Here is a 54883-nt window from a genome sequence, read left to right on the forward strand (position 1 = left end):
ATGATTAGAAAGGGTTAAAATTTGTTTTAATCAAAGATAGCGATAAAATGGGGTTTTGGTTACTTGGTGGGATCGTTTTAGATTTAGTTGTAAAACTCTTAAGGGGGTATTTTAAAATAATATTCCCACTAATAACGCTTAAGAAACCACCGCTAAAATCAAGCTCTTTCATTTTGTCGTGAAGCACCCAAACACTAGAGATATTTGGGATTTCTGCTTGGGTGGTTTTAAAGGGGATTTTTATCGTTTTTACCGCTAGCGCCCCATAAAAGCCAAGCCAAGATTAAATAAGATTAAATAAGATTAAATAAGATTAAATAAGATTAAATAAGATTAAATAAGATTAAATAAGATTAAATAAGATTAAATAAGATTAAATAAGATTAAATAAGATTAAAAGGGCATGCCCCCTATTAGCCCAAAAATTCAGTGCTGTTTAAAAGGGCTGTCCACGACTTTTTTCCTATCCACAATGTAGGGGATTAAAGCCATGTGGCGGGCTCTTTTGATCGCTACTTCCACCCTCTCTTGCCACTTTTTGCTATTGCCTGTCAATCTCCTTGGCATGATTTTATAGCGCTCTGATAGCGTGTGCTTGAGCATGTCTAAATCTTTATAGTCAATAAAGCTGATTTTAGCTTCAGTGTATTTGCAATAGCGTTTTGAATAGCGTTTTCTTTCCATAATGTCTCCTTAATTTTAACCCTTAAAAGGGGATTTCTTCTTCATCAATATTGATTTCAGGCACGCTGTTTTGATACTTGGACGGCTGTGCCTGTAAATTCTCTTTAGCGTAAGCGTTTTGCGCATAACTTGGGGCTTGGTTAAAAGGATCCTGGCTAGGAGCGTTGTAATTGGTGGGATAAGCGTTGTTGGAATTTTCATGCATCATGCTATCTTGCATAGCGTTTGCTTGGGGATTGTCTGACTTTTTATCCATAAATTGCAACGAGTCCGCTGTGATAGTGTGGCGGGAATTTTTTTTGCCCGTTTGATCCATCCAACTCTCATAAGTCAAACGCCCTTCTATCAAAACGCTTGAACCCTTGCTCAAATACTGGTTAGCGATTTCAGCCGTTCGCCCAAACAAACGCGCATCTATAAAGCACACCTCTTCGCCTAGCGTGCCGTCTTGCTTTTTGAAACGCCTGCTTGTGGCTAAACCTATTGTAGCCGCAGCCGAACCGCTAGGCAAATATTTCAACTCCACATTCCTGGTCAAACGCCCTACCATAATCACTTTATTAAACATGATAAGCCCTTATTCGCTATGAGATCCTACGCTTTCTGCTTCCTCTATGTGGTGAGAATGCGTGTGTTCGGTTTTTTCGTGTTTTTCTTTGGCGTGTGATGGGGCGTGTGATGGCTTTTTATTAGCCCTATCCACTAACGCATGCCACGCTTCCACTTCTTTTTTGCTTTCGTATTTGATCACAATGAAACGCAACACGTCTTCATTGATGCGATACAATCGTTCAAGCTCTAAAATCATGGACGGCTCTGCTTTGAAATACGCCACATAATAATAGCCTCTTTTGTGCTTTTTGATTTCATAAGCCAAATTACGCATGCCCATATCCAAACTCGTTTCAATCACGCCATGATGCTTGGTGATCACTTCTCTATAAAACTCAATTTTGGATTTAATCTCTTCTTCTACTAAAGTAGGTTTGAGAATAAACATTGTTTCATAATGCCTCATCCATTCTCCTTGTGGTTGTATAGCCCTTTTTTTACTAAAAAAGAGCAAGGTCTAAAAAACTTTCAATTATACCTTGCTTTCGCTTGTTTTTGGATTAAATTTAGTTTTATTGGAATATTAAAGCTCAAAACAAAAAACGCCTTAGGCATTTTTTAAGGGTTAATGATTTTTTGAATGGAGGTCAAATACAAAAAGCCCAATTCCTTTTGCCCTTGCATGCTTTGAATGTGCCATAACCTAAAAATTTCAAAAACCCTCTTATAGCCGGCTTCTTTCAAACGCAGGGCGTTTTTAGCGTAATTTTCGGCAATTTCTTTAGGGGGAGCGTAGCCTAAAACCTCTTTAGCGTCCATTAAACCGGTCGTTTTAATGTGGGCGAAAAATAAAAAAAGCTGGTAAAAATACCGCTCTAACCCCCTTAAAATATCCGCATCTTTTTTGCCCTCTTTTAATAAATAATCATAAATATCAAGCACGCTTTTTTTCAAAAAAAGACCTAAAATGAGCTTTTGCAAATCCATATCCCCCGCATTGGAGCTTAATTCTTGAATGTCTTCTAAAGCGATGGGTGCGTTTAAAACCGCTAGCTTGTCTAAATCGTTAAACGAAATACCTAAATCTTCGTTATTAATTTCAAAAAGAGCGTTTAAAAGATGGCTGCTGATGTCTAAATGCAAAAAATTAGCCCTTTCTTGTAAGAATTTCAAACTCTCCCAAGTTTTAGGGATAAAAAAGCGCACGCAAATGGCTTCATCTTTCAAGGGGCTTTTTTGGAAAAATTTAACGATAGCATCGCTAGTGTATTTGTATTTTGTGGTGTCGCTTTTAGCATTATAAAGCCCTATGATAAGCCTGTTATGGCTAGGCCGCTCTAAAGCTTTTAAAAAAAGATTGATATCATTTTCCTTAAATTTCTTATGCAGCGTAAAATCCAATTTTAAAATGACTAAACTGCTCCCTCCAAATAAAGAATCCTGCTCTAAAAGGGTCGCAATCTGGCTTTTTTCATAATCGCTCGCATAAAAAAGCGAAGTTTCTGTGTCAGGGTTATCGCATTTAAAAAGCACGCTAATCGTTTGAGCGTAATAATGAATAAAAAAATCAAACTCCCCATACAAAAACACCGCTTTAGGGAGGCGTTGTTTTAAATAATGGTCCAAATCTTTACGATACATGCTCTTTAATCCTTTCTGTGATTTCGCCTCTAACTTGCCCTAAAATCAAATCCGCATGCGTGATTGTAACGCACACCTTTTCTAAAGGCTTAAAAACCTTGTTCGTTTTGACTAAAACTTTAAGCCCTATTAATTCTTTTAACCCCACCACTACCCAATCTTTAACCTCCAAAACAACGCCCAAAAATTCTTTTTCTAAAAGTTCTAAAGCTAAGCGAGCGAATTTGCGCTTGATGAAATCCCTTTCAACCAAAGCGGTCTTTTTTTGTAAAGCGTTCAATTCAGCGCATAATTCAGGCGTTTCTTCTAACAAATACGAGCAGCCTTTAGCTTGATGGAACAACAATTCTTTTAAAAGCCTGTGTAAGGCTAAATCGCTGTATCGTCTAATGGGCGAAGTGAAATGCGTATAGCTGGCAAACCCCAAACCAAAATGGCTTTCTTGCATGGGGCTATAAAGGGCTAAATTTTGAGATTTAATGATCAAGTGCGAAACTTCTCTTTCTATACTCTTTTCTTTGGCTATTTTTAAGGCATGCTCTAAAAAAGGAAAAAAGCCCATGTTTTTAGGGCGCACAATCTCATAATCAAAAAGCTTGGCGTAGAGGCATTTTTGCTGCTCCAAACTGGGCTCTTTATGGGTGCGGTATATCCCCTTATTGTGGAAATGCTCATCCAATAACCTCGCGCTAGATTGGTTGGCTAAGAGCATGGCTTCTTCTATAAGAGTGTGTGCATCGCTTTCTTGTTGCGTTTCAATTTTTTCTATACGCCCTTCTTTATTCAAATACAGCTTGTTTTCAAAGGAATTGAAATTAAACCCCTTTTTTAAACGCTCCTTTTTTAACTTTAAAGCCACTTCTAAAAACCCCAAAAGGCTTTGTTGTAAATCTTTATCTAAAGAGCTTTGTTGGGTGCTTAAAAAATGATTGATTTCTTCATAAGCGCAATTAGCCCTAACTTCAATAACGCCTTGAGATAATCGGGCGCTTTTCAAATCATCTAAAGGGATTTCATACACTAAAGCCAGGCGTTTTTCAAACGCTTTTAATGAGCATGCCCCTTGAGACAAACTCAAAGGCAGCATGGGATACACGCTATTAGGGAAATACACGCTAAAGCCCCTAACCCTAGCTTCTTTATCCAAACTGGAATGTTTCGGCACAAATTCGCTCACATCAGCAACCGCCACAAACAAAACCCTTTTTTCTTGGTCATAAAAAATCGCATCGTCAAAATCTTTAGCGTCTTTGGGGTCAATGGTGATAAAAGGGATGTGAGAATAATTGATCCTGTCTTTAAAATCGCTCGCTTTGAGTTGCGCGTAATGTTGGGCTAAATTCAAACAATCTTTTGAAAAATCCTTCACCCTATCAAAAAGGCTTAAAGAAAGGTTTTCATCTATTAAAGGGTCTTCTAAAGCCCCTAAAATTTCGCTGATTTCACGCTTTTTAAGATCGATCTTTACCACGCAATGCCTGGGCAATTCTAATAAGGATCTTTGGCTGTGCTTTAAAAGAATGGGTTTTTTAAAAGGCTCTTTAAAAGGGATAGCCACAATCTGGTTTTTTTCTTTAGCCAAGTAAGCTATCATCGTGTCTTGCGCATCAAAAAGAGCGGCTTTAAAAAAGGCTTTAGGGCGTTTTTTAAAATATTCTATTTGGCATAAAATCAAAGCGTCTGTTTTGAAAGAGGGGGGTAAGTTTTTGATTAAAGGGTCTTCAGGGTAATTTTTCGCTAAAGAAATGAAAAACGCCTTATTTTTTACCCGTTCAATTTTGCCTATATCAAAGCCTTCTTTTAAAAAATAGTGCTCCTTGTTGGATCCAAGCGCTTCTTTTAAAACGCCCTTTTCTACTAGGGGAGCGAATCGTTTAGGAATCTTTTTAACCCCAAAAAACAAGCTTCTTAAAAACCCTTGCATCAAAAAACACTTCGCATGACTTCAAACGCCTTTGAATAAAGGATTTGAGAAGCGCTGAATTTTTCAAAACTTAAAGCAGCTTGATAGATGAGCATGCCTTTCCCATCTTGAAAGGGGGTTTTTAACTCTTTAGCCAAAGACAAAAAGGGCGTTAAAAACCCATACGCCAAATCATAAGCGAGCTTGCCCTCTTTAAAATACCCTTTCAAAACCTCTTTATTTAAAGGCAATTCGTTATTCAAACTCGCTGAAGTAGCGTTAATGATCAAATCAAAAGCGCTTTTAGGAGGATCCATGAAACAATCACAACCCAAGCGTTGGAAAAAATCCAATCCCCTAATAGAGCGGTTTAACACGCTCACCTTTAAGCCTTGTTTTTTCAATTCACACGCTAGGGCTTTAGCGCTCCCCCCAGAGCCTAAAATCAAAGCGCTCTGGTAACTCTCATCTCCCAAAGAGAGCCAGAAACCTAAAGCATCAGTATTGTAACCCACAAGCTCATCATTTTCTACAACAAGCGTATTGACTGCTCCGCATTCAAGCACAATGCCTTTGATCTTATCGCAAATTTGAAACGCCCTTTCTTTAAAGGGTAAGGTTACATTAGCCCCACTCAATCCTAAATGCAAGAACTCGTTTTTGATACGGCTTTCTAAAGGGAGTAATATGGGGTGGTAATGCCCCAAAAACCCTAATTCTTTTTGAAAAGTTAAAAAACAAGCGTTATGGATTAAGGGCGATTTGGAATGCTTAATGGGATTTCCAAAAACCCCAAAAGATTTTAATTTCATTATTCTTTCATTCAGCCTTTTTTAAAAGTTTTAAAAACACATAACCCTTTGTTTTATTAGAAAATTCAATTTCAGCCCAATCGTTTTGGATTTCTAAAACCTTCACGCTTTTATTTTTTAAAAGCAATCCCAAGATTTTACCTTTTGTGCTAGGAAAAGCGCGCACATTCACGCCACTGACTGCGACTTTATACTCTAAAGGTTTTTTTCCCATTGTAGAGGTTGTGGGGGCTTTTTGGTTGTTTTGAACGGGCGAGACGCTGTCTTGTTTAGGCTCGTTTTCTTTTTCTTGCTCTTGCTTGATCTCTTGTTTGGTTTCTTGTTTTTGCGTGGCTGTGTCTAAAGACAAAGGAGGGTCTTTGGTGGGGCTTTCTTCTGTGGCGGTTGTGGTCGTGTTGGCTTCTTCTTGTTTGGGCGAAAGCGCGCTGTTTTGACGCTCTGTCTCGCTTTTTTCTAAATTTTGGCTTATTGGAGTGCTGTCTTTTTTCACATAAAAACCAAGCACAGCATGCGCTAAAGCATACAACAACATGAACGCTAAAACCACCAAAAAAGGCCGCATAAAAAGTTTTAAAGAAGATTTCATCTCAGTTTTCATTCCTGCCATCAACGCTTTTCAAAATCAATCCTAGGGTCAATCACCACGCAGAGCAAATCGCTTATCAAACTCGCTACCAAACCTAAAAGCGTGAAAATATAAAGCGAACCAAACACGACAGGATAATCCCTACTCACAATGCTTTCATACCCTAAAAGCCCTAACCCATCTAGGCTAAAAACAATTTCTATCAATAAGCTTGAGCTAAAAAACATGCCCAAAAAAGCTTGCGGAAAACCCGCCACCACTAACAAAATCGCATTGCGGAACACATGCACATAAAAAATACGCCCCACTGAACAGCCCTTAGCCTTAGCGCTCAGTACATAAAGTTTGCCCATTTCATCTAAAAAAGAGTTTTTCACTAAAAGCGTAAGGCTTGCAAAACCCCCTAAAGAAATGCAAAGAACGGGCAAAGTGATATGCCATAAATAATCCTTGATTTTGCCTAACGCGCTCAAACTTTCAAAATTATCGCTCACTAGCCCCTTTAAAGGGAACCAGTGCCAATAATTCCCTCCAGCAAAAAACACGATCAACACCACCGCAAACAAAAAGGCCGGGATAGCGTTAGCGACAATGATCACCACGCTGCTTAGCACATCTAAAGGCTCGTTATTGCGTTTGGCCTTGAAAATCCCTAAAGGGATAGAAATAAGATAAATCAAAATCGTGCTAAAAAGCCCTAACGAAATGGATACGGGCAATTTTTCCTTAATCAAATCTATCACTTTAATCTGGCGGTAAAAGCTTTCCCCAAAATCAAATTGTGCGTATTTTTTGAGCATGAGAAAGTAGCGCTCCCCTATGGGCTTGTCAAAACCATAGAGTTTTTTTAAATTTTCTATCAAATCGCTCTCCAACCCTTGAGATCCCCTATAGGCGCGATCTTTAACAACGCCTTGAATCTCTTTGGACTGCATGTTATTGATTTTAGCCATCATCTGCTCTATGGGGCCTCCAGGAGCCGATTGGATCAGAAAGAAATTAATGGTCATGATGGCTAATAAAGTGGGGATAATCAAAAGCAAGCGTTTAAGAATATAAGCAATCATTGAAGATCCTTTTCTTTTTTTATCCACCACAAATACGGCGAAAATCCATAGCTAGGGCTAACTTCAGGCATGCCAATATAATTATACGCTGCGATCCTGTAATTAGGCAAATAAAAATGCGGTATCACATAAAACCCCCACAACAGCACCCTATCCATCGCTTGAATAGCGGCTAGTTGCTCCTTATAATCTTTAGCGTTAATGATTTTTTCAATCAAAGCATCTACCGCTTTACTAGAGATCCCCGCATAATTCCTTGAGCCTTTTTCTTTAGCGCTCAAAGAGCCAAAATAAAAGCGTTGCTCATTACCCGGGAAAGACGATTGGCCAATCACTCCTACAATCATGTCAAAATCATAGCTTTTGATCCGATTGACATACTGGCTTAAATCCACTCTTTGGATTTTCATCTCAATCCCTAACACCCTTAAGTTTTTAGCAAAGGCTAGAGCCAGTCTCTCAAAGGCCGGGCTGTTTAAAAGCAAAGTGAAACTAAAGGGCTTGTTATTCTTATCCACTAAACGCATGTTTTTGTAAGAAAAGCCCGCACTCTCTAAAAGGTTTTGAGCGTATTTTAGATTTTCCCTCAAATTATAGCCCAAAACATCAGCCCCATCGGTTCTAGGCACGACATAAGGCTCTTTAAAAACCCTTTCATCCAAACTCTTTTCATAAGGGGCTAACAGAACTTTTTCTTCAGGGCTTGGGAGGGGAGGGGACGCATAAACAGAGTTACTGAAAAAACTGGTGGTGCGCTTGTATTGCGAAAAAAACAAATTTTTATTCGCCCATTCAAAATCAAACGCATAAAACAAGGCTTCACGCACCCTTTTATCCTTAAAAATTTCCCGGCGCGTGTTGAAGAAAAACCCTTGCATGCCGCTTGGCAATTTATGGGCTATGAGGTATTTAGTGATTTTTTTATTGTCCATAGCTTTCCCCACATAGCCCCTAGCCCAAACCTTAGCCGTGCTTTCAATGCGCCAATCATACGCCCCGCTTAAAAAAGCCTGTAAAGCAATGGTTTCGTCTTTATAATACTCAAATTTGACCTGATCAAAATTGAATTGCCCCTTTCTGCTGGGCAAATTCCTCGCCCAATAATTAGGGTTTCTTCGGTAGGTGATTTTCTTACCCACATCAAAAGAAGCGATCACATAAGGGCCACTAGAAACAGGAATGAGTAAAGGGTTTTTTTCAAAATAATCCTTTTGAAACGCTTTTTTAGAAAAGATCTGCAACTGCCCTAAAATGAGAGGCAATTCTTTATTTTCAGTGGTTTTGAAAATGAATTTAACATGGTGCTTGTCTAAAATAACCGCCTTTTTAACATCTTGGTAATACTGCCGATAGAGAGGCGATCCTAATTCCATTATCGTATCAAAACTAAACTTCACATCGCTCGCTAAAATGGGGGCGTTATTGCTGAATCTCGCTCTTTTGTCTAAGGTAAAAATCACATAGCTGTTATCCTTAGCCACTTCTGCGTCTTTAGCGATTAAGGGGTATTCGGCAAAAGGTTCGTCCAAACTTTGCACCATTAAAGTGTCATAAATCAAATCCAAGCCTTCAGCTTTAGTGCCTTTAAGCGCAAAAGGGTTAAGGCTATCAAAAGTCCCTATAGCGTCATTCCTTAAAACACCGCCTTTTCTAGCGTTAGGGTTAGCGTATTCAAAATGCGTGAAATTGTCTTTATATTTAGGCTCTTCGCCCAAGTATAAATAAGGCGTAGCCTTAAGGAAACAAAACACCCCTAACCATAAACCTAAAATTTTCATCTAAACCAACCCCATCAATTCTTTAGCCTTTTGGTAAGTCGCTTGCGCTAAAGGCCTGGCTTTTTTAGCGCCACCATTTAAAACGGCTTTCACCTCATCATCGCTGATTTCTTTGTATCTTTCTTGGATGGGTTTTAAAGCCTGGATCATTACTTCAGCTAATTCCTTTTTAAAATCCCCATAGCCCTTATTTTTGAAACGCTCCTCTATCTTTTCTGGGCTTTCATCGCTCAAAAGCATGTAAATATTTAAAAGGTTAAAAACGCCCTCTCTTTTTTCATCAAATGCAATAACGCCCGTAGAATCAGTGGCTGCTTTTTTGATTTTTCTTACAATAATGTCTGGCTCATCTAAAAGAAAAATCGCATGGTTAGCCCCTTGATGCGATTTACTCATCTTCACTTTTGGATCATCTAGCCCCATAACCCTTGCCCCCACTTTAGCGATCAAAGGTTCTGGCACTTTAAAGCAACTCCCAAAATCCCTGTTAAATTTTTCTGCAATGTTTCGCGTGAGCTCTAAATGCTGTTTTTGATCTTCGCCCACTGGCACTAAATCGCTTTGGTATAATAAAATATCTGACGCCATTAAAATAGGGTAATTGAAAAGCCCCACATTCACGCTTTTAGGGTTTTTTAAAGACTTGTCTTTGAATTGCGTCATTCGTTGCATTTCCCCCATAGACACCTGGCAATTTAATAGCCACGCTAAAGCCGGATGTTCATCCACTTCACTTTGAATGAATAACCCCGATTGCTTAGGATTAATCCCGCAAGCTAAAAGCAATTTGACTAACTCATAGGTTTGGGATTTTAAAAATGTAGGCTCTATGGGTAGGGTGATCGCATGCGAATTGACGACGCAAAAAAGGTTTTCATATTCATCTTGCATCTCTACCCAATGCTTGATCGCTCCTAAATAGTTGCCCAAATGGATTTGCCCAGTAGGTTGGATGCCTGAAAAGACTCGTTTTTTGTGCATGTTGTTTCTCGTTGTTTTAGTTAGTGTTATTGTAACCACCTAATTTTAATATTTTAATTTGTCTTAGTTTTTAAGAACGCTTGATCCCAGAAAAGAGTAACACTTCATAGCTCAATTTTTCAAACGCCATGTTTTGAAAAAAATGTTTTTTTTGCTTGAAACTCAGCGTTGAACCCCCTAAAAGACCGCATTTTTTAAGGTAATTCAAGCAGTCTTGTTTGCGGTTGAAATAAAGAGCGAAGCGCTTGTTTTCCAATTCTATTTGAAAATCTTTAAAAGCGTTTTTGATCAAGGATTTGAGCGTTTTGAGATCCCTTAAAGGCGAAGGCGTGCCTAAAAATTCATGCACTTCATGTAAACTAAAATCCGTATGGATAGCTAGAGCGGCCTCCTTACTAGAAAGAGCGATTTTTTCTAAAACGCTTTTTAAATCCCTTGCCCATTGTAAAGAGGAAGAAGACACAACTAGATCGTAAGCGCAAAAAACATGTTCTTCAAAATCCGCATGCTCTAAAGAAATTTTTTGAATGTTAATAGAATGCGTGGGGTGTAATTTGAGCATGTTCATAGAATTATCCAAAGCGATAAAGTCTTCAATCAAAATATTTTGCCGCTCTAGAGCGTTAAAAACAGCCCCACTCCCTGATCCTAGATCCAAAACTTTAGCGTAATGTTTTTGTTTTAAAAACTGGACAAGACAGATAGCGATTTGTTGCTGGATATGAGCAAAGAGGTGATAAGTTTTGGCATGCTTATTGAATGCATGCTGATTGAATGAATGAAAAGAGTCCAACACCACCGCCTTTAACGCACCACGCTTGAAATTAAAACTAAATTTTAGTGTATTCTTAGCAAATTTTAGATAAGATCAAGGGTAATTTTTTCTAAATTTTAGGCATTTAAGGAATCAGTGTTTATGACGAGCGCTCTGTTAGGCTTACAAATTGTTTTAGCAGTATTGATTGTGGTGGTGGTTTTGTTGCAAAAAAGTTCTAGCATCGGCTTAGGGGCTTATAGCGGGAGCAATGAGTCTTTATTTGGCGCTAAAGGGCCTGCGAGCTTTATGGCGAAATTGACCATGTTTTTAGGGCTGTTATTTGTCATTAACACCATCGCTTTGGGCTATTTTTATAACAAAGAATACGGCAAAAGCATTTTAGATGAAACCAAAACCAACAAAGAGCTTTCGCCCTTAGTCCCTGCCACCGGCACGCTTAACCCTACGCTCAATCCCACACTAAACCCTACGCTCAACCCTTTAGAGCAAGCCCCCACTAATCCTTTAATGCCAAAACAAACGCCTAACGAACTTCCTAAAGAGCCAGCCAAAGCGCCTTCTGTTGAAAACCCCAAACAGAACGAAAAAAATGATGCCAAAGAGAATGATATAAAAGAGAATGATATAAAGGGTGTTGAAAAAACCAAAGAGAGTGCAAAAACGCCCCCAACCACCCACCAAAAGCCTAAAACGCACACACAAACCAACGCCCATACCAACCAAAAAAAGGATGAAAAATAATGTTACAGGCCATTTATAACGAAACCAAAGATCTGATGCAAAAAAGCATTCAAGCTTTAAACAGGGATTTTTCCACTCTAAGGAGCACGAAAGTTTCAGTCAATATTTTAGATCACATTAAAGTGGATTATTACGGCACGCCCACGGCATTAAATCAAGTCGGATCCGTGATGAGCTTGGATGCGACCACTATTCAAATCAGCCCATGGGAAAAAAACCTGCTCAAAGAAATTGAAAGATCCATTCAAGAAGCCAATATCGGCGTCAATCCTAATAACGACGGCGAAACGATCAAGCTTTTTTTCCCGCCCATGACAACCGAGCAAAGAAAACTCATCGCAAAAGACGCCAAAGCGATGGGCGAAAAGGCTAAAGTGGCTGTAAGGAATACCCGCCAAGACGCTAACAACAAGATAAAAAAATTAGAAAAAGACAAAGAAATCAGCGAAGATGAAAGCAAAAAAGCCCAAGAGCAGATCCAAAAAATCACCGATGAAGCCATTAAAAAAATTGATGAAAGCGTGAAAAACAAAGAAGACGCGATTTTAAAGGTCTAAACCATGGATATTAAGGCATGTTATCAAAACGCTAAAGCGTTGTTAGAGGGGCATTTCTTGCTCAGTAGCGGGTTTCATTCCAATTATTATTTGCAATCCGCTAAAGTTTTAGAAGATCCCAAACTAGCCGAACAATTAGCCAAAGAGTTAGCCAAACAAATCCAAGAAGCTCATTTGAATATTGAATGCGTGTGCTCGCCGGCTATTGGGGGGATCTTAGCTGGGTATGAGCTTGCAAGGGCTTTGGGCGTGCGTTTTATCTTCACCGAAAGGGTGGATAATACCATGGCGTTAAGGCGTGGTTTTGAAGTCAAAGAAAACGAAAAAATTTTAGTGTGTGAGGACATTATCACTACGGGAAAATCCGCCATGGAATGCGCTAAAGTTTTAGAAGAAAAGGGCGCTCAAATCGTGGCTTTTGGTGCTCTAGCTAATCGGGGCATTTGCAAGCGCGCTCATTCTCATTTGAAAGCCCAAGAGGGTGCGTGTTTGCCTAGCCATTTGCCCCTTTTTGCTTTAGAAGATTTTGTTTTTGACATGCACAAGCCTAGCTCTTGCCCTTTATGCGCTAGTAGCGTTGCTATCAAGCCAGGAAGTCGTGGCAACTAAAAAAACCAAAAAAAATAAAACCCCAGAAAAAAAACAAGCGTTAGAAAGCCCTTTAAAAGGGCTGTATCTCTCTTTGCGTTTGAAGGCCTTTATCACCGATATTTTTATGATTTATACCCCCATGCTTTATATAATGACTTATGTGATTTTAGGGAGTGCGAAGGATTTTAGGGAAAACCAGAGCGCGATTTTTTTATGCCTGCTTTTTTACGCCCTAACGCACAGCTTTTTTATCGCTTTTAAATCCCAAAGCCCTGGCATGCGTTACGCTCAGTTTAAATTGGTCAAAAATAATGGCAAAAAGGTGGGCTTTTTTTTAGCGTTGTGGCGCTTTGTTTTGTGGGTGTTGAGCATGGGGTTACTCATAGGGTTTGTTACGCCTTTTATTTTTAAGTTTTTTTTGCATGACAAACTCAGCGGCACTCATATTGAAATTATCAAGGAGGAAACATGAAAAATTTAGTGATCCTAAGCGGGGCTGGCATCTCAGCAGAAAGCGGGATTAAAACCTTTAGAGACGCTGATGGCTTGTGGGAAGGGCATGACATCATGGAAGTCGCCTCGCCTTATGGCTGGAAAAAGAACCCGCAAAAGGTGTTGGATTTTTACAACCAAAGGCACCGACAGCTTTTTGAAGTTTATCCTAACAAAGCTCATGAGATTTTAGTGCAATTGGAAAAACACTATCAAGTCAATATCATCACCCAAAATGTAGATGATTTGCATGAAAGGGCGGGCTCTTCTTGCGTTTTGCACTTGCATGGGGAATTGTTAAACGTTCGCAGCGAAAAAGATCCTAATTTGGTTTATAGGTGGGAAAAGGACTTGAATTTAGGCGACTTGGCCAAAGACAAATCGCAATTACGCCCTGATATTGTGTGGTTTGGCGAAGCGGTGCCTTTGCTTAAAGAAGCGATTTCTTTAGTCAAACAAGCGCATCTTTTAATCATCATTGGCACTTCTTTGCAAGTCTATCCCGCCGCTAGCCTCTACACGCATGTGCATAAAGACGCTCTCATTTATTACATTGACCCTAAGGCTAAAAACGCCCATTTGCCCCAGAATGTCCTATGCATTAATGATAGCGCAACGCATGCCATGCAAGATTTAATGCCCAAACTCATAGAAATGGCCTCTTAAGAAATGTTAAAATAATTTTTATTTTTTCAGCTAACGATTAGCAAAAACATGGTTTAATTGGCTTTGTCATTTGCTAGTAATTAAAGGAGTTTGAGAGTCTGATGCAACAAGCCGCAGAAGCATTGAATCACCCCTATTTTGGCGTTTTTGTTTTGTTGGTATTCACCTTTTGGGTGTTTAACTTAACCTTAAGGATTCAAAGGTTTTTAAGCCGTAAAATGGCTCAAAAAAAGGGCGAAAAGCTCAAACTCGCTCCCTATGAATGCGGGCCTGTGGCTCTCAAACAGCCTAATAGGGTGTCGCACCATTTCTATATCATGGCCATGCTTTTTATTTTATTTGATGTAGAAATCGTTTTCATGTTCCCTTGGGCGATTGATTTTAAAAAATTAGGTTTGTTTGGGCTCATTGAAATGCTAGGCTTTGTCTTCTTTTTAACCATTGGTTTTATTTACGCTTTAAAGCGAAACGCTTTGAGCTGGCAGAAATTAGAGGTGAAATAATGCAACAAGCACCGGTTGTTCTAAGCACTTTGGATAAATTATTGAATTGGGGGCGTTCTAATTCGCTCTGGCCCTTAACTTATGGCTTGGCGTGTTGCGCGATTGAGATGATGGCGACAGGGGGTTCAAGGTTTGATTTTGACCGATTTGGCACGATTTTTAGAGCGAGCCCTAGGCAATCTGATGTGATGATCATCGCTGGCACGCTCACTAAAAAACATGCCGAATTCATGCGTAGGCTCTATGATCAAATGCCTGAGCCTAAATGGGTGATTTCTATGGGGAGTTGCGCTAACACGGGCGGGATGTTCAACACTTATGCGACCGTTCAAGGAGCGGACAGGATCGTTCCTGTGGATATTTACTTGCCCGGTTGTGCGCCGCGCCCAGAAACTTTACAATACGCTCTTATGGTTTTACAAGATAAAATCAGACGCTCTAAAGCGATCAAACAAGACGCTCCTAAAAGGTTAGTGTGATGGTAAGAAAACAATCCCCCTATGAAGATGTGCAAAAACAATCGCGCCAGCATGATCCCTATAAAATCATAGAACCCACCCCTAAAAAATATTTAGAGGGTAGCGCTTATGAGGTCATTTACAACCACCTTTCTTACAAGCATGAAATTTTAGACAAATATATAGAAACGAACACGGCTGTGTTTTGGATCAAAAAAGACGATATTTTTTCTGTCGCTACGATTTTAAGGCATTTGGGTTATGAGTGTTTGAGCGAAATGAGCGCGATAGATTTGTGCGCTAAAAAAGGGCATTTTGAATTGTTTTATCAATTCGTGGGTTTTAGCGATAGCTGTAAGAACCGCCGTAGGGTGCGCGTGAAGTGCGTTTTGTTGCCTAATGAGAGCGTGGATTCTTTGAGTTTTTTATACCGATCGGCTAATTGGAGCGAGAGGGAAGCGTATGATTTGCTTGGTATTGTGTTTGACAAACACCCCTATTTGAAACGCCTTATCATGCCGCATGATTGGGTAGGCCACCCCTTATTGCGCTCTTACCCGCTCAAAGGCGATGAATTCGCTCAATGGTATGAAGTGGATAAAATTTTTGGTAAAGAATACCGAGAAGTGGTGGGTAAAGAGCAACGAGACAGCGCGAGAGTGGATGAAAAAGACACTTTCAATTTTGCAAAAATCGGCTATGAGCAGGGCAAGGGCGAAGAATTAAAAAAAACAGAAGAAAAACATGCGTTTAAGAAAACCCCCTTTGTCAAAGATTTGCACAAAATCGCCCCCACTATCTTAAAAAAGAGGCTATAAAATGGCTCAAAATTTCACGAAACTCAACCCTCAGTTTGAAAACATCATTTTTGAACATGACGACAACCAAATGATTTTAAACTTTGGCCCCCAACACCCCAGTACTCATGGGCAATTGCGCTTGATTTTGGAATTAGAGGGCGAAAGAATCATTAAGGCTACCCCTGAAATTGGCTACTTGCATAGGGGCTGTGAAAAGTTAGGTGAAAACATGACCTATAACGAATACATGCCCACTACTGATAGATTGGATTACACTTCTTCTACCAGCAATAATTACGCTTACGCTTATGCGGTAGAAACCTTGCTCAATTTAGAAATCCCGCGCCGAGCGCAAGTGATCCGCACGATTTTACTAGAGCTTAACCGCATGATTTCACACATCTTTTTTATCAGCGTGCATGCTTTAGATGTGGGGGCGATGAGCGTGTTCTTGTATGCGTTTAAAACGAGGGAATACGGGTTGGATTTGATGGAGGATTATTGCGGGGCTAGGCTCACGCATAACGCTATAAGGATTGGGGGCGTGCCTTTGGATTTACCCCCTAATTGGTTAGAGGGCTTGAAAAAGTTTTTAGGCGAAATGAGGGAATGCAAAAAACTCATTCAAGGCCTATTGGATAAGAATCGCATTTGGCGGATGCGCTTGGAAAATGTGGGCGTTGTAACGCCAAAAATGGCGCAAAGTTGGGGCATGAGCGGTATCATGTTAAGAGGGACTGGGATCGCTTATGACATTAGGAAAGAAGAGCCTTATGAGCTTTATAAAGAGCTTGATTTTGACGTGCCGGTGGGCAATTATGGCGATAGTTATGATCGGTATTGTTTGTATATGCTAGAAATTGATGAAAGCATTCGCATCATTGAGCAACTCATTCCCATGTATGCTAAAACCGATGCGCCTATCATGGCTCAAAACCCGCATTACATTTCCGCCCCTAAAGAAGATATAATGACGCAAAACTACGCCTTGATGCAGCATTTTGTTTTAGTGGCTCAAGGCATGCGCCCGCCTGTTGGGGAAGTGTATGCCCCCACAGAAAGCCCTAAAGGGGAATTAGGGTTTTTTATCCATTCAGAGGGTGAGCCTTACCCTCACAGATTAAAAATCAGAGCCCCTAGCTTTTATCATATTGGGGCTTTAAGCGATATTTTAGTGGGGCAATATTTAGCGGATGCAGTAACCGTGATTGGCTCAACCAATGCGGTGTTTGGCGAGGTGGATAGATGAAACGCTTTGATTTACGCCCCTTAAAAGCGGATATTTTTGAACGCTTGGAAGAATTGATTGAAAAAGAAATGCAACCTAATGAAGTCGCTATTTTCATGTTTGAAGTGGGGGATTTTTCTAATATCCCTAAGAGCGCTGAATTTATCCAATCTAAAGGGCATGAGCTCCTCAATTCTTTGCGTTTCAATCAAGCGGATTGGACGATTGTCGTGAGAAAAAAGGCTTGATTTTGAGCGGCTTTAACCCCTTAAATTCCCCTTTAAGTGCAAGCTCTTCAATTAGCTTGAAAGAAGCCTATTGTTTAGAAAAATTATCTTTTCAAAAAGGGTTTGAAATCCATTACAAGATGACTAAAGATAGCTTAAACCTTTTAGAAAAAAGCGATTTGTGCGTTTTGTTTGGGGGGTTTTCAAACGCTTGTTTGAATGAAAACGAACGATTGATTCTAGGAAGCATTAACCAATCAAAACGCCCCTACGCCCTATTAAGACCCTTACAAGATACAAGAGACTTGCAAGAAAATTGCCTTTTTGCGTCGTATGAAATCCACACGGAAGTGGCGATTTTGGCCTTGATTTTAAGGGGCATTTTGGAACAAACTTCCCAATTAAAAGGGCATGTTTTAGAAAAAATAGATGTGGGGTATTTAAGCTCTGAAGCGAACATGAGCGAAGAAGAATTGCAAGAACTTATCGCACTTATTGTTAAAGCAAAAAAAAGGGTGCTTGTTTTAAACAGAGAAATCACTAAGCATGCTCATAGCGCTTTTTTATACACCCTTTTAAGCGAGTTGCAAAACTACCTAGAAATTTTGCATATCCCTTGCAACGATTCAAGCGTAACGACCGCTTTTTATGATTCTAAAGATCAAGAATGGCTGCTAGAAACAGCCCTAAAAGAGGGTATTTTGCCTTTTGAATCACAACTCCAATCAAAAGATTTAGAACTTTTAGAGCGAATGGGTGAGGCTAACGGCTCGTTTGTCTATGTTTCTTACAAGAGCCTTAAAACCCCCAAATTATCTTTTTCCAAGCAATTTAAGATCGCTAACAAGATTAAGCATTCTAAGGCGGTGTTTCAAATCTTAAATCAAACGCTAGAATGCGAGTTAGAAGAAAGCCCTAATTTGAAGGGCTTGATTGGGATTTTAGAAGGGGCGTTTTTTGATGCTTACCCTTATATCCCTATTTTATCCCACTCTCAAGGAATTTCATGATCACAATGAATATCAATGGCAAAACGATTGAATGCCAAGAGGGACAAAGCGTTTTAGAGGCCGCTAGGAGCGCTGGGATCTACATCCCTACTATTTGCTATTTAAGCGGTTGCTCGCCCACGGTCGCATGCAAAATGTGCATGGTTGAAATGGATGGCAAACGCATTTATAGTTGCAACACGAAAGCCAAAAACAATGCCGTTATCCTCACTAACACCCCCACGCTCATGGATGAAAGAAAAAGCATCATGCAAACTTATGATGTCAACCACCCCTTAGAGTGCGGCGTGTGCGATAAGAGCGGGGAGTGCGAATTGCAAGACATGACGCATTTAACCGGCGTAGAGCACCAACCTTATGCAGTGGCTGATGATTTTAAAGCGCTGGATTCATGGGCAAAAGCCTTGTATGATCCTAATTTGTGCATCATGTGCGAAAGATGCGTAACCACTTGCAAGGACAATGTGGGCGAAAACAACCTCAAAGCCACCAAAGCCGACTTGCATGCTCCGGATAAATTTAAAGACAGCATGTCCAAAGACGCTTTTAGCGTGTGGAGTCGTAAGCAAAAAGGCATTATTTCTTTTGTGGGCAGCGTGCCTTGTTATGATTGCGGGGAATGCATTGCGGTATGCCCTGTGGGCGCTTTGAGCTATAAAGATTTCGCTTACACGGCTAACGCATGGGAACTCAAAAAGATCCATTCTACTTGTTCGCATTGCTCAGCCGGGTGTTTGATTTCTTATGATGTGCGCCATTTTGATACTCTAGGCGAAGAATCTAAAATTTTTAGGGTGCTTAATGATTTTTACCATAACCCTATTTGTGGGGCAGGCCGTTTCGCTTTTGACGTGAGCTCTAGCCCTAAAGGCAGCGCTAATCTTAAAGAAGCGCAAAACGCCCTCAAAGAATGCGAAGCGGTGCGAATAGGTGGGGATATTACGAATGAAGAGGCGTTTTTAATAGAGCGTTTGAGGAAAGAGCTTGATTTTAAAATCTACAATCAAGAAGCGTATCATTTCCAGCAATTCTTAAAAGTATTGGGCGAAATTAAACGCCCCAGCATTGAAGAGATTAAAACTTCTCATTTAGTCGTTACGATAGGAACTTCTATCAAAACAGAAAACCCTTTGGTGCGCTATGCCATTAATAACGCTCTCAAACTCAATAAAGCTTCTTTAATCGCTATGCACCCTATTAAGGATAACGCGCTAGTGAATTTGTGCCGAAGCTCTTTTTGCATCACCCATGAAGTGGGGGCTGAAGAAATCCTTTTAGGCATGCTTTTAAAAATGCTTAACATTGAAAGCACGGCTCTAAAAAGCTTAGAAGATTCCAAGCAAAGCGTTGTAGATGAAGCGGCTCTTAAATCCTTAGAAGAAGAGCGAAAAAAAGCTTTAGAACAAGCCGAACAAGGGTGCAGTATTGGAGAAAATAAAGAAGAGAATAAAACAGAAGCAACTGCCCCAAAAGAAGAAAATCAAGAAGAAGCAGCTACTCCAAAAGAAAATCAAGAAGAAAACAAGACAGAGGTTAAAGAAGAAAAAATTGAAGTCCCTACCAAAACCACTTATTTGTTGCTTGAAGAAGCGGGCATCAATTTAGAAACTTATGAAAAAATTCTCGCTCTTTTACAAAAATCAAATAACACTCTATTGGTGGTTGGCGAAGAAATTTATAGCCACAAACAAGCCCACAATATCGCTAAAATGTTGCGTTTGTTAGCCCAAAAAAGCGCTATTAAACTCATTCTTATCCCCCCAAGCGCGAACGCTTTAGGCATCGCTTCTATTTGCGAATTGAGCGAAGAAATTTTTGAACATGAAAAAATCGTAGGCATTCGCGCTCAAGGGGATTTCACTATCAATAGCGACGATAGGGTTTTTGGGAAAGACACTGTCAGTAAAGTGGATTTTATTTTGCCCAGTCTCAACCAGCTAGAAGGCACGATCACTAATGTTGAAGGGCGTGTGTTGCCCTTAAAACCGGCTTTAAGGTTTGAGGGCTATGACTTGAGCGATATTATGCAAGGCTTTGGCTTTGTGGAAGAAAATCTCACAGAATGCACCCACAAACTCCCTACAGAAGCAGGCTTTAAAGCCATAGAATTTGATCATCTAACCAACTATTTCACTAACGACAGGGTCAATCACAGGGGCTATTTATTAGGAACAAGCCATTTTGAAAACAGCGCTAAAGAATGCGAAACCACAGAATGCGAGCCTATCAAGCCTTTAAAAGAAAAAATCGTTTTCAACGCGTATTTAAAATACCCAGAAACGCAATTCAATAACGCTACCCATAAAAGCGAGAATTTGCAATTAAAAGCCGGTGTCTATGTGTCTAAAGCTTTCTTAAAAAAATTGAATAAAGAAGTGGGGCAAAACATCACTTTATTTAAAGAAGAAGAGGAATTAATAGGCGTTTTGTGTCTTGATGAGAGCTTGGATCAGGAGGTGTTTGTCATTTCGCCTTCTCTTTTAAAAAGCCATTCTAACTTTTTTAGAGAGGGCGTGTTTGATAGCGTGGATTTAAAGGAGCAAGCATGAGCACTTATATCATTGAAACTTTGATTAAAATTTTGATTTTAGTCGCTGTTTTTTCGGCTTTAGGAGGCTTTGCCACTTATATTGAAAGGAAAGTGTTAGCCTATTTCCAACGCCGTTTAGGGCCTTGTTATGTGGGGCCTTTTGGGCTTTTGCAAGTCGCAGCAGACGGCATTAAGCTTTTCACTAAAGAAGACATTATCCCCCAAGGCGCAAACAAATTCATTTTCACGCTAGCGCCCATTATTGCGATGGTGAGCGCGTTTGTGTCCATGGCGCCTATCCCCTTTTTCCCTAATTTCACTCTGTTTGGCTATGAGATCAAACCCCTTATTTCTGACATCAACATTGGCTTTTTGTTTTTCTTAGCCGTGGGTTCAGCAGGGATTTATGCACCTATTTTAGCCGGGCTTGCCTCTAATAACAAATACTCTTTAATTGGCTCCGCAAGAGCGACGATCCAGCTGCTCAGCTTTGAAGTGGTCAGCACTTTAACCATTCTAGCCCCCTTAATGGTGGTAGGATCGCTCTCTTTAGTGGAAATCAATCATTACCAAAGCGGTGGGTTTTTAGACTGGCTTGTGTTTAAGCAGCCTCTAGCGTTTGTTTTGTTTTTGATCGCAAGCTATGCTGAATTGAATCGAACGCCCTTTGACTTGTTAGAGCATGAAGCCGAGATCGTGGCAGGGTATTGCACCGAATACAGCGGCTTGAAATGGGGCATGTTCTTTTTAGCGGAATACGCGCATTTATTCGCTTTTTCTTTTGTAATTTCTATTGTGTTTTTTGGCGGGTTTAACGCATGGGGCTTTATCCCTGGAGGCATAGCGATTTTGATTAAAGCGGGCTTTTTTGTCTTTTTATCCATGTGGGTTAGAGCGACTTATCCGCATGTAAGGCCCGATCAGTTGATGAATATGTGCTGGAAAATCATGCTGCCTTTAGCGTTATTGAACATCGTGCTAACAGGCATTATCATTTTAATTTAAAGGATGTTTTATGGCCAAACAAGAATACAAGCAACTTCCTAAACGAGCCGAAGTCCATAGTGCGACCGAGCAGTTCAAAGACACCGTTAAAACGAGTTTGGGTTTGGATCTATTCAAAGGATTAGGGCTTACGATCAAGGAATTTTTTAGCCCAAGCGTAACCATCCATTACCCTATGGAGCAACTCCCCTTAAGCCCACGCTATCGCGCGGTGCATAATCTGCAACGGCTTTTAGACTCAGGCTCTGAAAGGTGTATAGGTTGCGGGCTGTGCGAAAAGATTTGCACAAGCAATTGCATAAGGATCATCACGCATAAGGGCGAAGACAACCGCAAAAAGATCGATTCTTACACGATCAATTTGGGGCGTTGCATTTATTGCGGGTTGTGTGCGGAAGTTTGCCCAGAATTAGCGATTGTTATGGGGAACCGGTTTGAAAACGCCAGCACCCAACGCTCCCAATACGGCTCTAAAAACGAGTTTTTAACGAGCGAACAAGACGCTAAAAACTGCTCGCATGCCGAGTTTTTAGGCTTTGGTGCGGTAAGCCCTAATTACAATGAACGCATGCAAGCCACCCCTTTAGATTATGTCCAAGAGCCTTCAAAAGAAGAATCACAAGAAGAAACTCCAACAAACCCAGAAAGTAATAAGGGAGATGAAAATGTTTGAAACCATTGCCTTTTATTTCTTTGCGATCCTTACTTTGAGCATGGCGTTAGTGGTGATCACAACCACGAATATTCTCTATGCCATTACCGCTCTCGCTAGCAGCATGGTTTTTATCTCTGCTTTTTTCTTTTTACTAGACGCTGAGTTTTTGGGCGTGGTACAAATCACGGTGTATGTGGGCGCGGTCATTGTGATGTATGCGTTTGGCATGATGTTTTTCAACTCCGCTGCAGAAGTCATTGAACGCAAACAAAGCCCCAAAATCTTGTGCGTTCTTTCGTTTGGCGTGGTGCTGTTGCTCACCTTGATTTTAAGCGCTCCTAGCATTGGCGAAAACCTTTCTAATCAAGTCAATTCCAACGCTATTGATGCGCAAATCCCTAACATTAAAGCGATTGGTTATGTGCTTTTCACTAATTACCTCATCCCTTTTGAAGCGGCAGCTTTAATGCTTTTAGTCGCTATGGTTGGAGGCATCGCTACAGGGATTCAAAAAATCCATGGGAAAAATCACACGCAATTTATAAAGGAATCTCTATGATAGGGTTAAACCACTATTTGATTGTTTCAGGGTTGCTCTTTTGCATTGGTTTAGCGGGCATGCTGAAACGCAAAAACATTCTGTTGCTCTTTTTTTCCACAGAAATCATGCTCAATGCGATCAATATCGGTTTTATAGCGATTTCTAAATACACGCACAATTTAGACGGGCAGATGTTCGCGCTCTTTATTATCGCTATTGCCGCTAGTGAGGTGGCTATTGGTTTGGGCTTGGTGATTTTGTGGTTTAAGAAATTCAAAAGCCTAGATATTGATTCTTTAAACGCTATGAAAGGTTGAGCATGCAATATTCTTCTTTGCTGTCAGTGGTGTTGTTTTTGCCTTTAATCGGCGCGGTTTATGCGGGGCTGTTTGGGGCTAAAGCTAAAGCGTTGCATGTGGGCGTTTTCAATTCTTTGTGCGTGCTGGTTTCTTTAATTGGCGCAGTAGTTCTTTTCATCCAAGCATGGCATCATCAAAGCTATGAAAAATATTTGTTTGATTGGATCGTGGTAGGGAATTTTAAAGTGGGCTTTTCTCTCATGCTGGATAATATCAATGCGGTCATGATTGTCGTGGTCACTTTAGTTTCTTTCTTAGTGCATGTGTATTCCATAGGCTATATGGAGCATGATACAGGGTTTAACCGCTATTTTTCCTACCTTAGCGGCTTTGTGTTTTCCATGCTGGTGTTAGTGTTGAGCGATAATTTTTTAGGGCTTTTCATTGGCTGGGAAGGGGTGGGGCTATGCTCTTACTTGCTCATTGGTTTTTGGTATCATAAAAAAAGTGCGAATGACGCTTCTATTGAAGCCTTTGTGATGAATCGGATCACGGATTTAGGCATGCTCATGGGGATTATTTTGATCTTTTGGAATTTTGGCACCCTCCAGTATAAAGAAGTCTTTAGCATGCTCAATAACGCCGATTATTCCATGCTCTTTTTCATTAGCGTGTTTCTTTTCATTGGCGCTATGGGTAAGAGTGCACAATTCCCTATGCACACATGGTTAGCCAACGCTATGGAGGGGCCTACCCCTGTGTCCGCTCTCATCCATGCAGCGACAATGGTAACCGCTGGGGTGTATCTGGTCATTAGAGCCAACCCTTTGTATAGCGCGGTGTTTGAAGTGGGTTATTTCATCGCATGCTTAGGGGCGTTTGTGGCTCTTTTTGGGGCGAGCATGGCTTTAGTCAATAAGGATTTAAAGCGCATTGTGGCTTATTCCACGCTTTCTCAATTAGGCTATATGTTTGTAGCGGCCGGTCTTGGGGCTTATGCGATCGCGCTTTTCCACCTCTTCACGCATGCATTTTTCAAATCCCTCCTTTTCTTAGGATCAGGGAATGTCATGCATGCGATGGAAGACAATTTGGATATTACTAAAATGGGCGCTTTATACAAGCCCATGAAAATCACAGCTATCTTTATGATTATAGGATCAGTGGCTTTGTGCGGGATTTACCCTTTCGCAGGATACTTTTCTAAAGACAAAATTTTAGAAGTGGCTTTTGGGATGCACCACCATGTTTTATGGTTTGTTCTTCTAATTGGGGCGATCTTTACCGCTTTTTATAGCTTCAGGCTCATCATGCTGGTGTTTTTTGCGCCCAAACAGCACGAAATCAACCACCCCCATGAAGCCAAAAATTTCATGCTTTTGAGCATGTTGCCGTTAGGGGTTTTAGCGGTCATTGCCGGGTTTTTTGAAGAGCCGTTTTTCCATTTCATTTCTCAAGTGATCCCTAGCGTTGGAGAGTATCTAGTCCCGCTCGCTCTTTTAATCAGTATCACCACCATAGTGGTGTTATTGAGCATCGCCTATGCCATATTTAAATATAAAAATGGTATTACTTCTAAAAAAGAGGGGGGCTTTTTATACAAACTCTTGCTCAACCAATACTATATCCCGCAACTTTATCAAGGGATTGCAAAAGTTTTTAGCGCCATCGCTTCATTCTTGCACCAGGTCGTGGAATTAAGGATCATTGATGCGATAGTGGATACCATAGGAAGAAGCGTTTTTGTTATAGGGCGTGTGTTTAGAATCAGTCAAGATGGGAATTTAACCTCCATGCTGCGCTTCATGGTGGCCGGGGTTTTAATCTTATTAGCGTTTGTAGCTTTTTTTGGGAGATAAACAATGCAGTTTTTACATGCGCATCTTTTAAGTGTGGTGATCTTTTTCCCCATGCTGAGCGCGCTATTAGCGTTCTTTATGAGCGATCAAGCGAGCAGGGCGTATGCGATTGTCATCGCTTTGATTGAATTGTTATTGGTCTTGTTGTTGTGGCATGGGTTTGATACTCAAACAGCAGGCATGCAATTTGAAGAAACAAAGGAATTAGTCTATCAAATTGGCGTGAATTACCATGTGGGCGTTGATGGCATCGCGCTCTTTTTATTGCTCTTAAACGCTATCGTGGTGTTATTGTCCGTGATTTATGTCAAAGAGCGTCGTAAAGACTTTGCGATTTGTTTGTTGTTGTTAGAGGGGATTTTAATGGGCGTGTTTTCTTCTCTTAATATGATCTTTTTCTACGCTTTTTGGGAAATCTCGCTCTTGCCGGTCTTATACCTCATCGGTCGTTTTGGCCGTAATAACAAAATCTATTCTGGCATGAAGTTTTTCCTCTACACCTTTTTAGCGTCATTATGCATGCTTTTAGGCATTTTATACATTGGGCATGACTACGCCAATAATTACGGCATGATGAGTTTTGATATTTTAGACTGGTATCAATTGAACTTTTCTAGCGGGGTTAAAACCTGGCTCTTTGTGGCTTTCTTAATAGGGATTGCGGTTAAAATCCCGCTCTTTCCCTTACACACATGGCTGCCTTATGCGTATTCTAACGCCCCCACTCTAGGCTCTGTCATGCTTTCAGCCTTGCTTTCTAAAATGGGGACTTACGCCTTATTACGCTTCTTGCTCCCGCTTTTTCCTGAGCTTTCAGAGATTTATTTAACCCCCATAGCCATTGTGGCGTTGTGCATGATCATTTATGGAGGCTTTTTAGCCTACGCTCAAAAAGATTTAAAAACCCTCATCGCTTATAGTTCGTTCTCGCACATGGGAGTCGTGGTGCTTGGGGTTTTTTCTTTCAATGTTGAGGGGATTTCTGGGGCGGTGTTTATGATGTTTGCGCATGGGGTTATTGTCATGGGATTATTTTTACTCGCTGGTATCTTGGAAGAACGCGCCAGCAGTTTAGAAATCGCTCGCTTTGGATCAATCGCTAAAAGCGCTCCTGTTTTTGCAGCCTTTTTTATGATCGTTTTAATGGCGAATGTGGGCATGCCTTTAAGCATTGGCTTTGTGGGAGAGTTTTTAAGCTTATTAGGGTTTTTTGCCACTTACCCTCTTTTGGCTATCATTGCTGGAACAAGCATCATTCTGTCAGCGATTTACATGCTCACTTCATATAAAGATGTCTTCTTTGGTAATTTGAAAGCCGGGAACGATCAAATAAGCGTGTTTGAAGATTTGAACGCTCGTGAGGTAGGGGTTTTAAGCGTGATTTTAGCTTTGATTTTGATTTTAGGGGTTTATCCTAAAATGCTTTTAAAACCGATTGAGCAAGGCTCTAGGCAGCTTTTAGAGGTGATAGAAATCCGCTCGCTCCCTTTTTTAGGTTCATTGGATACTAAGATAAAAGAGGTCTCTTATGTTAATAGATAGTCTCCACATCTCTTTTGATAGCTTTAATTTTGAGAGCATTTTGCCCATGCTGGTGTTGGTGTGTGGGGGGATTTTCACGCTCTTAATCAACGCTTTCACTTCCAGGTTTTCACGCAATTTGAATGTGTTTTTATGCATGCTTTTTTTGGTTTTGGATTTTTTGGTGGTTTTAGGGTTAGAAGAGCAAGAAAACGCCTTTTTTGGGTTTTTGAGCTTGGATACCCTCTCGCTCATCTCTCAAAGCATTGTCTTGATTTCAGCCTTTTTGCTCATTTTCTTAGCCCTTTCAAAAGAGCGTTTCAACGAATTTCAAACCGCTGAATTTTATTCCTTATATTTGTTTATTGTTGCTGGCTTTCAGTTCATGGTTTCAAGCAACCATTTATTGTTAATCCTTATTGGGTTAGAGACAGCGTCCTTACCCCTTTGCGTGTTAATGGCGTTGAGCGATAAACGCTACGGCTTGGAAGCAGGGATCAAGTATTTCACTATGGGGGCGATGGCGAGTGCGTTTTTTGCTATGGGGGCGATGGCTTTTTACTTGCTCACAGGGAGCTTGAATCTTGAAGTCATTAGCCTATACTTACACACTGAGGGCGTTACAAACCCCATGCTCTTTGCGATGGGCGCTATTTTTTTGATTGGAGCGATTGGCTTTAAGGTTTCTTTAGTGCCTTTCCATACCTGGATGCCTGATGTGTATGAGGGCAATAATCCGGTCTTTGCGAGCTATATTTCCATTGTGCCTAAAATCGCTGGCTTTGTGGTAGCGACTCGCCTTTTTGGGGCGTTTATAGACACTCGCATCGCTTGGGTAGAAGACATTTTTTATGTTTTGATTCTTATGACTATCACCATCCCTAATTTCATTGCTTTATGGCAAGAAGATGTCAAAAGAATGCTCGCTTATAGCTCCATTTCGCATTCTGGGTTCGCTTTAGCGTGCGTGTTTATCCACACTGAAGACAGCCAACAAGCGATGTTTGTTTATTGGTTCATGTTTGCCTTCACTTACATTGGGGCTTTTGGCCTTTTATGGCTCTTAAAAAGCCGGGAAAAAACATGGGATGAACGCTACGATCACCCCTATTCTAAATTCAACGGCCTTATCAAAACCCACCCTTTAGTGGCGATCTTGGGCGCTATTTTTGTTTTTGGGCTTGCAGGGATCCCGCCTTTTAGCGTGTTTTGGGGGAAATTTTTAGCCGTTGAAAGCGCTTTAGAGAGCAATCACATTCTTTTAGCGGTGGTGATGTTAGTTAATAGCGCGGTGGCTGCGTTTTATTATTTCCGTTGGCTCGTAGCGATGTTTTTCAATAAGCCCTTACAAACCCAAAGCTACGCTCAAAACGATATTTACACCCAAAACGCTACCATGCCCATTTATGCGGTCATTATTGCCATGGCGTTAGCGTGCTTGTTCTCTGTGTTTATGATGCGAGGGCTTTTAGAGTTTGTGGCTTAAGTCAAAAATCTTTCTTTTAATGGGTTTACTCTCCCATTCGCTCAACGCCTTAAGTCTCACGCTCACGCAAGGCAAAGAAGGGGGGGAAGATTTTTCGGTTTTAACCTTACGACACAATAAGGCGTTTTCTTGTTTTTATACCAATGAAAAACCGCCAAGCGGAATTGGAGCGTCTTTATCCATTATACACGCTAAACGCCCCATAGAATGCGTGATAGACTCCATCCCTAAGGAGGGTTTTACCCCTTTAGAAAACGCTTTTTTCAATATCACTTATTCCATGCGCCAACAACAATTCATTTTACACATCAAGCCCAAAGTGATGCGAAGGCTCACCCTTTTTTCTTTTGATAGGGATTATAAAAAAGCGATCCCCCTTTTTGTGGAAAACGATCCTAAAGCCAAAACATGGCAGATCATAGGCTATGATCAAAATATCCCTTTTTTGAGCGAAAAAGACAACGCTCAAAAAGGCTTGAATTTCCCCATTGTCATTAAAGACGCTCAAACCCCTATCATTCAAGAACTAGATGTGAATAACAAACCCCTACTCACCACAAAGGGCTATGATTTAAACGCTTATTTAGAGGCTAAAAAACAAATGGATTCGCAAGCCTATTTTGACGCTTTACGCACGATCAGCCGTGCGTTTAAAAACTACCCTCAAACGATGTTTAAAAAAGATCTGTATTTATTAGAAATTATCGCATTGGGCCAATTAGGCATTAAAAAATCCTTACTCATAGATATTGGCACCAAGTGGATTAAAAATTACCCGACTGACCCCAATATCCCTGAAGCGTTATATTATGTCGCCAAAGCTTTAGATGAAAACAACAATTACAAACAGGCCATGCGCTATTACAAACGCATTCTTTTAGAATACAAAAACTCCCGCTACGCTCCCTTAGCCCAAATGCGTTTAGCCATTGAAGCGGCTAACGCTTCTAATTTGAGCAACGCTAACATGCTTTTTAAAGAAGCTTTTTCTAACGCTAAAGACAAAGAGAGCGCGAGTGAAATCGCCCTTAATTGGGCTGAAGCAGAGATAAACTATCAAAACTTTAATAACGCTAAATACCTCATTGATAAGGTGGTCCAATCCAACCCTGATTATATTTCTCAACACAGCGAATCAGCCCTAGACTTGCTCAAATTATTGAAAAAAAACCAAATGAATGAAAGCGCGATTGAGATCGCTCACTTGCTCCTTAATCAAGATGATGATGTGAAAGCTAAAGAGCAAGCGCTCTATGATTTAGGGGCGTTGTATGCAAGGATCAAGGACTTTAAGAACGCCCACCTTTACAACCTGCAATATTTGCAAGATCATGCGGAATTGGATAAAGCTTCTGTCGTTAGAGCGCGCGATGAAAAAGCCCTTTTTTCCATGGAGGGGAACACGCAAGAAAAAATCGCCCATTACGATAAAATCATTCAAAATTTCCCTAATTCTAATGAAGCCCTAAAGGCTTTAGAATTGAAAGCCCAACTCTTGTTTGAAAACAAGCGTTATGCTGAAGTGTTAAGCATGCAAAAAAATTTGCCTAAAGATTCTCCTTTGATCCAAAAAACGCTCAATGTCCTTGCTAAAACCCCATTAGAGGACAATCGTTGCGAAGAAGCCTTAAAATACTTATCCCAGATCACCGCCTTTGAATTTACCCCCAAAGAAGAAATCCAAGCCTTTGATTGCTTGTATTTCGCATCGCTCAAAGAAAAAGCGCAAATCATTGCCCTAAACGCTTTAAAAGCAGCTAAAACTCCTAGCGAGAAATTAATATGGCTTTATCGTTTGGGACGCAATTACTACCGCTTAGGGGATTTTAAAAATTCCACTCTGGCTTCTAAAGACGCTTTAATTCTCGCTCAAAACTTGAATAAAAAAGAATTTTATGATATTGCTTTTGTTTTATTTTCAGATTACATGCAAAACAATGAAAGAGAATTGGCCCTCAATCTGTATGCGTTTTTAGAAAAGCATTTCAAAGACGATAAACGCATGGCGTTGGTTTATTTTAAATTGCTAGAGAATGAAAAAGATCCTAAAAGCGTCAAAATTTATGCCACAAGCTTGCTCAAACTCCAAGACGCTTACAAGGACTATTCTTACACGCCTTTTAGCGAATTTGCTCTCATTGACGCTTACAGAACCACCAAAGACTATTCAAAAGCGTTAGAAACGCTAGACAAACTCTTAAACCGCAGGCTTTCTTTAGAAGATCACCAAAAAGCCTTATACTTGCAATCCAGCTTATTAGATCTAACCCATCAAAAAGCAAAATCTAAATCCAGTTTAGAAAAATGCGTTCAGTTAAAACAAAAAGATCAAACAAACGCATGGCAAAATTTATGCGAACAGGGTTTAAATTTATTCAAAAACAAGGAGTCATGACATGGACATTAGCATTTTTAGAGAATACGATATTAGAGGCATTTACCCCACCACTTTAGATGAAAAGAGCGCCTTTAGTATCGGCGTGGAGTTAGGGAAAATCATGCGAGAATACGATAAAAGCGTGTTTGTAGGGCATGACGCCAGAGTGCATGGGCGATCGCTTTTTGAAGCTTTGAGCGCCGGGTTACAATCAAGCGGCTTGAAAGTGTATGATTTAGGGCTAATCCCCACACCGGTAGCGTATTTTGCGGCCTTTAATGAAATAGATGGCATCCAATGCCCTAATTCCATCATGATCACTGGCTCTCACAACCCCAAAGAATACAACGGCTTTAAAATCACGCTCAATCAAAACCCGTTTTATGGCAAGGACATTCAAGCTTTAAAAGACACGCTTTTAAACGCCAGGCATGAAATAAAACCCCTAAAAGAAACACTAGAGAAAATCAATGCTCTAGAAGCATATCAGCGCTATTTGATCAAGGATTTTGAGCATTTAAAAAACCTTAAATACAAAATCGCCTTAGATTTTGGTAATGGCGTGGGAGCGTTAGGTTTGGAGCCTATTTTAAAGGCTTTAAACATTGATTTTAATAGCCTTTATAGCGATCCTGATGGGGATTTCCCTAACCACCACCCAGACCCCAGCGAAGCGAAAAACCTAAAAGATTTAGAAAAACACATGCAAGAAAACGCTATTTCTATAGGCTTTGCTTTTGATGGCGATGCGGACAGGATTGCGATGTTAAGCTCTCATCATGTTTATGCGGGCGATGAATTAGCGATTTTATTCGCTAAACGCTTGCATGCTCAAGGCATCACCCCCTTTGTGATCGGCGAAGTCAAATGCTCTCAAGTGATGTATAACACGATCAATACTTTTGGCAAGACGCTCATGTATAAAACCGGGCATAGCAATTTAAAAATCAAGCTCAAAGAAACCCATGCGCATTTTGCGGCTGAAATGAGCGGGCATATCTTTTTTAAAGAGCGCTATTTTGGCTATGATGACGCTCTTTATGCATGCTTAAGGGCTTTAGAATTATTGCTTGAACAAAGTCCAAGCGATTTGGAAAACACCATTAAAAACCTCCCTTATTCCTACACCACGCCTGAAGAAAAAATCGCCGTGAGCGAAGAAGAAAAATTTGAAATCATTCATAACCTGCAAAAAGCGCTTAAAAACCCGCCAAGCCATTTCCCTAAAATCAAAGAAATCATCAGCATTGATGGCGTGAGAGTGGTTTTTGAACATGGTTTTGGGCTTATTCGTGCAAGCAACACCACCCCCTATTTAGTCAGCCGCTTTGAAGGCAAGGATGAAACAACGGCGTTAGAGTATAAAAGGGCGTTGCTTGGGCTATTAGAAAAACTTTAAAATAGAGCTTGGGATAATCTCATTTTATATCCCTTACTCTTAAAAATATTAGACCAATTAAACAAGTTACTTTAAAACCACACATAAAATCATAAGATCTCAAATTTTTTTACACTATTTTTAGAGATTATAAGAGAAGAAATAAAAGCAGTGATTCATGCAAAAGATAAGATAAATAATGCAAAAGATAAGAGAATTGATGCCCAAAAAACAATTATTAAAGCTCGAGACGAAGAAATTCAAGCTATAGAAAGATTGAGAGAATTGGAACACCGGTTGGAAAACATGCGACAATTGCCTAATGACAATGACACAATAGATATAGAACCCGAAGACGAAAAGGACTAAACAATCAATAGTTCTGCGATTTTAAGCCACTATCAACCACACTACAAAGGGTTATCTCTTGTTGTTAGGCTTATGGCAGTATTTTCTACGCTAACACTATAATAAAGCATGTGCAATAAAGCCTGATGATTGTTAAGCTGTGATCTTTAATTTTTTGACGCAACAAAGCCTAAAAACCTTAAAAGAATAAATTAATAGCATAACGAACCAAACCAGCACCATAAAGGGGCAAATTGACAACACAAAAAGAGATTTTGTTGTTATTCTTGGGATCTTTGTTGCTATCTTTATAGCGTTTGATAGTGGGCTTAAAATTAATTTGGCTATTTTTGATAAGAAAGGGCTAGATGGTTTAATTGCCTTATGCTTATTCATGTTCGCATCGTTTTTCACTCTCATTTTATTACACTCTCTCTATCGTTTTGTAAAAGATATTGCAAACAGCAATCAAAATTTCAATAAAACTAACTCAAAAGAATATACGGTCTCCATTGTTTTGCTTATCGTAATTTTTATTACAGTGGCAGTGGTTGTGGGTGTAAAGACTTATAAGAATTAAACCCACTTATAAGAATTTTTGATACACTAGCACCACCGATTTAGGTGTAGAGCTAAGGCTAAAAAAACTATCTGTAGCTTCATTGAGCGAGCCAGAAAAGAGCGTTTTTAAACGCAAGTCTTTTAAGGGGTATTTGAGGTTTTTAGAAGTGAATTGGGCTTTAAAATCCAAGCTAAAAAGCGAGATTTGTTCCCCCTTAAAACTAGGCAAAGTAAAAGGGGTTTCTAACACCCTAAAAAGACCATAATCGCTTATGGCTTGGATTTTTTGGCAAAATTTAAAATACTCCAACAATAAAAAAGTGTTCGCTAAAGCGTGATCTTCTCGCTTGCCATTCAACCCTAAAAAAATAAAATCATCAAAGCCTTTATTTAAAGCATAAAAAAAGGCTTTGGATAAATCGTTGCTGTTTTGTTCGCTCACGCGTATAGGGTTATACAAAGCTTTCAAATGCGAATCAATGCTATCTAGATCGCCTATAACAACGCTGGGTTTGAATTGAAGCGCATGCAAGGACTGGACAGCCCCATCGCATGCGATTAAAAAGGGAGCGTTTTGTAAAAGGTCTAAGCATTTTTGAGATTTAGGAAACTCCCCATTCGCTAAAATCACTGCTTGCATGACTTGTTCCAGCGCTTAAAATAATACATGCCAATAAAAAGGTATAGAATCGTTGTGAAGAGTTGCACCAAGCTCTCTGTAGAAATTTGGAAAATACAAAACCACACGATAATAGACACGATATTCCCCAAAGTTACTAGCGCATAATTCTCTATATAACGCAAAACTTGCAAAATAAAAGCAATAATAAAGATGACGAAATTAAAACTCTCTGCCCATAAAAAATTCGTTTTAATTTCTTTAAAAAACAAAGCGCTCACATAAGTTAAAACCCCTACGCCTAAAACGAGCGCCAAACGCCAATTTTTGGAAAGTTTTTGAGCCTTAATAGCGCCCTCATGCCGCTCTGTCTTTTTCCATGCGAATAGCCCATAAATCGTTACCGGCATATACAAAAAAAGGCATAAAATCACATCAGCGTTTAATTTCCACTGATAAGCGACATAAGCGTAACTCAAATTATAAATAAAGCCAAACACAAAACAAATAATTTGCCTTTCTCCGGCAAAAAACGCATACAAAACCCCACTAAGCCCTGCTAAAAGATTAACAAATGAGCCTTTGACAAGGATGTTAGTGATGGTTAAAAACACGCAAGAAAGAATGAGTGTGGCGTAAAATCGTTTGGATAGTTGGGTGGTTATTAACATGTTATTTCCTTACGCAAGAATTACCTTGACAAGTTCTACGGGTTTGATCTCAGCCTTTTAAAAACTTGAGCGTTTTTAAAAAGCACCCCTTAAATGCTTCTCATTGTAACACAAATCAGTGAGAACGCGCTTTAAAGTTTCTTTAATGTTTTTATTCCCCCCCTCCATTTAATGACATTTGGGTTAAATCACCACCCCCATTTAGCGCAAAGCCTAGAACAAATCCCAAAACACACAAGAAAGCCAAGCATAACCAAACCCTCTATAAGGAGATTGCTAGGATGCCCACAATACGCCGAGATCTCATGGATAGCGGCAATAAAGGGCATCGTTAAAAGTATCACATAAAAATCCCTTAGTCTTGATCCTAACACAGCGTTATAAAACGCGCCAAAAAACCTAGCCTTAAAAATGGCTTTGAGAAACCTAGGGTATCTTACTTGGAAAGATTTATAACAATCCCTACCTCGAGGGTCAAATAAAAGGTTAGATAATAGAGCCGCTATTAAGATTGTTAGCCACGCGTAATAGCTGTCTTTAGGGTTAAAAAGTGGATCGCTAGCACCTTGGCTATAACGCAATGCGGATATGCATCCCGCATAGACTATAGCCACTGCCCATTGATATTCCCAGTCGCTCAAACGCTTTTTGATATTCATGCTCTCTCCTTTCTCCCCCAAAACTACCTATCATACACGAAATGACGATCATAGGTGGGTTCTCTTGGGGTTTGTGGCTCTCTATCAACGCCACGGATATAATCTTCCACCCTATCGCCTATTTCACGACCAAATTCTCTCCCTATTTCATGACCAAAACTTCTACCTATGGCACTACCCACTGGACCTCCAGGAGCCCCAATTGCTCCGCCCATTACACCACCCATTGCACCCCCAAAAATTCCCCCTACAAATCTGCCTAATTCACCCCTTGCCTCTATTTTAGGACTAGCTATAGCTACATTAGCCATTGCACCGCATAAAACCACTACACAACTAAATGTTCTTAATCCACTCATAACAAATCCTTTCATAAAATTGAGATTCAAGGCATGTTTTGCACACCTTGATAAGAATATTTATACCACAACCCTATTAAAAGCATTGTTATAGATCGGAAAAATATCACAAGAAGCTCAATAAATGTTTTGTTTATTCACAAATTACAGGATTAAAGTAAATCATTGGTTTTATAGTTTTAGTATTTTTTAAGCGTTTTAGAGCGTTAAGTTTCAAACATTAAAGCCTTTAATTGCGTTTTTACACCAACCGCTTAAAAATTGAACGCCTATTTTGAATCTATTAGACGCTTTTTTATTTTTATGCTAAACTACTTTGAGTTTTGGCCGATATGACTTAATACAGAGGTTAAACCAATCATAAATAGTACGGTTAGTTCCATCTCGCTCTGTAATAGGTTTGAAACCATGCATCTAATATTGACTCCTATCTTGTAAGTGCCATACTGCAAGTTCCCATAATAAAAACTTCTAAAAATCAAAACCTACAGAGCGAGATGGAATTAACTTTTTATGGTTACAAATGATAGCCAGTCTTAAACAACCAATACAAGCCCTATAATATCATTAACCGCTATTCAAAACCACAAATATTTTAATACAGCGTTCCATTTTTGAAAATAAGATTTTACTCACAAACCTTTTTAAAAACAAATTTTTATACCATATCACAAGCTTTCGTGTTAGAATGCGTATTAAATTGATTTTAGGAGTGTAAAAATGCAAGTTTCACAATATCTGTATCAAAATGCGCAATCTATTTGGGGGGATTGTATTTCCCATCCGTTTGTTCAAGGCATAGGGCGTGGGACTTTAGAAAGAGATAAATTCCGTTTTTATATCATTCAGGATTATTTGTTCCTTTTAGAATACGCTAAGGTGTTTGCTTTAGGCGTAGTTAAGGCTTGTGATGAAGCGGTGATGAGGGAGTTTTCTAACGCTATACAAGACATTTTAAATAACGAGATGAGTATCCATAACCATTACATTAGAGAACTTCAAATCACTCAAAAAGAATTGCAAAACGCACGCCCCACTCTAGCGAATAAATCCTATACAAGCTACATGCTCGCTGAAGGGTTTAAGGGCTCTATTAAAGAAGTTACGGCGGCTGTTCTATCCTGTGGTTGGAGCTATTTAGTGATCGCGCAAAATTTAAGCCAAATCCCCAACGCTTTAGAACATGCCTTTTATGGGCATTGGATTAAGGGCTATAGCTCAAAAGAATTTCAAGCGTGTGTGTCGTGGAATATTAATTTGCTTGATTCTCTCACCCTCGCTTCTTCAAAACAAGAAATTGAAAAATTAAAGGAGATTTTTATCACTACAAGCGAATACGAATATCTGTTTTGGGATATGGCGTATCAAAGTTGAATAAAAGTTTTTGTGCTGTTAGAAAAACGCAAGAGAAGAAAATATCTATCTCTTGCAAAACGATTATTGGGCGTAAGCTTCTAGTTTGAGCTCAATCTTTACCTCATCTCCAACGACAGCATCGCTAAAGGTTTTACCGATACCAAAATCCTTACGATTGATTTTGCCTTCAGCTTGTAGCACCATGAATTCTTTTTTATTCATGGGGTTTTGTAAGGGGGCTTGGATTTTGGCTTCCAACACGACAGGTTTGGTTACGCCATGAAGGGTCAAATCCCCATGGATTTTACCATCTTCGTATTTTGTCATTTTAAAGCTTCCTTTTGGGTATTTTAGCGCATCAAAAAACTCTGCTGTCCTTAGGTGGTCATCTCTTTTTTTGTTCCTAGTGTTAATGCTTTTAATATCAATTTTGCCTTCAAAAACATTGAGGGCTTTGGTATTAGGATCGGCATCAATTTTGCCATCAAAACTATCAAACACGCCTCTTGTTTCATTGAATTTGAAATGTGTAACCTCAAACCACACGCTAGAGTTTGCCTTATCAATCGTATAAGGTTTTGCCAACACCAAACTGACACCAAAAAGGGTGGATATTAACGCTTTTTTCATTGTTTCCTCACTTCACTTGAATTAAAAACGCCAACTATACAACAATTCGGTTAATAATTTGGTTAATGGTAAAAATATTTCTAATCATCTGTTTTAAGGTATAATACAAAAAATCCCCATTAGGTAGGTGTTGTTATGATAAAAAAGACCTTTGCATCAGTTTTATTAGGATTGAGTTTGATGAGTGTGTTAAATGCTAAAGAGTGCGTTTCGCCCCTAACAAGAAGCGTTAAGTATCATCAGCAAAGCGCTGAGATCAGAGCCTTGCAATTGCAAAGTTACAAAATGGCGAAAATGGCGCTAGACAATAATCTCAAGCTCGTTAAAGACAAAAAGCCAGCCGTCATCTTGGATTTAGATGAAACCGTTTTAAACACTTTTGATTATGCGGGCTATTTAGTCAAGAATTGCATCAAATACACCCCAGAAACTTGGGATAAATTTGAAAAAGAAGGCTCTCTTACGCTCATTCCTGGAGCACTAGACTTTTTAGAATACGCTAATTCTAAGGGCGTTAAGATTTTTTACATTTCTAACCGCACGCAAAAAAATAAGGCATTCACTTTAAAAACGCTCAAAAGTTTTAAACTCCCCCAAGTGAGTGAAGAATCCGTTTTACTAAAAGAAAAAGGCAAGCCTAAAGCCGTTAGGCGAGAATTAGTCGCTAAGGATTATGCGATTGTTTTACAAGTGGGCGACACTTTGCATGATTTTGACGCTATTTTTGCTAAAGACGCTAAAAACAGCCAAGAACAACGAGCTAAAGTCTTGCAAAACGCTCAAAAATTCGGCACAGAGTGGATCATTTTACCTAATTCTCTCTATGGCACATGGGAAGATGAGCCTATAAAAGCATGGCAAAATAAAAAATAAAATTTATCCATCGCATAAGAACGATTTTTGCTAACATGACAAAAAATTTGATCTCTTAGGCGGAGCTATGGATTTTGTAGGGTTTGAAGATTTAAAATGCAAAGATGATAAAGAAAACTCTCAAAAAGTTTTTGTGATCCGTAACGACAAGTTAGGCGATTTTATTTTAGCCATACCCGCTTTAATCGCTCTAAAGCAAGCTTTTTTAGAAAAAGGCAAAGAAGTGTATTTGGGCGTGGTTGTGCCTAGCTATACCACCCCAATCGCTTTAGAATTCCCTTTCATTGATGAAGTCATTATAGAAGACAACCATTTGGCCGCTACTCTCAAAAGTAAATCCATTGACGCTCTTATCTTTTTATTTTCCAATTTTAAAAACGCCAGACTCGCTTTTAGTTTGAGGAAATTTATTCCTTATATCCTAGCCCCAAAGACTAAAATCTATTCTTGGCTTTATCAAAAGAGCGTGCGCCAAAGCCGATCATTATGCTTAAAAACCGAATACGAATACAATTTGGACTTAATCCATGCGTTTTGTAAAGATCATAATCTCCCTAACGCTTCAATTAAAAAAATCGCATGGAAGCTTAAAGACAAATCCAAAGAGCGATCCATCATCGCTTCAAAACTCAACGCTGATGTTGATCTATTGTGGATTGGCGTGCATATGCATAGCGGAGGCAGTTCGCCCGTATTGCCTGCTTCACACTTTATTAAATTGATTGATTTTTTACACAACAATTTAAGTTGTGAGATCATTCTTATTTGCGGGCCAGGCGAGAGGAAAGCCACAGAAGAACTCCTTAAAAAAGTCCCTTTCGCCCACCTTTATGATACGAGCCATAGTCTAGTGGATTTAGCCAAATTGTGCGCGAATTTGTCTGTTTATATCGGGAACGCTTCAGGCCCTTTGCATGTGAACGCTTTGTTTGACAACCAATCTATTGGGTTTTATCCTAACGAACTCAGCGCTTCTATTGCCAGATGGCGGCCTTTCAATGAGCGTTTTTTAGGCATCACCCCGCCCAATGGCTCAAACGATATGGGTTTGATTGATATTGAAAAAGAAAGCGAGAATATTATTGAATTTATCGCACCCAATCTTTCTTGCCGCACACAAGGAAGATAACGACAACAAGCACCACACAAGTAGCCTTAACAACGCTAAAAAGTTGAATCTGATCAAAGTGTTTTTTCGCATTCCTAATTAAAATTTCTAATTTTCTCATAAATTGAGCCTTGAAAAATCCAATTTGAGTTTAAGTTAGATTAGCCCTTGCAGACTCTATAAGGCTATTAATTTATTGCCCATTTATCTATTTCTTGTAGAATACGAGTTTATTTTTAGTGTAAAGAAATTGATGATCAGTCTCATAGAAAAAGCCCCTTATATTCCCTACCCCCTAGCTCTTTATGAAAAATTAGAGCAACAGCACACCTTGCTTTTTGAAAGCACTGAGATTGAGAGCAAAGTGCACACCAAATCCCTATTAATGGCTAAAGCTTGTTTGAAGCTAATTTGCAACCACAATATCGTAACCATCACTAGCCTAACGCCTAATGGCGGGGCGTTTTTGCAAAAATTGAGCGCGTTTTTTAAAACGCCTATACAAGACAACGCCCTAACCTTAACCTACACCAAAAATAAAAAAACGCAAGATGAGTTTTTAAAACTCTTTGAGCCTAGCCCTTTTGACGCTTTAAGGGGGCTTTTTAAAAGCGTTAAAACAAAACCCAAACACCCTTTTACGCTTTTAAGCGCGGGCGTTTTTTCTTTTGAAATGCTCAATTTTTTTGAAGATTTGCCCCACTTAAAAGCGCAAGACAACACCGCGCATGACTTTATTTTTTATCTCGCGCAAAATTTGATCATCATAGACCATAAAGAAAAAAGCACTGAAATCTTGGGGGCGTGTTTTGATGAGCGCTTTAAAACAGAGATAGCTAAAGAATTACAGGATTTAAAAGAGTTGGCTAAAAGCATCAAAAGCGATTTTATCCCTAAAAAATCCAAGCAAAGTAGAGAAGTTAGCGTTAGTTGTGATGATAGCGAGTTTGAAAAAAAGGTGCTATCCTTACAAGAAGAAATCAAAAAAGGCGAGATCTTTCAAGCGGTGTTGTCGCGCAGCTTTTATATGGAGTGCTTGGAGGGTTTGAGTGCGTATTATCATTTAAAGCTAACTAACCCTAGCCCTTATATGTTCTATATTAAAGACAGCGATTTTATCCTTTTTGGGGCAAGCCCTGAGAGCGCCTTAAAATACAACGCCTTAATGAATACGGCTGAAATTTATCCCATTGCTGGCACTCGTTTAAGGGGTAAGGACCAACAAGGGAATATTGATTACGATTTAGATAGTAAAATGGAATTTGATTTGCAACACGACTATAAAGAAAGGGCTGAACACATCATGCTAGTGGATTTAGCCAGAAACGACATGGCCAGAGTTTCAAAAAAACGCTATTGCGACAAGCTTTTAAAAGTGGATAAGTATTCCAATGTCATGCATTTAGTCTCAAGGGTTGTGGGGGAATTGAAAAAAGGGTGCGATAGTTTGCATGCTTACAGGAGCTTTATGAACGCCGGCACGCTTAGCGGGGCGCCTAAAATCTCTGCAATCAGGCTCATTTACCAATTAGAAAAGCAAAGGAGAGGCTCTTATGGGGGGAGCGTGGGGTATTTAAATAGCGAGGGTTCTATGGATTCTTGCATCACTATCCGTTCATGTTTTGTCAAAAATAATAGGGCGGTGATCCAAGCAGGAGCCGGCATTGTGTTAGACAGCGTGCCGCAAAATGAAGCGAATGAAACAAGAGCCAAAGCGCAAGCCCTTATTGATGCAATCAGGAAAACAAGCTTATGAAAATCTTTTTTATAGATAATTTTGATTCTTTCTCTTATAATTTGGTGTATGAATTAGAGTGTTTGGGTTATAAAGTAGCCGTTTATCAAAACGATATTGAGCCGAGTTATCTTATGGATTTAATGAAGAAAGAATCAAAAACCCCTTTATTGTTCATCTCACCCGGGCCTGGTAACCCTAGCAATTCAGGCAATCTTTTAAAAATCATTGCAATGGCTAAAAAGAAATTCCCCATTTTAGGGATTTGTTTAGGCTTACAAGCTTTAGCGCAAAGCTATGGGGCTAAAATCATAAGGAGTAAAGAAATCGTGCATGGCAAAGCGACGACTATCGCGCTCAAAAAGCATGCCGTTTTTAAAGGTTTAGGGGAAAGCATGGTGGTGGGGCGTTACCATTCTTTAATGGCAAGCGGGTTGCCTAAAAATTTAGAAGTGATCGCTGAGCATGACAATATCCCTATGGCCATTATCAATGAAGAAGATAAGATTTTAGCCTATCAATTCCACCCTGAAAGCATCATGACTTTACAAGGGAGGGCGTTGTTAGAGCAAAGCGTGGGGTTTTTAGAAGGGTTATCATGAAAGAGATTTTAAACGCTCTATACCATCAAAAAGACTTAAACGATGGAGAAGTCCAAAAGTTATTCACTCTCATTATCCACGAAAAAGTAAGCCCAGCGCAACTTGGGGCGATTTTGTGCGCTTTAAAAATCAAGGGCGAGAGCTTTAAGGAGATTAGCGTCGCTGCAACCACGCTTTTAGAGCATGCCCCTAAGCCTTTTAACAGCGGTTTGGATTTAATAGACAATTGTGGCACAGGGGGCGATGGGTTAAAAACGATTAATATTAGCACGATTGCCGCACTCATTGCCAGCTCTATGGGATTACCTATGGCTAAACATGGATCAAGGAGCGTGTCCAGTCATAGCGGGAGCGCGGATTTGTTGGAAAATTTAGGCGTGAATATTGAAACGAACCCCACGCAATTAGAGAATTGCTTCAAACAAACGCGTTTTGGGTTTTTATTCGCGCCTTTATACCATCAAAGTTTTAAAAAATCCGCCCCTTTAAGAAAAGAGCTTTTCACTAAAACGATTTTTAATTGCTTAGGGCCTTTAATCAACCCCTTAAGGCCAAAAATCCAGCTTTTAGGCGTGTATGACAAATCCTTGTGCAAGACTATGGCGTTAGCGTTGAAGGCTTTAGGCGTTAAAAGGGCGATGGTAATTAATGGAGGGGGGACAGATGAAATCGTGTTGCATGACATTACGCATGCGTGTGAATTGAAAAATAACGAAATTTTAGAGTATGACTTGAGCGCTAAAGATTTTGATTTACCCCCCTATGATTTGAAAGAGTTACAGATTAAAAACGCACAAGAAAGCGTTCAAGCGTGTTTAGACATTTTAGAAAATAAAGGCAAAAATTCGCACACGATGGTGGTTGTGGCGAATGTGGCGAGTTTGTTGTATTTAAGCCATAGGGCTAAAGATTTAAAAGAGGGCGTGGGCATGACTTTAGAGCATTTAAAAACCAAAGCGCCTTATATGCATTTGCAAAAAATCATAAGGTTAAGCCATGCCTAGCGTGTTAGAAAACATCCTTAAAGACAAGCTCTTAGAAGTCTCTGCACTCAAAAAAAATCACGCTTTACCGGTAAACATAACCCCAAGCGACAGGGATTTTAAAAAAGCGTTACTAGAAAAAAAGACAAGCTTTATTTTAGAATGCAAAAAAGCATCGCCCTCTAAAGGTTTAATAAGAAAAGATTTTGATCTGTTGGAAATAACCAAGACTTATGAAAAATTCGCCTCTTGTATTTCAGTTTTAGCCGATTCTAAACATTTTTTAGGCTCTTATGAAAACATTAAGATCGTTTCGCAACATTCCACCAAGCCCATTTTATGCAAAGATTTTATCATTGACGCTTTTCAGATCAAACTCGCTAGAATGATGGGGGCTAATGCGGTGCTTTTAATGTTAAGCGTGTTAGATGATAAAAATTATTTAGAGCTTTTCAATCTCGCTAAATCCTTAAACATGAGTGCGCTGACTGAAGTTTCTAATAAGCAAGAAATCAAGCGCTTGCTCAAACTCCAATACGACATTATAGGCATCAATAACAGGGATTTACACACCTTAAAAACCGATATTTTTCACACGCTAGAATTACGCCCCTTATTGCCTAAAGACGCGCTCGTGGTGAGTGAGTCCGGTATTCATTCGCATGCGCAAATCAAAGCCCTAGTGCCTCATGTGAATGGCTTTTTAGTGGGCAGCTCTTTAATGAAAGAAAAGGATTTGAAAAAAGCGTGTATTAAATTGATTTTAGGCGAAAATAAAGTGTGCGGGCTTACAAGGATTAAAGACGCCAAAGCCGTTTATAAAAACCATTTCATTTATGGGGGTTTGATTTTTGAAAAATCTTCGCCCCGATACATCAAGCCTAAAGAAGCCCTAAAAATCACAAAAGCGGTTAAAAAACTGGATTTTGTGGGCGTGTTTGTGAAAGATAAAATTAAAAAAATTCAAAAAATCGTTAAAAAACTTGATTTAAAAGCGGTGCAGCTTTATAACTATTCGCCTAAAGAAATCGCTCAATTAAAAAAAGCGCTCCCTAAAACTTGCACAATCTGGCAAGTAATAAGCGTGATGAGCGCTAAAGATTTAACGCCTAAAATTCAAGAAGCCTCTCTGATTTTATACGACACTAAGGGGGATAAAATGGGAGGCAATGGCGTGAATTTTGATTGGGAAATTTTAGAAAATGTCAAAACGCCTTTCATGCTAGCTGGTGGGCTTAATTTGGATAATATTCAAAAAGCCTTGAAAGTTAAAGCGTTGGGTTTGGATTTCAATTCCGGTTTAGAAACAAGACCTGGGATTAAAAATAAGGATAAAATCAAGCGATTAGCCCGAATTTTAAGAGAGTATTAAAATGAATCAAAAAGCGTATTTTGGGGAGTTTGGAGGGAGTTTTGTTTCAGAATTGTTAGTGCCTGCATTAAGAGAATTAGAACAGGCGTTTGATGCGTGTTTGAAAGATGAAAAATTCCAAAAAGAATATTTTCGTCTTTTAAAGGATTTTGTGGGCCGTCCTAGCCCTTTAACCTTGTGTCAAAATATCGTTTCTAACCCTAAAGTTAAGCTTTATTTAAAACGAGAAGATTTAATCCATGGTGGGGCACATAAGACTAATCAGGCTCTAGGGCAGGCTCTTTTAGCGAAAAAAATGGGGAAAACAAGGATTATTGCTGAAACGGGTGCTGGTCAGCATGGCGTGGCGACGGCTATCGCTTGCGCGTTATTGGGTTTGAAATGCGTGATTTTTATGGGAGAAAAAGACATCAAGCGCCAGGAAATGAATGTTTTTAGAATGCACTTATTGGGCGCTGAAGTGAGAGAAGTCAATTCAGGGAGCGCGACGCTTAAAGACGCCGTGAATGAAGCCTTAAGAGATTGGGCGAGCAGTTACAAGGACACGCATTATTTGCTAGGCACAGCCGCCGGGCCGCACCCTTACCCTACAATGGTCAAAACCTTTCAAAAAATGATAGGCGATGAGGTTAAAAGCCAAATTTTAGAAAAAGAAAACCGCTTGCCTGATTATGTGATCGCATGCGTTGGAGGGGGGTCTAACGCTATAGGGATATTCAGCGCGTTTTTAAACGATAAAGAGGTCAAACTCATAGGCGTAGAGCCGGCCGGTTTAGGGCTAGAAACCAATAAGCATGGGGCGACTTTGAATAAGGGGCGTGTGGGGATTTTGCATGGGAATAAAACCTATCTTTTACAAGATGATGAAGGCCAGATTGCAGAAAGCCACAGCATTAGTGCCGGGCTTGATTATCCAGGGGTGGGGCCAGAACACAGCTATTTAAAAGAGAGTGGGCGTGCGGTTTATGAAAGCGCAAGCGATGCTGAAGCGCTAGAAGCCTTCAGTTTGTTGTGCCAAAAAGAAGGCATTATCCCGGCACTAGAAAGCTCACACGCTTTAGCGTATGCCTTAAAACTCGCTCAAAAATGCGAAGAAGAAAGTATCATCATAGTGAATTTAAGCGGTCGGGGGGATAAGGATTTAAGCACCGTTTATAACGCTTTAAAAGGAGGTTTAAAATGAGGTATCAAAACATGTTTGAAACCTTAAAAAAACACGAAAAAATGGCGTTTATTCCGTTTGTAACCTTGGGCGATCCTAATTATGCATTGAGTTTTGAAATCATTAAAACCCTAATTGCTAGTGGGGTGAGCGCTTTAGAATTGGGCTTTGCTTTTTCCGATCCGATAGCGGATGGCGTTACCATACAAGCGAGCCATTTAAGGGCGTTAAAACACGCTAGCATGGCTAAAAATTTCCAGCTTTTAAAAAAGATTAGAGACTACAACCATGATATTCCCATAGGGCTTTTAGCGTATGCGAATCTCATTTTTTCTTATGGCGTGGACAATTTTTACGCTCAAATCAAAGAATGCGGCGTGGATAGCGTTTTGATAGCGGACATGCCCCTAATAGAAAAAGAATTAGTCATCAAATCCGCTCAAAAACACCACATTAAACAAATCTTTATCGCTAGTCCTAATGCGAGTGATAAAGATTTAGAACAAGCCGCTATGCATTCGCAAGGCTATATCTACACTTTAGCCAGGAGTGGGGTTACAGGGGCGAGCCATACTTTAAAAAATGACGCAAGTGCTATTATTAAAACCTTAAAAACCTTTAGCTCTACCCCCGTATTACTAGGCTTTGGCATTTCCAAAAAAGAACACATCACAAACACCAAAGGCATGGGTGCTGATGGCGTGATTTGTGGCTCAGCGTTAGTCAAAATCATAGAAGAAAATTTAAACAATGAAAACGCCATGCTAGAAAAAATTAAAGGGTTTATAGGAGGAATGATTTTTTAAGGCTTTAGGCTTTGTTGCGTCAAAAATTAAAGATCACAGATTAACAATCATCATCAGGTTTTATTGCATGTGCATTATTGTGGCGTTAGCGTAGAAATTACCGCCATAAGCCTAACAACAATATAAAAGCAACCCTGTAGTGTGGTTGATAGCGGCTTAAAATCGCAGGTATTTTGATAATAAAAAAGGCTAATTTTTATACATACCAAGCCATAAGCGATTATGGTCTTTTTAGAGTGCTAGAAACCCCTTTTACTTTGCCCAGTTTTAAAGGGGAGCAAATCTCGCTTTTTAGCTTGGATCTTAAAGCCCGATTCACTTCCAAAAACCTCAAATACCCCTTAAAAAACTTGCGTTTAAAAACGCTCTTTTCTGGCTCGCTCAATGAAGCCACTAATCATTTTTTAGCCTTAGCTTTACACCTAAATCGGTGGTGATGGTGTATCAAAAATTCTTATGAGCGGGTTTTATTGGATAAGCCTTTAATGTCTGCATGTTGTGTCAAGTTAAGGAGCGTTTGAGTTAGCAAGTAGAGAAAGGTTGATTCAGTCCCGCTTTGCGTGGCAGTGGTCCGCTTTATGGTTTTTAGCGTATCTTGTGTGACTTCCACAAGATAGGAGTTCATAATTTTTTTAACAAAACCACTACAAGGCGACTGAATCAACCTTTCACCTACATCGGCTAAAGTCCAAAGTAATTTAGCATTAAAGGAATAGCCAATGTCTAGTGCGTCTAAAAATACGCTTGAATCCATCTGGCTCAATTTCTAGCAGTTGGATTTCTTAAAATCATCAAACCAATTAGAAGCCTTAATAAAAATGTAAGGAATACCGCTCAAGTAAAGACAGAAAAATCTATTTGAACGATGAAGTTCAGGCGATTCAAGAATACAACAGGGTCATTAAAGGGTGGGATAAAAGCCAGTGTGAGTTTTGAGTTTATTTTGATTTTTTAAACAATTACACAAATTCTGACCATATTTTTTCACACAAAAAACTTCCACTTTTGAAGCAAGTTCTGTGAACAATTCTTTACCAAATTCCATTTTTTTCTCCAAATTTAAAAATTAAAATTAGGGTTTCAGTTACTTTATTTTTGCAGTTTGGAGGTTATCGCTTAACTAACGCCAAGCTCTTTTATATTTTGATTACAGAAATGCTTTTTAGTATTTTTTAAATTTCATGATCAATAAAACAAAGCCAAAGCTTTTGAGTGCTTCTTTCAAAAGGATTAAATCAAGGTGATAACCACCAACCAAGATTAAATCTTGGCTAGCAGTTCATCAAATTTCACACAAATTCAATGGTGGCTAGAGTGGAAGCGTCCCCTCTTCTAAAAGTGGTGCGTTGGATCCTAGTGTATCCGCCATTCCTTTGCGCGTATTTGGGCGCGATTTCAGTTACAAGCTTGTGGGTGGCTTCTTTGTTTTGCAAATACGCAAAAACATGGCGGTGCGCGTTAAAATCGCCCACACGAGCCGCTGTCGTTAACTTCTCAATGTAACTGCGCAACTCCTTAGCCTTATAAATCCCTGTTTCAATTTTGTTATGCTCAATCAAAGCGATCGCTAAATTCTTTAATAACGCCTTTCTGTGCGAGCTGGTTCTCCCAAGCTTGCGGTATCCGTGTTTGTGTCTCATCAGTCGTTGCCTCCTTTATCTTCTAATTTTTCTAATCTTTTCTTTAAACTCTCTCTTTGTTCATGGCTCAATTCTGTGCCTACCGGATAGCCCAAATCATTCAATTTTTCAGCGATTTCATCATAGGATTTTTTACCCATGTTTTTCACGCCCTTAAGCTCTTCTTCGCTCATCAAAACCAATTCGCCCACATACTTGATGCCGATTTTATCCAAGCAATTAAAACACCTAGCACTCAAATTCATGCTTTCAATCTTAGCGCTCAAGTCTTTAGCGTCATCTCTTTGAGCGTAATCGCCTGAATACTCCGTGTTAGCAATGGGTCTTTCGCCAAAAACGCCTAGTTGCTTGCTCATCACTTTCACCGCTGATAAAAACGCTTTATAAGGGTCAATCTGCCCGTCTGTTTCAATATCAAAAATGATTTTTTCATAGTTGGGATCGCCCTCAACCAAAACATTTTCAATCTCATAAACCACATTTTTAATCGGCGTGAAAGAGCCGTCTAGCGGCATGTAGCCCTCAGGCATCAATTCCCTTGTGTTTTCGCTTGGGACATACCCCATTCCTTTATAGATAATGAGCGAAAAATTCAATTGAGCGTCTTCGTTGATTGTCGCTAGGGGCATTTCCGGATTGACGATTTCTATATGCTCAGAATTCAAATCCCTAGCCCTAAGCTCCATAGGCCCTTTAAAAGAATAATCCACCACAACCGATTGGTTTTCTAAAGAGCTATCCTGCCCCACTAACGCCTTGGCTATAAAGCGGATATTCTTTAAATTCATGATAAAAAGCGACACATCTTCAGTAACTCCCCTTAGTGAGTCAAACTCATGATGGACGCCTTCAATCTTTAAACCTATGGGAGCATACCCCACAGAGCTTAAAAGCAAGAGCCTTCTAATAGGATGAGCGAGCGTAACAGCGTAACCAAACTCAAATGGAGCCAGAGAAATCTTAACCCGATTGCCCTCTTTCTCTAGCACCTTAATTTCTGATGGGATCAAAGGTGCTGTTTTGATAACTTTCATGCTCTAACCCCTTACTTAGAATACAATTCTACAATGAGTCTTTCTTCAATAGGGACAACCACTTCTTCTCTTTCAGGGTAGCGGGTGAAGATGCCGTATTTTTTATCTTTTTCCACATCAATCCATGGCACAATCCCTGTTTGAGCTGTCAATTCCATCGCGCGCACCACTTGAGGGTTGCTCTTGGTTTTTTCTTTGATCTCAATTTTTTGCCCTGAACGCACGAAATAAGAGGGAATATCCAAACGCTTACCATCCACAAGCACATGCCCATGCGTTACTAATTGCCTAGCAGAGCTTCTAGTGGTCGCAAACCCCATGCGATAGACGACATTATCCAATCTTCTTTCAATCAAGCGGATAAGGTTTTCACCCGTATTGCCGTCCAAGCGATTGGCTTCCACAAAAATACTCCTGAATTGCTTTTCAGAAATGCCATACATCATTTTAGCTTTTTGCTTTTCCTTCAATTGCAACCCGTAATCAGAAGTCTTAGCACGCCTTTGCCCATGCTGGCCTGGCCCATAAGCCCTTTTATCTAGCGCGCTCTTCCCGCTCAATCGCCTTTCACCTTTTAAAGCTAAAGAAACCCCAAAACGCCTTTCTAGTCTTTCTACTGCGTCTCTATATCTTGCCATAAAGCCTCCTTACACTCTTCTTCTTTTAGGGGGTCTGCAACCATTATGAGGGAGCGGGGTGATGTCTTTAATCCAAAGCACTTTAACGCCCTCTGTCGCGCCCACGCTCTTAATAGCGGTCTCACGCCCACTGCCTGGCCCTTGAACCTTAATGCCCACTTCTTTAACGCCATGCTCTTTAGCCTTGCTTAGAGCGCTTTCTACAGCTTGTTGGGCCGCATAAGGGGTGGATTTTTTAGAGCCTTTAAACCCTAAACCGCCCGCCGTGCTCCAGCAAATCACATTGCCCATTTCATCAGTGATAGTGATGTTGGTGTTGTTAAAGGTCGCTGAAATATAAACAACCCCTCTAGCAATATTCTTTTTGACTACTTTCTTTTTAGCCGTTACATTTCTCTTAGCCATTAAATCATCATCTCCTTATTTGCTACTTGCTACCCACGGTTTTTTTCTTACCCTTACGAGTCCTAGCGTTATTTTTAGTGGTTTGACCTCTCACAGGAAGACCCTTACGGTGCCTGATCCCACGATAATTCCCTAAGTCCATTAAAGATTTAATATCCATTTGAACTTTTTTACGCAAATCGCCCTCTACTAAGTAGCTTTGTTGGATTTTTTTAGCGATGCTAGACACTTCATCTTCGCTCAATTCATGCACGCGCTTGTCAAAAGAAATGCCTACCGCTTCTAAAATCTCTCTGGAACTCTTAAGCCCAATCCCATAAATATAGGTAAGGGCATACTCTACTCTCTTCTTTTTTGGTAAATCCACACCAGCAATCCTTGCCATGCTTTATCCTTGTCTTTGTTTGTGTTTAGGGGTAGTGCAGATCACTCTAATAACGCCCCTTCTTTTAATGATTTTGCACTTATCGCACATCTTTTTCACTGATGGCCTGACTTTCATGATTTTTCTCCTTTGAAAAAATTAGGCACTATTAAAAACTTTTATACTAACATATTTTCATTGAAATAACCCTTAAATTCATTTATATCTAAAAGTTATCCGACCCTTGTCTAAGCTATAGGGCGTAAGCTCTAGCTTGACCCTATCGCCTAAAGCAATCCTAATATAGCGCATGCGCATCTTTCCAGAAATACGGCACAACACCACATGCTTATTGTCTAACTCCACCTTAAAAGTGGCGTTAGGCAACGCCTCAATCACTTTCCCATCCACTTCTATAACATCATCTCTTGCCATTAACGCTCCGTAAGAATCACTGCTTTATTGCCAACTATGGCGATAGTATGCTCATGGTGGCTCGTGTTAAGCCCATCCACTGAAACCACGCTCCACTTATCCGCTAGTATTTTAGGCTCGCCATGTTTTTGACACACCATAGGCTCTAAACAAAACACCATGCCCTCTTTGATTTTAGGGCCGCTATTAGGTTTGACGCCTTTTTCTAGGTAGTTGGGGATTTCTGGCTCTTCATGGGGCTTTTTACCAATGCCATGCCCGCAAAATCCCTTCAAAGGCACAAAGCCTCTTTCTACAATAGCGCCCTCTAAAATCTGGCTCAACTCTTTAAAATGCATGCCCACTCTAATTGAGCTAATGGCATGCATCAAGCTCTCTTGAGAGCAAGCGAGCAATTTTTCATCTTGCGGGCTTATTGCGCCTATGGGAAGCGTGAGGGCTGAATCGCCATAATAGCCATCCACCTCCACCCCCAAATCCAAGCCTATAATATCCCCTTCTTGTAAAACATAATCCGTAGGAATGCCATGAATAACCACCTCATTTAAGGACATGCACACAGAGTTAGGGAAACCATACAGCCCCTTAAAAGCAGGCCTAGCATGCGAGGATTTGATAAAATCTTCAGCCATTTTATCCAGCTCTAAAAGTGAAACCCCAGGCCTTACTTCTCGCTCTAAAAGGGCTAACGCTTGAGCGGTTAATTCCCCGGCTTTTCTTAGAGCTTTGATTTCCTTTGGGCTTTTAATAGAGATTGCCATTAAAAGCCTACCGCGCTTAAAGTTTTATACTTGCTCATATAAATTTGCGCTTCAATCTTTTTCATGGTGTCAATAGCGACCTGAACCACAATCAGCACCGCTGTGCCTCCAAAGTAAAAAGGCACGCCCATAGCCTTAACCAAAATCCAAGGCACGGTAGAAATGAGCGCTAGATACAACGAACCCCACAAAGTGAGCTTACTCGCTACAGAATTTAAAAACGATGAAGTCCCCTCTCCAGGCCTAAGTCCTGGAATATACCCGCCATTACGCCTTAAATTATCCGCAATATCCTTAGAATTGAACACGATAGAAGAATAAAAGTAAGCAAAAAAGATAATGAGTAGGAACATCAAAATATTATATGCATACCCTTGCGGGCTTAAAAAATCCGCAATCGCTTGCAAAGTTTTGTTGCTTGTGGCTTGCTGTAAAATCGTAGAAGGGAACACCAGCAAAGCTGAAGCAAAAATAGGGGGGATCACCCCGCTTAAATTCAACTTAATAGGAATGTAATTCATGATACGCTTGTTTTGGTTTTGCATCACCACTTTACGCGCATAAGAAATAGGGATTCTGCGCTCGGCTAATTCCACATAGATAATCGCAAAAATAGTCGCCAAAACAATCAGCACAATACCAATGAGCATTAAGATATTGATCACGCCTGTATTGACCAAATTGAATGTGCCTGAAATAGCTGATGGGATCCCTGAAACAATCCCGGCAAAAATAATGAGACTGATCCCATTCCCCACGCCCCTTTGCGTGATTTGCTCCCCTATCCACATGAGCAACATCGTCCCTGTAAGCATAGAAAACGCTGAAACGATCATAAAGACTTGCATATCAATCATGATCGCTCCATTGGCTCCTCCGCTAATGCTCCTTAACCCCACTGATACGCTCACCGCTTGGATTAGAGTGATTAAAATGGTCAAATAGCGCACGATTTGCATGTATTTTTGCATGCCGTCTCGCTCTTTTTTCATTTTAGCCAAGTTAGGGAAAGTCGCACTCAAAAGCTCCATGATGATTGAAGAAGTGATATAGGGCATGATACCCAAAGAGATGATGCTCAAGCGAGAAACCGCATTCCCGCTAAACATGTTAAACAACCCCAAAGCGTTGTTGGAATTGCTGTCAAAAAAAGCCTTGATCGCTGCTAAATCTACGCCAGGAATGGGGATATAAGCTAAGACTCTGTAGAGAAATAAAAAACCCAAAGTGATAAGTATCTTACTAGCAATAGCTTTATTCATAATAACTTATTCCTCTTAAATCAAGCTGATAGGGGCATTACTTCTGCCCGCTTGTTTTGATTCTCTCATCTTTAATTTTAGAAGCTAGGTTTTTAGCGTCTTTACCGATCAATTTCACGCCTTCAATATAAAGGGGGAAATGGTGTAAAGCGCGCAAGCTTGAAAAAGTGATTTCTTCTAAATTTTTAATCGCTTCATTCTTTTCCACATTGATAGAATAGATATGAGAATCTTTAGTCCTAAAACCTATTTTAGGCAAACGGCGTTGTAAGGGTTGCTGCCCTCCTTCAAAGCCTCTTTTAGCCTTATAACCTGTCCTTGCGGTTTGACCTTTACCGCCTCTTGTGGCAGTTTTTCCCATGCCGCTTCCTTGACCACGGCCCACTCGTTTGATCTTTTTAACGCTACCTTTAGCCGGTTTTAAATTTTCTAATCCCATTATCATATCCTTTTTAACTACGCCTTGATTTTTGCTAAAGCGTCAAAAGTCGCACGCACCACATTATAGGGGTTGTTGGAGCCTAAAGATTTAGTGAGAATATCCTTAATGCCTGCTAATTCCACGATAGGGCGCGTTGAACCCCCAGCAATCACTCCCGTTCCCTCACTGGCCGGTTTGAGTAAAATACGGCTCGCGTTGTATTTATGCTCAATATCATGAGCGATAGTCGTGCCTTTAATGGTTACATGAATCAAGTTTTTAAACGCATCATCTACCGCTTTTTTAATCGCATCAGGGACTTCCTTAGCCTTGCCCAAACCAAAGCCTACAAGCCCATTTTTATTGCCCACAACCACTAAAGCGTTAAAACGAAACCGCCTACCGCCCTTAACCACTTTGGTTACACGGCCAATATTCACGACGACTTCTTGAAACTCTTCTCTGTTAATCTCTTCCATACCTTTCCTTTCTGTCATAGAGCGATCCCGTTCTCTCTCAAGCTTTCAGCAAACGCTGCCACCACGCCATGATAGAGGTAACCATTCCTGTCATAAACCGCTCGCTCAATCCCTGCTTTTTTCAATTCTTCAGCAAAGAGAGCGCCTAATTTTTTAGCGTCTTCTTGCGTGTTTTTAAAGCCCATTTTCCTGCCGTCAATATGCGTTATAGTGCTTTGCTTAACATCATCAATCGCTTGCACATAGAAATAGCGGTTGGAACGAAAAACGCTCACCCTAGGCCTTAATTTATCGCCCAAGAGTTTGCTTTTAATCCTTAATTTTCGGCGATCTCTTAAGGCTTTCTTTTTATACAATGCTTTTGCGTTCATCACTTCACCTTATTTATTTTTTAGCTGTCTTACCAGCTTTTCTAATAATGACTTCATTGCTGTATTTCACGCCCTTACCCTTGTATGGCTCTGGGGGTCTGAAGCTCCTGATTTCAGCGGCGACTTGCCCTACTTTTTGCTTATCGCTCCCTTTGATAGTGATCGTGTTTTTTTCCACCACCATTTCAATCCCTGCTGGAATGGGGTATTTCACCGGGTGGCTAAAACCCAAACTCAAATCCAAAGTTTTATTACCCAAAGCCACCTTATAGCCCACGCCATTGACTTCTAAAGTCTTACTGAAACCGGTGCTTAAGCCTGTTACAATGTTGCTGGCTAACGCTCCATAAGTCCCCCAATAAGCCCTAGACTGCGCGTCTTCGCCCACAGGCTGGAAGCTCAATTGGTTGTTTTCAAGCGTGATTTTCACTCGGTTGTGAGTTTCTAACTCATGCTTTTCTTTATTGTTTTTAAAAAGAAGCTTGCTCCCTTCAACGCTCGCTTGCACAGAGCTTGGAATTTCAATGATTCTTTTCCCAATTCTTGACATTTTCAATCCTTTACCAAATGCTGCAAAGCACTTCGCCACCGACATTTTGTCTGTAAGCTTCTTCGTTGGTGATCACCCCTTTAGAAGTGCTTACCACAATCACGCCATAGCCATTTTTAAAGCGCTTCAACTCGTTTTTTTGCTTATACACACGGCGACCGGGCTTGCTTAAGCGCTTCACTTCGCTGATTTTTGAATGCCCTTTTTCATCATAAGCCAATTGCACATAAACCGATTGTTTCTTGTCTTTATCTTTGACATTGAAATCTTTAATGAAACCTTTTTCTTTAAAAATCTCTAAAATAGAAACCACGATCTTTGCGTAATAAAGCTGTGTGAATTCTAAGCGGCGCATAGAAGCGTTTCTCAAACGAGTTAATGAATCTGCAATTATATCATTTACCATATCTTATCCTTACCAACTGGCTTTTCTCAAGCCTGGGATGAGTCCCTCACTGCCCATTTTTCTAAGGCATACCCTACAAAGTCCAAAATCCCTATAAACCGAATGAGGTCTCCCACAAATGCGGCACCTGGTATAAGCCCTTACTTGGAATTTTGGTTTCCTTTGAGCCTTTGCTATCATTGATTTTTTAGCCATATTAACCCCTTATCTCACTTTTGCAAAAGGCAATCCAAGCAATTCTAACAACTTGAACGCTTCTTTATCGTTGTCTGTAGAAGTTACCATAGTGATGTTCATGCCATGACTGACCATAATATCATCATAAACCACTTCCGGAAAAATCAATTGCTCATTGATCCCAAAGGTGTAATTCCCGCGCCCATCAAAACCATTTCGTGAAATCCCTCTAAAGTCTTTCACTCTGGGTAACGAAATCACAATCAGCTTTTCTAAGAAATTATACATGCGTTTATTCCTTAAGGTAACTTTCGCCCCTACCGCCATGCCTTCTCTGATCTTAAAGCCTGCAACGGATTTTTTCGCTTTAGTGATAACCGCTTTTTGCCC

Annotated in this window: 64 protein-coding genes and 1 pseudogene (1 of these 65 cut by a window edge); 32 read left to right on the plus strand and 33 right to left on the minus strand. The window is 40.0% G+C overall.

Annotated elements, in window-relative coordinates:
- Positions 1-426: 426 nt before the first annotated feature.
- The 11 genes from rpsR to FIM66_RS03625 all read right to left on the minus strand — a co-directional run bounded on the left by rpsR (position 427) and on the right by FIM66_RS03625 (position 10797).
- Complete coding sequence (rpsR, locus tag FIM66_RS03575) at positions 427-684, minus strand: 30S ribosomal protein S18 (RefSeq protein WP_000440196.1); 258 nt, start codon at positions 682-684, stop codon at positions 427-429.
- Between the two features lie 22 nt (positions 685-706).
- Positions 707-1252 carry a single-stranded DNA-binding protein gene (locus FIM66_RS03580; RefSeq protein WP_000482422.1) on the minus strand — a complete coding sequence of 182 codons (546 nt, stop codon included), beginning with the start codon at positions 1250-1252 and terminating at the stop codon, positions 707-709.
- A gap of 9 nt (positions 1253-1261) precedes the next feature.
- Complete coding sequence (gene rpsF / locus FIM66_RS03585) at positions 1262-1702, minus strand: 30S ribosomal protein S6 (RefSeq protein WP_140548236.1); 441 nt, start codon at positions 1700-1702, stop codon at positions 1262-1264.
- 152 nt (positions 1703-1854) lie between these two features.
- Positions 1855-2877 carry a DNA polymerase III subunit delta gene (holA, locus tag FIM66_RS03590; protein ID WP_140548234.1) on the minus strand — a complete coding sequence of 341 codons (1023 nt, stop codon included), beginning with the start codon at positions 2875-2877 and terminating at the stop codon, positions 1855-1857.
- Positions 2867-4801, minus strand: a complete 1935-nt coding sequence (locus FIM66_RS03595) for an RNB domain-containing ribonuclease (protein WP_140548232.1) — start codon at positions 4799-4801, stop codon at positions 2867-2869. The genes holA and FIM66_RS03595 overlap by 11 nt, the downstream gene beginning before the upstream one ends.
- Entirely contained in the window at positions 4801-5592 is a 792-nt protein-coding gene (locus tag FIM66_RS03600) for a shikimate dehydrogenase (RefSeq protein ID WP_140600024.1), read from the minus strand. The genes FIM66_RS03595 and FIM66_RS03600 overlap by 1 nt, the downstream gene beginning before the upstream one ends.
- Before the next feature lie 7 nt (positions 5593-5599).
- The gene (locus FIM66_RS03605) at positions 5600-6190 is read right to left on the minus strand and encodes an SH3 domain-containing protein (RefSeq protein ID WP_140600058.1); all 591 of its coding nucleotides are present in this window, start codon (positions 6188-6190) and stop codon (positions 5600-5602) included.
- 8 nt (positions 6191-6198) lie between these two features.
- A complete protein-coding gene (locus FIM66_RS03610; RefSeq protein WP_140600025.1) occupies positions 6199-7245 on the minus strand; it encodes a microcin C ABC transporter permease YejB in 1047 nt (348 codons plus the stop codon).
- A complete protein-coding gene (locus tag FIM66_RS03615; protein WP_140600027.1) occupies positions 7242-9023 on the minus strand; it encodes an extracellular solute-binding protein in 1782 nt (593 codons plus the stop codon). Before FIM66_RS03615 ends, FIM66_RS03610 begins: the two co-directional genes overlap by 4 nt.
- Positions 9024-10004, minus strand: a complete 981-nt coding sequence (trpS, locus tag FIM66_RS03620; protein WP_194149248.1) for a tryptophan--tRNA ligase — start codon at positions 10002-10004, stop codon at positions 9024-9026.
- Positions 10005-10074: 70 nt separating this feature from the next.
- Entirely contained in the window at positions 10075-10797 is a 723-nt protein-coding gene (locus FIM66_RS03625; RefSeq protein ID WP_140483027.1) for a methyltransferase domain-containing protein, read from the minus strand.
- A 123-nt stretch (positions 10798-10920) separates the two neighbouring features.
- Here FIM66_RS03625 and secG point away from each other — a divergent pair, with 123 nt between their 5' ends.
- From secG to FIM66_RS03735, 22 genes are all read left to right on the plus strand, one after another.
- The gene (gene secG, locus FIM66_RS03630) at positions 10921-11523 is read left to right on the plus strand and encodes a preprotein translocase subunit SecG (RefSeq protein ID WP_194145725.1); all 603 of its coding nucleotides are present in this window, start codon (positions 10921-10923) and stop codon (positions 11521-11523) included.
- Positions 11523-12080: a ribosome recycling factor gene (gene frr / locus FIM66_RS03635; protein WP_140446186.1), complete on the plus strand. Its 558-nt coding sequence runs from the start codon at positions 11523-11525 to the stop codon at positions 12078-12080. The genes secG and frr overlap by 1 nt, the downstream gene beginning before the upstream one ends.
- A gap of 3 nt (positions 12081-12083) precedes the next feature.
- The gene (gene pyrE, locus FIM66_RS03640) at positions 12084-12689 is read left to right on the plus strand and encodes an orotate phosphoribosyltransferase (RefSeq protein ID WP_140479267.1); all 606 of its coding nucleotides are present in this window, start codon (positions 12084-12086) and stop codon (positions 12687-12689) included.
- The gene (locus FIM66_RS03645; protein WP_140446184.1) at positions 12679-13143 is read left to right on the plus strand and encodes an RDD family protein; all 465 of its coding nucleotides are present in this window, start codon (positions 12679-12681) and stop codon (positions 13141-13143) included. Before pyrE ends, FIM66_RS03645 begins: the two co-directional genes overlap by 11 nt.
- Entirely contained in the window at positions 13140-13829 is a 690-nt protein-coding gene (locus FIM66_RS03650) for an SIR2 family NAD-dependent protein deacylase (RefSeq protein WP_140600030.1), read from the plus strand. Before FIM66_RS03645 ends, FIM66_RS03650 begins: the two co-directional genes overlap by 4 nt.
- A 101-nt stretch (positions 13830-13930) precedes the next feature.
- Positions 13931-14332, plus strand: coding sequence for an NAD(P)H-quinone oxidoreductase subunit 3 (locus FIM66_RS03655; protein ID WP_001183383.1), 402 nt, complete (start codon positions 13931-13933; stop codon positions 14330-14332).
- Positions 14332-14811, plus strand: a complete 480-nt coding sequence (locus FIM66_RS03660) for a NuoB/complex I 20 kDa subunit family protein (protein WP_001183508.1) — start codon at positions 14332-14334, stop codon at positions 14809-14811. Before FIM66_RS03655 ends, FIM66_RS03660 begins: the two co-directional genes overlap by 1 nt.
- Positions 14811-15608 carry an NADH-quinone oxidoreductase subunit C gene (locus tag FIM66_RS03665; protein WP_194145805.1) on the plus strand — a complete coding sequence of 266 codons (798 nt, stop codon included), beginning with the start codon at positions 14811-14813 and terminating at the stop codon, positions 15606-15608. Before FIM66_RS03660 ends, FIM66_RS03665 begins: the two co-directional genes overlap by 1 nt.
- Before the next feature lies 1 nt (position 15609).
- The gene (gene nuoD / locus FIM66_RS03670; protein WP_140600033.1) at positions 15610-16839 is read left to right on the plus strand and encodes an NADH dehydrogenase (quinone) subunit D; all 1230 of its coding nucleotides are present in this window, start codon (positions 15610-15612) and stop codon (positions 16837-16839) included.
- Positions 16836-17066: an NADH-ubiquinone oxidoreductase subunit E family protein gene (locus FIM66_RS03675; RefSeq protein WP_000819164.1), complete on the plus strand. Its 231-nt coding sequence runs from the start codon at positions 16836-16838 to the stop codon at positions 17064-17066. The genes nuoD and FIM66_RS03675 overlap by 4 nt, the downstream gene beginning before the upstream one ends.
- 2 nt (positions 17067-17068) lie before the next feature.
- Positions 17069-18055, plus strand: a complete 987-nt coding sequence (locus tag FIM66_RS03680) for a hypothetical protein (protein WP_140479275.1) — start codon at positions 17069-17071, stop codon at positions 18053-18055.
- Entirely contained in the window at positions 18052-20604 is a 2553-nt protein-coding gene (locus tag FIM66_RS03685; protein ID WP_140600035.1) for an NADH-quinone oxidoreductase subunit G, read from the plus strand. The genes FIM66_RS03680 and FIM66_RS03685 overlap by 4 nt, the downstream gene beginning before the upstream one ends.
- On the plus strand, positions 20601-21590 hold the full coding sequence (gene nuoH / locus FIM66_RS03690; protein ID WP_108580324.1) for an NADH-quinone oxidoreductase subunit NuoH: 990 nt from the start codon (positions 20601-20603) through the stop codon (positions 21588-21590). Before FIM66_RS03685 ends, nuoH begins: the two co-directional genes overlap by 4 nt.
- A 10-nt stretch (positions 21591-21600) precedes the next feature.
- Positions 21601-22263: an NADH-quinone oxidoreductase subunit NuoI gene (nuoI, locus tag FIM66_RS03695; RefSeq protein WP_140479279.1), complete on the plus strand. Its 663-nt coding sequence runs from the start codon at positions 21601-21603 to the stop codon at positions 22261-22263.
- Complete coding sequence (locus FIM66_RS03700) at positions 22256-22804, plus strand: NADH-quinone oxidoreductase subunit J (RefSeq protein WP_000464199.1); 549 nt, start codon at positions 22256-22258, stop codon at positions 22802-22804. The genes nuoI and FIM66_RS03700 overlap by 8 nt, the downstream gene beginning before the upstream one ends.
- Complete coding sequence (gene nuoK, locus FIM66_RS03705) at positions 22801-23103, plus strand: NADH-quinone oxidoreductase subunit NuoK (RefSeq protein ID WP_000579753.1); 303 nt, start codon at positions 22801-22803, stop codon at positions 23101-23103. Before FIM66_RS03700 ends, nuoK begins: the two co-directional genes overlap by 4 nt.
- 2 nt (positions 23104-23105) lie before the next feature.
- Positions 23106-24944 (plus strand): NADH-quinone oxidoreductase subunit L, encoded by a 1839-nt coding sequence (nuoL, locus tag FIM66_RS03710; RefSeq protein WP_140600037.1) that lies wholly within the window; start codon positions 23106-23108, stop codon positions 24942-24944.
- Positions 24945-24947: 3 nt separating this feature from the next.
- Positions 24948-26486: an NADH-quinone oxidoreductase subunit M gene (locus FIM66_RS03715; protein ID WP_140548210.1), complete on the plus strand. Its 1539-nt coding sequence runs from the start codon at positions 24948-24950 to the stop codon at positions 26484-26486.
- Positions 26473-27951, plus strand: coding sequence for an NADH-quinone oxidoreductase subunit NuoN (gene nuoN, locus FIM66_RS03720; RefSeq protein ID WP_140490346.1), 1479 nt, complete (start codon positions 26473-26475; stop codon positions 27949-27951). Before FIM66_RS03715 ends, nuoN begins: the two co-directional genes overlap by 14 nt.
- Positions 27941-30346 carry a DUF7494 domain-containing protein gene (locus tag FIM66_RS03725; protein ID WP_140600038.1) on the plus strand — a complete coding sequence of 802 codons (2406 nt, stop codon included), beginning with the start codon at positions 27941-27943 and terminating at the stop codon, positions 30344-30346. Before nuoN ends, FIM66_RS03725 begins: the two co-directional genes overlap by 11 nt.
- 1 nt (position 30347) lies before the next feature.
- Positions 30348-31727: a phosphomannomutase/phosphoglucomutase gene (locus FIM66_RS03730; RefSeq protein ID WP_140600040.1), complete on the plus strand. Its 1380-nt coding sequence runs from the start codon at positions 30348-30350 to the stop codon at positions 31725-31727.
- A gap of 150 nt (positions 31728-31877) precedes the next feature.
- The gene (locus FIM66_RS03735) at positions 31878-32075 is read left to right on the plus strand and encodes a hypothetical protein (protein ID WP_140479291.1); all 198 of its coding nucleotides are present in this window, start codon (positions 31878-31880) and stop codon (positions 32073-32075) included.
- Positions 32076-32640: 565 nt separating this feature from the next.
- Here FIM66_RS03735 and FIM66_RS03750 read toward each other — a convergent pair.
- From FIM66_RS03750 to FIM66_RS03765, 4 genes are all read right to left on the minus strand, one after another.
- A complete protein-coding gene (locus FIM66_RS03750; protein ID WP_140600041.1) occupies positions 32641-33255 on the minus strand; it encodes a thiamine diphosphokinase in 615 nt (204 codons plus the stop codon).
- Entirely contained in the window at positions 33243-33905 is a 663-nt protein-coding gene (gene pnuC / locus FIM66_RS03755) for a nicotinamide riboside transporter PnuC (protein WP_140548202.1), read from the minus strand. Before pnuC ends, FIM66_RS03750 begins: the two co-directional genes overlap by 13 nt.
- Positions 33906-34093: 188 nt before the next feature.
- Positions 34094-34564: a hypothetical protein gene (locus FIM66_RS03760; protein ID WP_140600042.1), complete on the minus strand. Its 471-nt coding sequence runs from the start codon at positions 34562-34564 to the stop codon at positions 34094-34096.
- A gap of 23 nt (positions 34565-34587) precedes the next feature.
- Positions 34588-34938, minus strand: a complete 351-nt coding sequence (locus tag FIM66_RS03765) for a pantothenate kinase (protein ID WP_080016089.1) — start codon at positions 34936-34938, stop codon at positions 34588-34590.
- A 705-nt stretch (positions 34939-35643) separates the two neighbouring features.
- Between FIM66_RS03765 and tenA the strand changes: the two genes are divergently transcribed.
- Positions 35644-36297: a thiaminase II gene (gene tenA / locus FIM66_RS03770; protein WP_128032925.1), complete on the plus strand. Its 654-nt coding sequence runs from the start codon at positions 35644-35646 to the stop codon at positions 36295-36297.
- A 63-nt stretch (positions 36298-36360) separates the two neighbouring features.
- Here tenA and FIM66_RS03775 read toward each other — a convergent pair whose 3' ends face one another.
- Positions 36361-36909, minus strand: a complete 549-nt coding sequence (locus tag FIM66_RS03775; RefSeq protein ID WP_015645851.1) for a YceI family protein — start codon at positions 36907-36909, stop codon at positions 36361-36363.
- Between the two features lie 135 nt (positions 36910-37044).
- Here FIM66_RS03775 and FIM66_RS03780 point away from each other — a divergent pair, with 135 nt between their 5' ends.
- From FIM66_RS03780 to FIM66_RS03820, 9 genes and pseudogenes are all read left to right on the plus strand, one after another.
- The gene (locus tag FIM66_RS03780; protein WP_079296405.1) at positions 37045-37782 is read left to right on the plus strand and encodes a 5'-nucleotidase, lipoprotein e(P4) family; all 738 of its coding nucleotides are present in this window, start codon (positions 37045-37047) and stop codon (positions 37780-37782) included.
- Positions 37783-37849: 67 nt separating this feature from the next.
- On the plus strand, positions 37850-38911 hold the full coding sequence (locus tag FIM66_RS03785) for a glycosyltransferase family 9 protein (protein ID WP_140600043.1): 1062 nt from the start codon (positions 37850-37852) through the stop codon (positions 38909-38911).
- A 232-nt stretch (positions 38912-39143) separates the two neighbouring features.
- Positions 39144-40646: an anthranilate synthase component I gene (trpE, locus tag FIM66_RS03790; protein WP_140600059.1), complete on the plus strand. Its 1503-nt coding sequence runs from the start codon at positions 39144-39146 to the stop codon at positions 40644-40646.
- Positions 40643-41227, plus strand: coding sequence for an aminodeoxychorismate/anthranilate synthase component II (locus FIM66_RS03795; protein ID WP_140490326.1), 585 nt, complete (start codon positions 40643-40645; stop codon positions 41225-41227). The genes trpE and FIM66_RS03795 overlap by 4 nt, the downstream gene beginning before the upstream one ends.
- Complete coding sequence (trpD, locus tag FIM66_RS03800; RefSeq protein WP_140490324.1) at positions 41224-42231, plus strand: anthranilate phosphoribosyltransferase; 1008 nt, start codon at positions 41224-41226, stop codon at positions 42229-42231. Before FIM66_RS03795 ends, trpD begins: the two co-directional genes overlap by 4 nt.
- Positions 42224-43582 (plus strand): bifunctional indole-3-glycerol-phosphate synthase TrpC/phosphoribosylanthranilate isomerase TrpF, encoded by a 1359-nt coding sequence (gene trpCF / locus FIM66_RS03805; RefSeq protein WP_140490322.1) that lies wholly within the window; start codon positions 42224-42226, stop codon positions 43580-43582. Before trpD ends, trpCF begins: the two co-directional genes overlap by 8 nt.
- Before the next feature lies 1 nt (position 43583).
- A complete protein-coding gene (trpB, locus tag FIM66_RS03810; protein WP_140568478.1) occupies positions 43584-44765 on the plus strand; it encodes a tryptophan synthase subunit beta in 1182 nt (393 codons plus the stop codon).
- Positions 44762-45550 (plus strand): tryptophan synthase subunit alpha, encoded by a 789-nt coding sequence (gene trpA, locus FIM66_RS03815; RefSeq protein ID WP_140548188.1) that lies wholly within the window; start codon positions 44762-44764, stop codon positions 45548-45550. Before trpB ends, trpA begins: the two co-directional genes overlap by 4 nt.
- Before the next feature lie 206 nt (positions 45551-45756).
- A pseudogene (locus FIM66_RS03820) lies at positions 45757-46010 on the plus strand (hypothetical protein); the annotation flags it as partial.
- On the opposite strand, the gene FIM66_RS03825 reads toward FIM66_RS03820, so the two are convergent.
- The 17 genes from FIM66_RS03825 to rplE all read right to left on the minus strand — a co-directional run.
- Positions 46005-46304, minus strand: a complete 300-nt coding sequence (locus FIM66_RS03825) for a hypothetical protein (protein WP_140479569.1) — start codon at positions 46302-46304, stop codon at positions 46005-46007. The pseudogene FIM66_RS03820 and the gene FIM66_RS03825 overlap by 6 nt on opposite strands.
- Before the next feature lie 535 nt (positions 46305-46839).
- Complete coding sequence (gene rplQ / locus FIM66_RS03835; protein ID WP_001216119.1) at positions 46840-47190, minus strand: 50S ribosomal protein L17; 351 nt, start codon at positions 47188-47190, stop codon at positions 46840-46842.
- Positions 47190-48224: a DNA-directed RNA polymerase subunit alpha gene (locus FIM66_RS03840; RefSeq protein WP_128048720.1), complete on the minus strand. Its 1035-nt coding sequence runs from the start codon at positions 48222-48224 to the stop codon at positions 47190-47192. Before FIM66_RS03840 ends, rplQ begins: the two co-directional genes overlap by 1 nt.
- An 11-nt stretch (positions 48225-48235) precedes the next feature.
- Positions 48236-48862 (minus strand): 30S ribosomal protein S4, encoded by a 627-nt coding sequence (gene rpsD, locus FIM66_RS03845; protein ID WP_075711565.1) that lies wholly within the window; start codon positions 48860-48862, stop codon positions 48236-48238.
- A gap of 9 nt (positions 48863-48871) precedes the next feature.
- Entirely contained in the window at positions 48872-49267 is a 396-nt protein-coding gene (rpsK, locus tag FIM66_RS03850; protein ID WP_001129289.1) for a 30S ribosomal protein S11, read from the minus strand.
- Between the two features lie 22 nt (positions 49268-49289).
- Positions 49290-49652, minus strand: coding sequence for a 30S ribosomal protein S13 (rpsM, locus tag FIM66_RS03855; protein WP_000090809.1), 363 nt, complete (start codon positions 49650-49652; stop codon positions 49290-49292).
- Between the two features lie 3 nt (positions 49653-49655).
- Positions 49656-49769, minus strand: coding sequence for a 50S ribosomal protein L36 (rpmJ, locus tag FIM66_RS03860; RefSeq protein ID WP_000868340.1), 114 nt, complete (start codon positions 49767-49769; stop codon positions 49656-49658).
- Positions 49770-49847: 78 nt separating this feature from the next.
- Complete coding sequence (infA, locus tag FIM66_RS03865) at positions 49848-50066, minus strand: translation initiation factor IF-1 (RefSeq protein ID WP_127922605.1); 219 nt, start codon at positions 50064-50066, stop codon at positions 49848-49850.
- Positions 50066-50827 (minus strand): type I methionyl aminopeptidase, encoded by a 762-nt coding sequence (gene map / locus FIM66_RS03870; RefSeq protein WP_140600044.1) that lies wholly within the window; start codon positions 50825-50827, stop codon positions 50066-50068. The genes infA and map overlap by 1 nt, the downstream gene beginning before the upstream one ends.
- The gene (secY, locus tag FIM66_RS03875) at positions 50827-52089 is read right to left on the minus strand and encodes a preprotein translocase subunit SecY (protein WP_001030183.1); all 1263 of its coding nucleotides are present in this window, start codon (positions 52087-52089) and stop codon (positions 50827-50829) included. The genes map and secY overlap by 1 nt, the downstream gene beginning before the upstream one ends.
- Positions 52090-52126: 37 nt before the next feature.
- Positions 52127-52528 carry a 50S ribosomal protein L15 gene (gene rplO, locus FIM66_RS03880; RefSeq protein WP_000522167.1) on the minus strand — a complete coding sequence of 134 codons (402 nt, stop codon included), beginning with the start codon at positions 52526-52528 and terminating at the stop codon, positions 52127-52129.
- Positions 52529-52545: 17 nt separating this feature from the next.
- Positions 52546-52989, minus strand: a complete 444-nt coding sequence (gene rpsE, locus FIM66_RS03885) for a 30S ribosomal protein S5 (protein ID WP_001860543.1) — start codon at positions 52987-52989, stop codon at positions 52546-52548.
- A gap of 14 nt (positions 52990-53003) precedes the next feature.
- Positions 53004-53360, minus strand: coding sequence for a 50S ribosomal protein L18 (rplR, locus tag FIM66_RS03890; RefSeq protein ID WP_127958931.1), 357 nt, complete (start codon positions 53358-53360; stop codon positions 53004-53006).
- A 13-nt stretch (positions 53361-53373) separates the two neighbouring features.
- The gene (gene rplF / locus FIM66_RS03895) at positions 53374-53910 is read right to left on the minus strand and encodes a 50S ribosomal protein L6 (protein WP_120927743.1); all 537 of its coding nucleotides are present in this window, start codon (positions 53908-53910) and stop codon (positions 53374-53376) included.
- 10 nt (positions 53911-53920) lie between these two features.
- The gene (gene rpsH, locus FIM66_RS03900) at positions 53921-54316 is read right to left on the minus strand and encodes a 30S ribosomal protein S8 (protein WP_000245805.1); all 396 of its coding nucleotides are present in this window, start codon (positions 54314-54316) and stop codon (positions 53921-53923) included.
- A gap of 9 nt (positions 54317-54325) precedes the next feature.
- Complete coding sequence (locus FIM66_RS03905) at positions 54326-54511, minus strand: type Z 30S ribosomal protein S14 (RefSeq protein ID WP_001085694.1); 186 nt, start codon at positions 54509-54511, stop codon at positions 54326-54328.
- A gap of 9 nt (positions 54512-54520) precedes the next feature.
- A protein-coding gene (gene rplE / locus FIM66_RS03910; RefSeq protein WP_000467385.1) for a 50S ribosomal protein L5 crosses the window boundary here: on the minus strand, positions 54521-54883 show its 3' portion. The gene runs 183 nt beyond the window's last position; only the last 363 of its 546 coding nucleotides appear in the window; its start codon lies off the right edge, out of view — the gene reads right to left on this strand; it ends in the stop codon at positions 54521-54523.

Source organism: Helicobacter pylori, assembly GCF_006439795.1.
In the GTDB taxonomy this organism is placed as follows: Bacteria; Campylobacterota; Campylobacteria; order Campylobacterales; family Helicobacteraceae; genus Helicobacter; species Helicobacter pylori_CR.

Coding starts and splice junctions, on each gene's coding strand:
- infA (WP_127922605.1), bottom strand. CDS start 50,066: ATGGCAAGAGATGATGTTATAGAAGTGGATGGGAAAGTGATTGAGGCG.
- rplQ (WP_001216119.1), bottom strand. CDS start 47,190: ATGAGACACAAACACGGATACCGCAAGCTTGGGAGAACCAGCTCGCAC.
- trpA (WP_140548188.1), top strand. CDS start 44,762: ATGAGGTATCAAAACATGTTTGAAACCTTAAAAAAACACGAAAAAATG.
- nuoK (WP_000579753.1), top strand. CDS start 22,801: ATGATAGGGTTAAACCACTATTTGATTGTTTCAGGGTTGCTCTTTTGC.
- rpsK (WP_001129289.1), bottom strand. CDS start 49,267: ATGGCTAAGAGAAATGTAACGGCTAAAAAGAAAGTAGTCAAAAAGAAT.
- rpsE (WP_001860543.1), bottom strand. CDS start 52,989: ATGGAAGAGATTAACAGAGAAGAGTTTCAAGAAGTCGTCGTGAATATT.
- FIM66_RS03775 (WP_015645851.1), bottom strand. CDS start 36,909: ATGAAAAAAGCGTTAATATCCACCCTTTTTGGTGTCAGTTTGGTGTTG.
- holA (WP_140548234.1), bottom strand. CDS start 2,877: ATGTATCGTAAAGATTTGGACCATTATTTAAAACAACGCCTCCCTAAA.
- FIM66_RS03825 (WP_140479569.1), bottom strand. CDS start 46,304: ATGGATTCAAGCGTATTTTTAGACGCACTAGACATTGGCTATTCCTTT.
- pnuC (WP_140548202.1), bottom strand. CDS start 33,905: ATGTTAATAACCACCCAACTATCCAAACGATTTTACGCCACACTCATT.
- nuoD (WP_140600033.1), top strand. CDS start 15,610: ATGGCTCAAAATTTCACGAAACTCAACCCTCAGTTTGAAAACATCATT.
- nuoH (WP_108580324.1), top strand. CDS start 20,601: ATGAGCACTTATATCATTGAAACTTTGATTAAAATTTTGATTTTAGTC.
- FIM66_RS03615 (WP_140600027.1), bottom strand. CDS start 9,023: ATGAAAATTTTAGGTTTATGGTTAGGGGTGTTTTGTTTCCTTAAGGCT.
- rpsR (WP_000440196.1), bottom strand. CDS start 684: ATGGAAAGAAAACGCTATTCAAAACGCTATTGCAAATACACTGAAGCT.
- rpmJ (WP_000868340.1), bottom strand. CDS start 49,769: ATGAAAGTCAGGCCATCAGTGAAAAAGATGTGCGATAAGTGCAAAATC.
- rplF (WP_120927743.1), bottom strand. CDS start 53,910: ATGTCAAGAATTGGGAAAAGAATCATTGAAATTCCAAGCTCTGTGCAA.
- secY (WP_001030183.1), bottom strand. CDS start 52,089: ATGAATAAAGCTATTGCTAGTAAGATACTTATCACTTTGGGTTTTTTA.
- FIM66_RS03730 (WP_140600040.1), top strand. CDS start 30,348: ATGGACATTAGCATTTTTAGAGAATACGATATTAGAGGCATTTACCCC.
- FIM66_RS03605 (WP_140600058.1), bottom strand. CDS start 6,190: ATGAAAACTGAGATGAAATCTTCTTTAAAACTTTTTATGCGGCCTTTT.
- frr (WP_140446186.1), top strand. CDS start 11,523: ATGTTACAGGCCATTTATAACGAAACCAAAGATCTGATGCAAAAAAGC.
- pyrE (WP_140479267.1), top strand. CDS start 12,084: ATGGATATTAAGGCATGTTATCAAAACGCTAAAGCGTTGTTAGAGGGG.
- nuoL (WP_140600037.1), top strand. CDS start 23,106: ATGCAATATTCTTCTTTGCTGTCAGTGGTGTTGTTTTTGCCTTTAATC.
- rpsD (WP_075711565.1), bottom strand. CDS start 48,862: ATGGCAAGATATAGAGACGCAGTAGAAAGACTAGAAAGGCGTTTTGGG.
- FIM66_RS03840 (WP_128048720.1), bottom strand. CDS start 48,224: ATGAAAGTTATCAAAACAGCACCTTTGATCCCATCAGAAATTAAGGTG.
- FIM66_RS03650 (WP_140600030.1), top strand. CDS start 13,140: ATGAAAAATTTAGTGATCCTAAGCGGGGCTGGCATCTCAGCAGAAAGC.
- FIM66_RS03660 (WP_001183508.1), top strand. CDS start 14,332: ATGCAACAAGCACCGGTTGTTCTAAGCACTTTGGATAAATTATTGAAT.
- trpCF (WP_140490322.1), top strand. CDS start 42,224: ATGCCTAGCGTGTTAGAAAACATCCTTAAAGACAAGCTCTTAGAAGTC.
- rpsH (WP_000245805.1), bottom strand. CDS start 54,316: ATGGTAAATGATATAATTGCAGATTCATTAACTCGTTTGAGAAACGCT.
- FIM66_RS03675 (WP_000819164.1), top strand. CDS start 16,836: ATGAAACGCTTTGATTTACGCCCCTTAAAAGCGGATATTTTTGAACGC.
- rplO (WP_000522167.1), bottom strand. CDS start 52,528: ATGGGATTAGAAAATTTAAAACCGGCTAAAGGTAGCGTTAAAAAGATC.
- secG (WP_194145725.1), top strand. CDS start 10,921: ATGACGAGCGCTCTGTTAGGCTTACAAATTGTTTTAGCAGTATTGATT.
- FIM66_RS03685 (WP_140600035.1), top strand. CDS start 18,052: ATGATCACAATGAATATCAATGGCAAAACGATTGAATGCCAAGAGGGA.
- FIM66_RS03905 (WP_001085694.1), bottom strand. CDS start 54,511: ATGGCTAAAAAATCAATGATAGCAAAGGCTCAAAGGAAACCAAAATTC.
- FIM66_RS03760 (WP_140600042.1), bottom strand. CDS start 34,564: ATGAATATCAAAAAGCGTTTGAGCGACTGGGAATATCAATGGGCAGTG.
- rpsM (WP_000090809.1), bottom strand. CDS start 49,652: ATGGCAAGGATTGCTGGTGTGGATTTACCAAAAAAGAAGAGAGTAGAG.
- FIM66_RS03715 (WP_140548210.1), top strand. CDS start 24,948: ATGCAGTTTTTACATGCGCATCTTTTAAGTGTGGTGATCTTTTTCCCC.
- trpD (WP_140490324.1), top strand. CDS start 41,224: ATGAAAGAGATTTTAAACGCTCTATACCATCAAAAAGACTTAAACGAT.
- FIM66_RS03665 (WP_194145805.1), top strand. CDS start 14,811: ATGGTAAGAAAACAATCCCCCTATGAAGATGTGCAAAAACAATCGCGC.
- trpB (WP_140568478.1), top strand. CDS start 43,584: ATGAATCAAAAAGCGTATTTTGGGGAGTTTGGAGGGAGTTTTGTTTCA.
- tenA (WP_128032925.1), top strand. CDS start 35,644: ATGCAAGTTTCACAATATCTGTATCAAAATGCGCAATCTATTTGGGGG.
- FIM66_RS03700 (WP_000464199.1), top strand. CDS start 22,256: ATGTTTGAAACCATTGCCTTTTATTTCTTTGCGATCCTTACTTTGAGC.
- rplR (WP_127958931.1), bottom strand. CDS start 53,360: ATGAACGCAAAAGCATTGTATAAAAAGAAAGCCTTAAGAGATCGCCGA.
- FIM66_RS03780 (WP_079296405.1), top strand. CDS start 37,045: ATGATAAAAAAGACCTTTGCATCAGTTTTATTAGGATTGAGTTTGATG.
- FIM66_RS03595 (WP_140548232.1), bottom strand. CDS start 4,801: ATGCAAGGGTTTTTAAGAAGCTTGTTTTTTGGGGTTAAAAAGATTCCT.
- trpS (WP_194149248.1), bottom strand. CDS start 10,004: ATGCACAAAAAACGAGTCTTTTCAGGCATCCAACCTACTGGGCAAATC.
- trpE (WP_140600059.1), top strand. CDS start 39,144: ATGATCAGTCTCATAGAAAAAGCCCCTTATATTCCCTACCCCCTAGCT.
- FIM66_RS03610 (WP_140600025.1), bottom strand. CDS start 7,245: ATGATTGCTTATATTCTTAAACGCTTGCTTTTGATTATCCCCACTTTA.
- rpsF (WP_140548236.1), bottom strand. CDS start 1,702: ATGAGGCATTATGAAACAATGTTTATTCTCAAACCTACTTTAGTAGAA.
- FIM66_RS03785 (WP_140600043.1), top strand. CDS start 37,850: ATGGATTTTGTAGGGTTTGAAGATTTAAAATGCAAAGATGATAAAGAA.
- FIM66_RS03600 (WP_140600024.1), bottom strand. CDS start 5,592: ATGAAATTAAAATCTTTTGGGGTTTTTGGAAATCCCATTAAGCATTCC.
- FIM66_RS03795 (WP_140490326.1), top strand. CDS start 40,643: ATGAAAATCTTTTTTATAGATAATTTTGATTCTTTCTCTTATAATTTG.
- FIM66_RS03655 (WP_001183383.1), top strand. CDS start 13,931: ATGCAACAAGCCGCAGAAGCATTGAATCACCCCTATTTTGGCGTTTTT.
- FIM66_RS03580 (WP_000482422.1), bottom strand. CDS start 1,252: ATGTTTAATAAAGTGATTATGGTAGGGCGTTTGACCAGGAATGTGGAG.
- nuoI (WP_140479279.1), top strand. CDS start 21,601: ATGGCCAAACAAGAATACAAGCAACTTCCTAAACGAGCCGAAGTCCAT.
- FIM66_RS03765 (WP_080016089.1), bottom strand. CDS start 34,938: ATGAAAGGATTTGTTATGAGTGGATTAAGAACATTTAGTTGTGTAGTG.
- map (WP_140600044.1), bottom strand. CDS start 50,827: ATGGCAATCTCTATTAAAAGCCCAAAGGAAATCAAAGCTCTAAGAAAA.
- nuoN (WP_140490346.1), top strand. CDS start 26,473: ATGTTAATAGATAGTCTCCACATCTCTTTTGATAGCTTTAATTTTGAG.
- FIM66_RS03750 (WP_140600041.1), bottom strand. CDS start 33,255: ATGCAAGCAGTGATTTTAGCGAATGGGGAGTTTCCTAAATCTCAAAAA.